Origin of the sequence: Paraburkholderia sp. CNPSo 3281 (assembly GCF_024206515.1) — a bacterium.
Taxonomy (GTDB): domain Bacteria; phylum Pseudomonadota; class Gammaproteobacteria; order Burkholderiales; family Burkholderiaceae; genus Paraburkholderia; species Paraburkholderia nodosa.
The window spans coordinates 57672-114900 of the sequence record NZ_JAMBPS010000007.1; the positions used below are offsets into that span (position 1 = coordinate 57672).

Annotated in this window: 51 protein-coding genes and 1 pseudogene (2 of these 52 only partly in view); 35 read left to right on the forward strand and 17 right to left on the reverse strand. The window is 65.9% G+C overall.

The genetic code is table 11. The annotated features are described in order from the left end of the window. The 7 genes from M3I56_RS10480 to M3I56_RS10510 all read left to right on the forward strand — a co-directional run. Positions 1-504 carry the 3' end of an isoaspartyl peptidase/L-asparaginase family protein gene (locus M3I56_RS10480; RefSeq protein ID WP_254353750.1) on the forward strand. It extends 504 nt beyond the left edge of the window, so only the last 504 of its 1008 coding nucleotides appear in the window; its start codon lies beyond the left edge, outside the window; its stop codon occupies positions 502-504. A gap of 47 nt (positions 505-551) precedes the next feature. Then, positions 552-2453, forward strand: a complete 1902-nt coding sequence (locus tag M3I56_RS10485; RefSeq protein ID WP_254353958.1) for a dipeptide ABC transporter ATP-binding protein — start codon at positions 552-554, stop codon at positions 2451-2453. A gap of 87 nt (positions 2454-2540) precedes the next feature. Continuing rightward, positions 2541-4085 carry a glutathione ABC transporter substrate-binding protein GsiB gene (gene gsiB / locus M3I56_RS10490; protein ID WP_309249143.1) on the forward strand — a complete coding sequence of 515 codons (1545 nt, stop codon included), beginning with the start codon at positions 2541-2543 and terminating at the stop codon, positions 4083-4085. A 69-nt stretch (positions 4086-4154) separates the two neighbouring features. After that, positions 4155-5075, forward strand: a complete 921-nt coding sequence (gene gsiC, locus M3I56_RS10495) for a glutathione ABC transporter permease GsiC (protein WP_254353751.1) — start codon at positions 4155-4157, stop codon at positions 5073-5075. A 7-nt stretch (positions 5076-5082) separates the two neighbouring features. Further along, on the forward strand, positions 5083-5976 hold the full coding sequence (gene gsiD, locus M3I56_RS10500; protein ID WP_254339676.1) for a glutathione ABC transporter permease GsiD: 894 nt from the start codon (positions 5083-5085) through the stop codon (positions 5974-5976). Then, positions 5973-7049: a P1 family peptidase gene (locus tag M3I56_RS10505; protein WP_254353752.1), complete on the forward strand. Its 1077-nt coding sequence runs from the start codon at positions 5973-5975 to the stop codon at positions 7047-7049. The genes gsiD and M3I56_RS10505 overlap by 4 nt, the downstream gene beginning before the upstream one ends. Further along, positions 7046-7879 carry a M55 family metallopeptidase gene (locus M3I56_RS10510; protein WP_254353753.1) on the forward strand — a complete coding sequence of 278 codons (834 nt, stop codon included), beginning with the start codon at positions 7046-7048 and terminating at the stop codon, positions 7877-7879. The genes M3I56_RS10505 and M3I56_RS10510 overlap by 4 nt, the downstream gene beginning before the upstream one ends. A gap of 103 nt (positions 7880-7982) precedes the next feature. On the opposite strand, the gene glgX is transcribed toward M3I56_RS10510, so the two are convergent. From glgX to M3I56_RS41600, 3 genes and pseudogenes are all read right to left on the reverse strand, one after another. Further along, complete coding sequence (gene glgX / locus M3I56_RS10515; RefSeq protein WP_254353754.1) at positions 7983-10160, reverse strand: glycogen debranching protein GlgX; 2178 nt, start codon at positions 10158-10160, stop codon at positions 7983-7985. Positions 10161-10388: 228 nt separating this feature from the next. Then, on the reverse strand, positions 10389-10712 hold the full coding sequence (locus M3I56_RS10520) for an antibiotic biosynthesis monooxygenase (RefSeq protein WP_254353755.1): 324 nt from the start codon (positions 10710-10712) through the stop codon (positions 10389-10391). Between the two features lie 125 nt (positions 10713-10837). Beyond that, positions 10838-11005 (reverse strand): annotated as a pseudogene (locus M3I56_RS41600) (methyl-accepting chemotaxis protein); the annotation flags it as partial. On the opposite strand from M3I56_RS41600, the gene M3I56_RS10530 reads away from it, so the two are divergent. After that, positions 10937-11182, forward strand: a complete 246-nt coding sequence (locus tag M3I56_RS10530) for a hypothetical protein (RefSeq protein ID WP_254353976.1) — start codon at positions 10937-10939, stop codon at positions 11180-11182. The pseudogene M3I56_RS41600 and the gene M3I56_RS10530 overlap by 69 nt on opposite strands. On the opposite strand, the gene M3I56_RS10535 is transcribed toward M3I56_RS10530, so the two are convergent. Further along, complete coding sequence (locus tag M3I56_RS10535) at positions 11169-11576, reverse strand: DUF6632 domain-containing protein (RefSeq protein ID WP_254353756.1); 408 nt, start codon at positions 11574-11576, stop codon at positions 11169-11171. The genes M3I56_RS10530 and M3I56_RS10535 overlap by 14 nt on opposite strands. 432 nt (positions 11577-12008) lie before the next feature. Between M3I56_RS10535 and M3I56_RS10540 the strand changes: the two genes are divergently transcribed. Next, complete coding sequence (locus M3I56_RS10540) at positions 12009-14018, forward strand: TonB-dependent receptor (RefSeq protein WP_254353959.1); 2010 nt, start codon at positions 12009-12011, stop codon at positions 14016-14018. Between the two features lie 13 nt (positions 14019-14031). Here the strand turns inward: M3I56_RS10540 and M3I56_RS10545 are convergent, their stop codons facing one another. From M3I56_RS10545 to M3I56_RS10560, 4 genes are read right to left on the reverse strand one after another with little or no spacing between them, the layout of a single operon-like run. After that, positions 14032-15201 carry a betaine/proline/choline family ABC transporter ATP-binding protein gene (locus tag M3I56_RS10545; RefSeq protein ID WP_254353757.1) on the reverse strand — a complete coding sequence of 390 codons (1170 nt, stop codon included), beginning with the start codon at positions 15199-15201 and terminating at the stop codon, positions 14032-14034. Continuing rightward, positions 15198-15851, reverse strand: coding sequence for an ABC transporter permease (locus tag M3I56_RS10550; protein ID WP_254353758.1), 654 nt, complete (start codon positions 15849-15851; stop codon positions 15198-15200). The genes M3I56_RS10545 and M3I56_RS10550 overlap by 4 nt, the downstream gene beginning before the upstream one ends. Positions 15852-15866: 15 nt before the next feature. Next, the gene (locus tag M3I56_RS10555) at positions 15867-16787 is read right to left on the reverse strand and encodes a glycine betaine ABC transporter substrate-binding protein (RefSeq protein WP_375541711.1); all 921 of its coding nucleotides are present in this window, start codon (positions 16785-16787) and stop codon (positions 15867-15869) included. Then, the gene (locus M3I56_RS10560; RefSeq protein ID WP_254353760.1) at positions 16787-17503 is read right to left on the reverse strand and encodes an ABC transporter permease; all 717 of its coding nucleotides are present in this window, start codon (positions 17501-17503) and stop codon (positions 16787-16789) included. The genes M3I56_RS10555 and M3I56_RS10560 overlap by 1 nt, the downstream gene beginning before the upstream one ends. On the opposite strand from M3I56_RS10560, the gene M3I56_RS10565 reads away from it, so the two are divergent. The 6 genes from M3I56_RS10565 to M3I56_RS10590 all read left to right on the forward strand — a co-directional run bounded on the left by M3I56_RS10565 (position 17502) and on the right by M3I56_RS10590 (position 24495). Further along, positions 17502-17825 (forward strand): hypothetical protein, encoded by a 324-nt coding sequence (locus tag M3I56_RS10565; RefSeq protein WP_254353761.1) that lies wholly within the window; start codon positions 17502-17504, stop codon positions 17823-17825. The two genes, M3I56_RS10560 and M3I56_RS10565, sit on opposite strands and share 2 nt — an antisense overlap. A gap of 590 nt (positions 17826-18415) precedes the next feature. Further along, positions 18416-19435 carry a M23 family metallopeptidase gene (locus M3I56_RS10570; RefSeq protein ID WP_254353762.1) on the forward strand — a complete coding sequence of 340 codons (1020 nt, stop codon included), beginning with the start codon at positions 18416-18418 and terminating at the stop codon, positions 19433-19435. A 168-nt stretch (positions 19436-19603) separates the two neighbouring features. Further along, positions 19604-21046 (forward strand): ethanolamine permease, encoded by a 1443-nt coding sequence (gene eat / locus M3I56_RS10575; protein WP_028202321.1) that lies wholly within the window; start codon positions 19604-19606, stop codon positions 21044-21046. 47 nt (positions 21047-21093) lie between these two features. Then, a complete protein-coding gene (locus tag M3I56_RS10580) occupies positions 21094-22491 on the forward strand; it encodes an ethanolamine ammonia-lyase subunit EutB (protein ID WP_254353763.1) in 1398 nt (465 codons plus the stop codon). Beyond that, the gene (eutC, locus tag M3I56_RS10585; RefSeq protein WP_254353764.1) at positions 22488-23288 is read left to right on the forward strand and encodes an ethanolamine ammonia-lyase subunit EutC; all 801 of its coding nucleotides are present in this window, start codon (positions 22488-22490) and stop codon (positions 23286-23288) included. Before M3I56_RS10580 ends, eutC begins: the two co-directional genes overlap by 4 nt. A gap of 199 nt (positions 23289-23487) precedes the next feature. Beyond that, positions 23488-24495, forward strand: a complete 1008-nt coding sequence (locus M3I56_RS10590; RefSeq protein WP_309249144.1) for a helix-turn-helix domain-containing protein — start codon at positions 23488-23490, stop codon at positions 24493-24495. 41 nt (positions 24496-24536) lie between these two features. On the opposite strand, the gene M3I56_RS10595 is transcribed toward M3I56_RS10590, so the two are convergent. After that, on the reverse strand, positions 24537-25073 hold the full coding sequence (locus tag M3I56_RS10595) for a GNAT family N-acetyltransferase (protein ID WP_254353765.1): 537 nt from the start codon (positions 25071-25073) through the stop codon (positions 24537-24539). 16 nt (positions 25074-25089) lie between these two features. Continuing rightward, on the reverse strand, positions 25090-25662 hold the full coding sequence (locus M3I56_RS10600; protein WP_254353766.1) for a helix-turn-helix domain-containing protein: 573 nt from the start codon (positions 25660-25662) through the stop codon (positions 25090-25092). A gap of 254 nt (positions 25663-25916) precedes the next feature. Between M3I56_RS10600 and M3I56_RS10605 the strand changes: the two genes are divergently transcribed. From M3I56_RS10605 to M3I56_RS10615, 3 genes are read left to right on the forward strand one after another with little or no spacing between them, the layout of a single operon-like run. Next, the gene (locus tag M3I56_RS10605) at positions 25917-28460 is read left to right on the forward strand and encodes an EAL domain-containing protein (RefSeq protein ID WP_254353767.1); all 2544 of its coding nucleotides are present in this window, start codon (positions 25917-25919) and stop codon (positions 28458-28460) included. A 45-nt stretch (positions 28461-28505) separates the two neighbouring features. Then, positions 28506-28799: a hypothetical protein gene (locus tag M3I56_RS10610; RefSeq protein WP_254353768.1), complete on the forward strand. Its 294-nt coding sequence runs from the start codon at positions 28506-28508 to the stop codon at positions 28797-28799. Positions 28800-28814: 15 nt separating this feature from the next. Continuing rightward, positions 28815-30449, forward strand: a complete 1635-nt coding sequence (locus M3I56_RS10615) for a methyl-accepting chemotaxis protein (RefSeq protein ID WP_254353769.1) — start codon at positions 28815-28817, stop codon at positions 30447-30449. A gap of 4 nt (positions 30450-30453) precedes the next feature. Here the strand turns inward: M3I56_RS10615 and M3I56_RS10620 are convergent, their stop codons facing one another. Continuing rightward, positions 30454-31197, reverse strand: a complete 744-nt coding sequence (locus M3I56_RS10620; RefSeq protein WP_028202313.1) for a FadR/GntR family transcriptional regulator — start codon at positions 31195-31197, stop codon at positions 30454-30456. Between the two features lie 391 nt (positions 31198-31588). Between M3I56_RS10620 and M3I56_RS10625 the strand changes: the two genes are divergently transcribed. From M3I56_RS10625 to M3I56_RS10640, 4 genes are read left to right on the forward strand one after another with little or no spacing between them, the layout of a single operon-like run. Beyond that, on the forward strand, positions 31589-32716 hold the full coding sequence (locus M3I56_RS10625) for a sugar ABC transporter substrate-binding protein (RefSeq protein WP_254353770.1): 1128 nt from the start codon (positions 31589-31591) through the stop codon (positions 32714-32716). Positions 32717-32753: 37 nt separating this feature from the next. After that, a complete protein-coding gene (locus M3I56_RS10630) occupies positions 32754-34322 on the forward strand; it encodes a sugar ABC transporter ATP-binding protein (protein ID WP_254353771.1) in 1569 nt (522 codons plus the stop codon). Beyond that, on the forward strand, positions 34319-35299 hold the full coding sequence (locus M3I56_RS10635; RefSeq protein ID WP_028202310.1) for an ABC transporter permease: 981 nt from the start codon (positions 34319-34321) through the stop codon (positions 35297-35299). The genes M3I56_RS10630 and M3I56_RS10635 overlap by 4 nt, the downstream gene beginning before the upstream one ends. Further along, positions 35296-36282 (forward strand): ABC transporter permease, encoded by a 987-nt coding sequence (locus M3I56_RS10640; RefSeq protein WP_254353772.1) that lies wholly within the window; start codon positions 35296-35298, stop codon positions 36280-36282. Before M3I56_RS10635 ends, M3I56_RS10640 begins: the two co-directional genes overlap by 4 nt. A gap of 52 nt (positions 36283-36334) precedes the next feature. Here M3I56_RS10640 and M3I56_RS10645 read toward each other — a convergent pair whose 3' ends face one another. Then, positions 36335-37138 (reverse strand): SDR family oxidoreductase, encoded by an 804-nt coding sequence (locus M3I56_RS10645; RefSeq protein WP_254353773.1) that lies wholly within the window; start codon positions 37136-37138, stop codon positions 36335-36337. A gap of 142 nt (positions 37139-37280) precedes the next feature. Here M3I56_RS10645 and M3I56_RS10650 point away from each other — a divergent pair, with 142 nt between their 5' ends. Beyond that, positions 37281-38234 (forward strand): GlxA family transcriptional regulator, encoded by a 954-nt coding sequence (locus tag M3I56_RS10650; protein ID WP_254353774.1) that lies wholly within the window; start codon positions 37281-37283, stop codon positions 38232-38234. Between the two features lie 14 nt (positions 38235-38248). On the opposite strand, the gene M3I56_RS10655 is transcribed toward M3I56_RS10650, so the two are convergent. After that, positions 38249-39244 carry a GlxA family transcriptional regulator gene (locus M3I56_RS10655; RefSeq protein WP_254353775.1) on the reverse strand — a complete coding sequence of 332 codons (996 nt, stop codon included), beginning with the start codon at positions 39242-39244 and terminating at the stop codon, positions 38249-38251. 21 nt (positions 39245-39265) lie between these two features. Beyond that, the gene (locus M3I56_RS10660) at positions 39266-40675 is read right to left on the reverse strand and encodes an MFS transporter (protein WP_254353776.1); all 1410 of its coding nucleotides are present in this window, start codon (positions 40673-40675) and stop codon (positions 39266-39268) included. A gap of 163 nt (positions 40676-40838) precedes the next feature. On the opposite strand from M3I56_RS10660, the gene M3I56_RS10665 reads away from it, so the two are divergent. After that, positions 40839-41117, forward strand: a complete 279-nt coding sequence (locus tag M3I56_RS10665; RefSeq protein ID WP_254353777.1) for a hypothetical protein — start codon at positions 40839-40841, stop codon at positions 41115-41117. A 20-nt stretch (positions 41118-41137) separates the two neighbouring features. Here M3I56_RS10665 and M3I56_RS10670 read toward each other — a convergent pair whose 3' ends face one another. Genes M3I56_RS10670 through M3I56_RS10680 form a run of 3 tightly spaced genes read right to left on the reverse strand, consistent with a single transcriptional unit; the run spans position 41138 to position 45206 of the window. Beyond that, complete coding sequence (locus M3I56_RS10670) at positions 41138-43432, reverse strand: molybdopterin cofactor-binding domain-containing protein (protein ID WP_254353778.1); 2295 nt, start codon at positions 43430-43432, stop codon at positions 41138-41140. Beyond that, on the reverse strand, positions 43429-43890 hold the full coding sequence (locus M3I56_RS10675) for a (2Fe-2S)-binding protein (protein ID WP_254353779.1): 462 nt from the start codon (positions 43888-43890) through the stop codon (positions 43429-43431). Before M3I56_RS10675 ends, M3I56_RS10670 begins: the two co-directional genes overlap by 4 nt. Next, on the reverse strand, positions 43887-45206 hold the full coding sequence (locus M3I56_RS10680; protein WP_254353780.1) for a cytochrome c: 1320 nt from the start codon (positions 45204-45206) through the stop codon (positions 43887-43889). The genes M3I56_RS10675 and M3I56_RS10680 overlap by 4 nt, the downstream gene beginning before the upstream one ends. 138 nt (positions 45207-45344) lie before the next feature. Between M3I56_RS10680 and M3I56_RS10685 the strand changes: the two genes are divergently transcribed. From M3I56_RS10685 to yicI, 11 genes are all read left to right on the forward strand, one after another. Next, complete coding sequence (locus M3I56_RS10685; protein WP_254353781.1) at positions 45345-46244, forward strand: LysR family transcriptional regulator; 900 nt, start codon at positions 45345-45347, stop codon at positions 46242-46244. 169 nt (positions 46245-46413) lie between these two features. Further along, entirely contained in the window at positions 46414-47742 is a 1329-nt protein-coding gene (locus tag M3I56_RS10690; protein ID WP_254353782.1) for an MFS transporter, read from the forward strand. A 33-nt stretch (positions 47743-47775) separates the two neighbouring features. After that, positions 47776-48816, forward strand: a complete 1041-nt coding sequence (locus M3I56_RS10695; protein WP_254353783.1) for an amidohydrolase family protein — start codon at positions 47776-47778, stop codon at positions 48814-48816. Beyond that, positions 48813-49484 carry an RraA family protein gene (locus tag M3I56_RS10700; RefSeq protein ID WP_254353784.1) on the forward strand — a complete coding sequence of 224 codons (672 nt, stop codon included), beginning with the start codon at positions 48813-48815 and terminating at the stop codon, positions 49482-49484. The genes M3I56_RS10695 and M3I56_RS10700 overlap by 4 nt, the downstream gene beginning before the upstream one ends. An 81-nt stretch (positions 49485-49565) precedes the next feature. Next, a complete protein-coding gene (locus M3I56_RS10705; RefSeq protein ID WP_254353785.1) occupies positions 49566-49958 on the forward strand; it encodes a hypothetical protein in 393 nt (130 codons plus the stop codon). 188 nt (positions 49959-50146) lie between these two features. Continuing rightward, a complete protein-coding gene (locus M3I56_RS10710) occupies positions 50147-51193 on the forward strand; it encodes a substrate-binding domain-containing protein (protein WP_254353786.1) in 1047 nt (348 codons plus the stop codon). Positions 51194-51403: 210 nt separating this feature from the next. Beyond that, entirely contained in the window at positions 51404-52615 is a 1212-nt protein-coding gene (locus M3I56_RS10715; RefSeq protein WP_254353787.1) for a sugar ABC transporter substrate-binding protein, read from the forward strand. An 86-nt stretch (positions 52616-52701) separates the two neighbouring features. Beyond that, positions 52702-53640, forward strand: a complete 939-nt coding sequence (locus M3I56_RS10720; protein ID WP_254353788.1) for a carbohydrate ABC transporter permease — start codon at positions 52702-52704, stop codon at positions 53638-53640. 30 nt (positions 53641-53670) lie between these two features. Further along, positions 53671-54483 carry a carbohydrate ABC transporter permease gene (locus M3I56_RS10725; RefSeq protein WP_254353789.1) on the forward strand — a complete coding sequence of 271 codons (813 nt, stop codon included), beginning with the start codon at positions 53671-53673 and terminating at the stop codon, positions 54481-54483. Positions 54484-54501: 18 nt separating this feature from the next. After that, a complete protein-coding gene (locus tag M3I56_RS10730) occupies positions 54502-55581 on the forward strand; it encodes a sn-glycerol-3-phosphate ABC transporter ATP-binding protein UgpC (RefSeq protein ID WP_254353790.1) in 1080 nt (359 codons plus the stop codon). 54 nt (positions 55582-55635) lie between these two features. Continuing rightward, on the forward strand, positions 55636-57229 hold the 5' portion of the coding sequence (gene yicI, locus M3I56_RS10735; RefSeq protein WP_254353791.1) for an alpha-xylosidase. It continues 737 nt past the right edge of the window; 1594 of the gene's 2331 nt are visible here — the first part of the coding sequence; its start codon is at positions 55636-55638; the stop codon falls past the right edge of the window.

Here is a 57229-nt window from a genome sequence, read left to right on the forward strand (position 1 = left end):
GGCGCAACCCTTCAGGCAAACGCGGAAGCCCGGGCGGGTGCAAACGCATCGGCAGACAGCCTGCCGCACGAGCCGATCGACCCCAACCGCAAATACGGCACGGTGGGCGCAGTGGCGCTCGACGCGCACGGCCATCTCGCGGCGGCGACTTCGACCGGCGGCATCACGAACAAGCAGGTGGGCCGCGTGGGCGACGCGCCGCTGATCGGCGCGGGCTGCTATGCCGACGACGCCACCTGCGCGGTGTCCACCACGGGATCGGGCGAAATGTTCATGCGCATGGTCGCGGCCTATGACGTCGCGGCGCAAATGAAATATCGCGGTGTTTCACTCTCCGAAGCCGCTGCGAATGTCGTGATGGAGCAATTGCCGCGCATCGACGGCCGTGGCGGCCTGATCGCCGTGGACGCACAAGGCAACGTGGTCCTGCCGTTCAACACCGAAGGCATGTATCGCGGCTACGCGCGCGTGGGCGAAGCGCCCGTTGCGTCGATCTACGCTTAAGCGGCGCATCGTTTTGCGCACCAAACGAAGGAATCCTCATCGTGCAGATGTCCTCGCACTCTCCTGATACCGCGCCGGGCCGCGAAAAGGCCGCGCTGCCGCCGAACCGCGTGATCGACGTCCGCGATCTCTGCGTGTCGTTCAGGCGCGGCGCGGGCGCGTTCGAAGCCGTGCGCAATCTGTCGTTCCACGTCGATCGGGGCGAGACGCTCGCCATCGTCGGCGAATCGGGCTCGGGCAAGTCGGTCACGTCGCTTTCGCTGATGCGGCTTGTCGAGCACGGCGGCGGCAGCATGACGGGCGGCAGCATCGACCTGCGCCGCCGCAACGGCAGCGTGCTCGATCTCACGCGTGCCAGTGCCTCGACCATGCGCTCGGTGCGCGGCGCGGACATCGCGATGATCTTTCAGGAGCCGATGACCTCGCTGAACCCGGTGTTCACGGTGGGGAACCAGATCAGCGAGGCGATCGCGCTGCATCAGCAGATGAACGCCGCGCAGGCGCGCGCCGAAACGCTGCGCCTGCTCGACCTCGTGCGCATTCCCGAGGCGCGCCGCGTGACGGACCGCTTCCCGCATCAGCTTTCGGGCGGCATGCGCCAGCGCGTGATGATTGCGATGGCGCTCTCGTGCAAGCCCGCGCTCCTGATCGCCGACGAACCGACCACGGCGCTCGACGTGACGATCCAGGCGCAGATCCTGCAGCTCATTCGCGGCCTGCAGGACGAGATGGATATGGGCGTGGTCTTCATCACGCACGACATGGGCGTGGTGGCCGAAGTGGCGGACCGCATCCTCGTGATGTATCGCGGGGAGAAAGTGGAAGAGGGCGCATCGGATGCGCTGTTCGCCGCGCCTTCGCATCGCTACACGCAGGCGTTGCTCGCCGCCGTGCCGAAGCTTGGCGCGATGCAGGGCACCGACCTGCCGGAGAAGTTCCCGCTGCTTTCGGTGAGCGACGCGGCGCGCCCGGTTGCCCCGTCAACGCTGCCGGCGAACGCGCCGAAAACGCACGCGGCGCCGGTCCTGCGCGTGCGCGACCTCGTCACGCGCTTCCCCGTGCGCAGCGGTCTGTTCGGCAAGGTCACCGGCCGCGTGCATGCGGTCGAAAAAGTCAGCTTCGATCTTCACGCCGCCGAAACGCTCGCGCTGGTGGGCGAGTCCGGTTGCGGAAAATCGACCACGGGACGCTCGCTGCTGCGGCTCGTCGAGAGCCAGAGCGGCACGATCGAATTCGGCGGCCACAATATCAGCACCCTCACCGGCCCCGCACTGCAGACGTTGCGCCGCGATATCCAGTTCATTTTCCAGGACCCGTTCGCCTCGCTCAACCCGCGCCTCACGGTGGGCTTCTCGATCATGGAGCCGCTGCTCGTGCACGGCATCGCGAAGGGGGCGAAGGCGCAGGCGCGCGTGGAATGGCTGCTCGATCGCGTGGGCCTGCCGAAGTCGGCGGCGGGCCGCTACCCACACGAATTCTCGGGCGGCCAGCGTCAGCGCATTGCTATTGCGCGCGCGCTGTCGATGAACCCGAAAGTCGTGATCGCCGACGAATCGGTGTCGGCGCTCGACGTTTCCGTGCAGGCGCAGATCGTCAACCTGATGCTCGACCTGCAGCAGGAGCTTGGTGTGGCGTATCTCTTCATCTCGCACGATATGGCCGTGGTGGAACGCGTGAGCCATCGCGTCGCGGTGATGTACCTGGGGCAGATCGTCGAGATCGGCCCGCGCCGCGCCGTGTTCGAGAATCCGCAGCACGCCTATACGAAGAAGCTCATGGGCGCGGTGCCGATCGCCGATCCGGCGCGCCGCCACGCGAAGCGCGTGCTCGCCGCCGACGAACTGCCGAGCCCGATTCGCGCAACCGGCGACGAGCCGCAGGTCCTGCCGCTCGTGGCGGTCGGCCCGGGTCACTTCGTGGCGAAGCATCGGGTGGGCGGCGCTTACTGAACACGCCGTCACGCCACGCAGTCGTTCGCTGTTTAGCTGGATCGTTTTGCTGAGTCGTCAAGATTCATTGTTATGGAGACCTGATTGATGAAAGAAGTCAAAACATGGATGAAGGGCAGCGCGCTCGCACTCGCGCTGATCGCGGGCGCGAGCGCGGCACAGGCCGCCGGACAGCGCGCCGTGATGGCCGTCGATTCGACCTTCTCGACGCTTGACCCATACGACGCCAACGACACGCTCTCGCAGGCGGTTTCGAAGTCGTTCTACCAGGGCCTGTTCGGTTTCGACAAGGACCTCAAGCTCACCAACGTACTCGCCACGAGCTATGAAGTGAGCGGCGACGGCCTCGTCTATACCTTCAGGCTGCGCGAGGGCGTGAAGTTCCAGGACGGCACCGACTTCAACGCGGCGGCCGTGAAGGCGAACTTCGACCGCGTGACGGACCCGGCGAACCACCTGAAGCGCTACAACATGTTCCGCCGCATCGCGAAGACCGAAGTGGTCGATCCGTACACGGTGAAGGTCACGCTGAACGCGCCGTTCTCGGCGTTCGTGAACGTGCTCGCGCACCCTTCGGCGGTGATGATCTCGCCGGCGGCCATGAAGAAGTGGGGCAAGGACATCGGCCTGCATCCGGTGGGCACGGGCCCGTTCGCTTTCGTGAAGTGGGACCCGGCTGGCGACCTCGTCGTCCACAAGTTCGCCGGCTACTGGAAGAAGGGCTACCCGAAGATCGATGAGATCGACTGGAAGCCGGTGGCCGACAACAACACGCGCGCGGCGCTCATGCGCACTGGCGAAGCGGACTTCGCCTTCCGCATTCCGTTCGAGCAGGCGAGCGCGTTCCAGTCGAACCCGAAGGTGGATTTGATCGCCACGCCCTCGATCATCCAGCGCTACATCAGCCTGAACACCGCGAAGAAGCCGTTCGACAACCCGCTCGTGCGCCAGGCGCTGAACTACGCGATCAACAAGGACGCGCTGGCCAAGGTGGCGTTCGGGGGCTATGCGCTGCCTTCGGACGGCGTGCTGCCGCAAGGTGTGGACTACTCGGTCAAGCTCGGCCCCTGGCCTTACGATCCGGCCAGGGCGCGAGAACTGCTCAAGCAGGCCGGTTACCCGAACGGCTTCGAAACGACGCTGTGGTCGGCGTATAACAACTCGACCGCGCAAAAGGCCATTCAGTTCGTGCAGCAGCAGCTCGCGCAGGTGGGCGTGAAGGCGAACGTCGAAGCGCTCGAAACGGGCACTGCGGTCGCGCGCGTGGAAAGCGCGCAGGACCCGGCAACGGCGGGCGTGCGCATGTATTACATCGGCTGGTCGTCGTCCACGGGCGAGGCCGATTGGGGCATCTCGCCGCTGCTCGCTTCGGCATCGTGGCCGCCCAAGCTCATGAATACGGCGTACTACAAGAACCCGGCGGTCGATGAGGACCTCGCGAAGGCGCTCGAAACGACGGACCGCGCGCAAAAGACGGCGCTCTACGCCGACGCGCAAAAGCGCATCTGGGCCGACGCCCCGTGGGTGTTCCTCGTCAAGGAGAAGGTCGTGTACGCCCGCAGCAAGCGCCTGGCCGGCGCGTATGTGGCGCCGGACGGCTCGTTCAACTTCGACGAGATCTCGATTCGCTAATGCGTTGCGCGCCGCGCCGGAACGGTTGGTTCCTGTGCGGCGCGCACGCCCCGATGCAGTAACGCGCTCATGCTGAATTTCATTGTCAAACGCTCGGTGGGTCTGCTGCCGACGCTCCTGATCGTCGCGGTCCTGGTGTTCCTGTTCGTGCACCTGCTGCCGGGCGACCCGGCGCGCCTCGCGGCCGGTCCCGAAGCGGACGACGCGACGGTCGCGCTCGTGCGCGCCGACCTCGGCCTCGACCAGTCGCTGCCGCAGCAGTTCCTCCACTTCTTCGTGCGCGTCGCTCACGGTGACTTTGGCGTTTCGATGCGCAGCAAGCGCCCGGTCGTCACCGAAATTAGCGAGCGTTTCATGCCCACGCTGCTGCTCACGCTCACCAGCATGGTCTGGGCCGTGGTGTTCGGCATGGCGATCGGCATCGTCTCGGCCGTGTGGCGCAATCGCTGGCCCGATCGCATCGGCATGGCGCTCGCGGTGTCGGGCATTTCGTTTCCGGCTTTCGCGCTCGGCATGGCGCTCATGGAGCTGTTCTCGGTGCGCCTGGGCTGGCTCCCCGTGGTGAGCGACGGTTCCTGGCGCAGCTACGTGCTGCCGTCGATCACACTCGGTGCGGCGGTGGCTGCGGTGATGGCGCGCTTCACGCGGGCCTCCTTCGTCGAAGTGCTCAACGAGGACTTCGTGCGCACGGCGCGCGCGAAGGGCGTGGCCGAGCAATGGGTAGTGATCAAGCATTGCCTGCGCAACGCGATGATTCCCGTCGTCACGATGATGGGCCTGCAGTTCGGCTTCTTGCTGGGCGGCTCGATCGTCGTGGAAGTGGTGTTTAACTGGCCGGGCCTCGGGCGGCTGCTCATCGATTCGGTTTCGATGCGCGATTACCCCGTGATTCAGGCCGAAGTGCTGTTGTTCTCGCTCGAGTTCATCGTCATCAATCTGATCGTGGACGTGCTGTACGCGGTCATCAATCCGACCATTCGATTCAGGTGAGCCCGCCATGAGCACGACCCTAGACGTTGATGTACGCGCACAGGACGAAGCGATCCGCACACCGTGGCGCGAATTCTGGCGCAAGTTCCGCAAGCAACATGTCGCGCTCGGCGCGGGCGCATTCGTGCTGCTGCTGGTGCTGATTGCGGTGTTCGCGCCGCATCTCGTGCCTTACGACCCCGAAAATTACTTCGACTACGACTCGCTCAACGCGGGTCCAACGGCGGCCCACTGGTTCGGCGTGGACGCGCTGGGCCGCGATATTTTCAGCCGCATTCTCGCGGGCACGCGCATATCGCTCGCGGCGGGCTTTCTTTCCGTGGCGCTGGGCGCCGTGGTCGGCACGTTCTTCGGCTTGCTCGCGGGGTACTACGAAGGGTGGTGGGACCGCATCACCATGCGTGTGGCCGACGTGTTGTTCGCATTCCCAGGCATTCTGCTCGCCATCGGCGTGGTGGCGATCCTCGGCAACGGCATGATCAATGTGGTCTGTGCGGTGGCGGTATTCAGCATTCCGGCGTTCGCGCGGCTCGTGCGCGGCAATACGCTCATGCTCAAGCATCTCACGTATGTCGAGGCTGCGCGCAGCATTGGCGCGTCGGATTGGACGATCATCATGCGGCATATTCTGCCGGGCACCGTGTCGTCCGTGATTGTGTATCTGACCATGCGTATCGGCACGTCGATCATCACGGCGGCGAGCCTGTCGTTCATCGGCCTTGGCGCGCAGCCGCCCACGCCGGAGTGGGGCGCCATGCTCAACGAGGCGCGCGCAGACATGGTGACGGCGCCGCATATCGCGCTGTTCCCGAGCCTCGCCATCTTCCTCACCGTGCTCGCGTTCAATCTGCTGGGCGACGGCTTGCGCGACGCGCTCGACCCGAAGCTGGATCGCGCATGAGCATCGATCGTGGAGATACCGCGCCGCATGTCGGCACACTGGCGAGCGGGGCGACGGGAACGATTGCCGACGTAGCCGGCGTGCGCGTCGGACATTGCACGCTCGACGCGGGCGAGGTGCAAACCGGCGTGACCGTGCTGTTGCCGCATGCGGGCGACCTCTTTCGCGAGAAGGTGCCGGCGAGCGTCTGCGTGATCAACGGTTTCGGCAAGAGCATTGGGCTCATGCAGCTCGAAGAGTTGGGCGTGCTCGAAACGCCGGTCGCGCTGAGCAACACGTTTGCGGTGGGCACACTCGCGCAAGCGCAGACTCGCGCGGCGGTCGCGGGGAATCCGCAAATCGGGCGCGGCCTGCCGACCGTCAATCCGCTCGTGTTCGAGTGCAACGACGGCTATCTGAACGATATTCAGGCGCTGGCGGTGCGTGAGGAACACTATCTCGCTGCCTGCGCGGCTGCGAACGCTGACTTCGCGCGTGGCAGCGTAGGCGCGGGCCGCGGCATGTCGAGCTTCGACCTGAAGGGCGGCATCGGCACGGCGTCGCGCGTGGTGCAGGCGGCGCTCGCGCCGTACACCGTCGGCGCGCTCGTGCTGACGAACTTTGGCCGCTTGCCGATGCTGACGATCGGCGGCGTGCCCGTGGGGCGCGAGCTTGCGGCGCGCGCGGCGTCCAATCGCGCAGCGCAGGAACCCGAGAAGGGCTCGATCATCATGCTGATCGCCACGGACGCGCCGCTCGACGCGCGGCAGCTTCGGCGCGTGTCGATGCGCGCGGCAGCGGGTCTCGCGCGCACGGGGTCCGTTTATGGACACGGCAGTGGCGATATCGCCATGGCGTTCAGCACCGCGTACACATTGGCGCACGACGCGCCGACCCACGCGTTGCCGCCCCTGCTCGCCGACTCGCAGCTCGATCCGCTGTTTCAGGCGAGCGCCGATTGCGTCGAGCAAGCCATTCTCGATGCCTTGTGGTGCGCGCGCACCGTGCAGGGCCGCGATGGCCACGTGCGTCTGGCGCTGCGCGAAGCGGTGCCCGATCTCGCCGAACTGCTTTCAGGCGGAGCGCAGGCGTGAAGGTCCTCATCTCGGTCGATATCGAAGGCATAGGCGGCGTCTTCAACGTTGCGCAAACGCGCGCGGGAAACGCCGAGTACGAGCAGGCCCGCCGCTGGATGACGCTCGAAGCGAACGCGGCCGTGGAGGGCGCGTTCTCGGGCGGCGCGAGCGAGGTGTGGGTCAACGACTCGCATGGCGGCTTCAACAACCTGCTGCTCGACGAGATCGATGCGCGCGCACGCGTGATACTCGGCAAGCCGCGCACGCTGGGCATGATGGCGGGGCTCGAGCACCGGCCCGCGCTCGTTTTCATGATCGGCTATCACGCCATGGCGCAAAGCCGCGGCATGCTTGCGCACACCATCAACAGTTTTGCGTTTGCGCGTGTGCTCGTCGATGGCGTGGCGACGGGCGAGGCGGGGCTGTATGGCGCGCTCGCGCAGGAATACGGCGCACGAGTGGCGCTGCTCAGCGGTGACGATGTGTTCGAAGGCGAAACGCGGCCCGCTTTTCCCGATGCGAAGTTCGTGGTGGTGAAGCGCGCCGGCGGCCACGCGAGCGGCGACCTGCTGACGCCCGCCGCGAGCCGCGAGCGGATTCGCGACGCGGCGCACGAAGCCGTCGGGCAGGTGGCACGCGACGGCGCGTGGTGGGACCGCGCGTGTGCCGCGCCGCGCGTGCGCACGTGCGAGCTGCATACGCAGACTACTGCGCTGGCCGACCTCTTTGCGCAGTGGCCCGGTGTCGAGCGCGCGGCGGGCTGCTTGATCCGGTTCGTGGCGCCAACCGCCGAGTCCCTCGTGCGCACGCTCAATAGCTTGTCGGCGATGTCTGCGGTGCTGCGATGAGGCGGCGGTCGTTCGCCGCATTGTGCAACTAACTGTCAGCCCCGCCACACGTCACACAACGGATAGGCGGCTTCGCCGCCAATCCGCAAAAAAAGCCTGCCGATTACCCGGTGAGATCTTCCTCCAGGCGGTCGAACACCCGCCGCGTCGCGCCACGCGCGTGCAGCGCGAACAGCAGTAGCGAGCGGCCGGTCACCTGGTAGATATCGCCCGCTTCGAATTCGGGCAGCTCGTCGCGCACGGGCATGTTCGTGTCGATGAGGCAGTTCCACTGATCGTTGCCCGGCACGGAAGGCAGCGTGAAATCCACCACGTCGTGATAGGCGTTGAGCACGATAAGCATGGTCGCATCCGAAGCGAGGCGCATGATGCCGCTCGTTTGCGATCGTCCATCGATCAGCATGCCGAAACAACGCATGGCCGAATCGTCCCACTGCTCCCGAGCGATCGGTACGGCTGCGGGCGAGAGCCATTCGACGTCGGTGACGTCAAGCGCGGCGTTGTGCTCGCCGATGAGAAACCGGTTGCGTCGCAGCACCGGCAGCGCATGGCGCAGCGCGGTGAGCTTGCGCACGAAGTCGGCGAGCGCGCGGCCCGTGTCGTCAATGCCCTCCCAGTCTACCCAGCTCACCTCGTTGTCCTGGCAGTACGCATTGTTGTTGCCGCGCTGCGTGCGGCCGAATTCGTCGCCCGCGAGCAGCATCGGCGTGCCCTGCGAGAGCAGCAAGGTGGCGAGGAAGTTGCGCTTCTGGCGCTCGCGCAGCGCGCGGATTTCGGGGTCGTCGCTCGGGCCTTCCTCTCCGCAGTTCCACGAGAGATTATCGCCGTGGCCGTCGCGGTTCTCTTCGCCGTTGGCTTCGTTGTGACGCTCGTTGTACGAAACGAGATCGTTCAGCGTGAAGCCGTCGTGCGCGGTGACGAAGTTCACGCTTGAACATGGCCGCCGCCCGCGCCGGTTGAAGCTGTCGCCGGAGGCGCACAGGCGCGTGGCGAGTTCGGGCGCCTTGCCTTCGTCGCCTTTCCACCAGGCGCGCGTGGTGTCGCGAAAGCGGTCGTTCCATTCCATCCAGCCGGGCGGGAAACCGCCCACCTGGTAGCCGCCCGGCCCGCAGTCCCACGGCTCGGCAATCAGCTTCACGCTCGCGAGAATCGGATCCTGGCGGCAGCTGTCGAGAAAGCCGCCGCCTTCGTCGAAGCCGTAGGGCTCGCGCCCCAGGATCGTCGCGAGGTCGAAGCGAAAACCGTCCACGCCCATTTCCAGCACCCAGTAGCGCAGGCTGTCCGTGACCATCTGCAGTACGCGCGGGTGCGAGAGATTGAGCGTATTGCCGGTGCCGGTGTCGTTGATGTAATAGCGCCTGTCTTCGGGTAGCCGGTAGTACGAAGCATTGTCGATGCCGCGAAACGAGAGCGTCGGGCCGAGTTCGCTGCCTTCGGCCGTGTGGTTGTAAACCACGTCGAGTATGACTTCGAGACCCGCCTGGTGGAGGCGGTCCACCATGTTCTTGAACTCGTCGATCGAGCCGTGCGCGCCCACCGAGTAGCGCGGGTCCGGCGCGAAGAAGCCGATGGTGTTGTAGCCCCAGTAGTTCGTGAGACCGCGTTCGAGCAGATGCGAGTCGTTCACGAAGGTATGAATGGGCAGTAGCTCCACGGATGTCACGCCAAGCCCGCGCATATATTCGAGCACCGGCGTTTGTGCGAGCCCGGCGAAGGTGCCGCGCTCTTCGGGCGGCACCTCGGGATGGCGGATCGTGTAGCCGCGCACGTGCGTTTCGTAGATGATCGTGCGCTCGCGCGGCACACGCTCGCGCATCGGGTGGTGCCATGTGAAGCCCTGATCGACCACGCGGCAGCGCGGCACATAGCGCGCACTGTCTCGCGTGTCGAACGAAAGATCGCCGTCGCGGCTTCCGATCGTGTAGCCGAACACGGCGGGATGCCAGCGCATCGCGCCCACGTGCGCCTTCGCATAGGGATCGAGCAGCAGCTTGTGCGGATTGAAGCGATGGCCCGCTTGCGGCTCGTACGGCCCATGCACGCGATACCCATAGATGGCGCCCGGTTCGAGTTCGGGCAGATAGACGTGCCACACTTCGTCGGTGTATTCGGGCAACTCGATGCGTTCGAGTTCGCGCAGGCCGCTCTTGTCGAAAAGACACAACTCGACCTTCGTAGCGTTCGCGGAGAAGAGCGAGAAGTTCACACCGCGGCCGTTCCAGGTGGCGCCGAGGGGGAACGGTTGTCCTTCTACGATGCGGGTAGCGGTTTTTTTCTTCATGGGCTCGTCGGTTGGGGACGCGATGGCGCGCGCCTCCAACACCGTTGCGCGCGAGGGCGGGGGCTTGTATCAAGCAAGGTTTGGGCCCAGGATGCGCGGCGCAGCGGGAAGACGAGAGGAGGGGGCCGGATGCACGGGGCACTGCGGCGGTGCGTGCTGCGAGCGTGTAGCTTTGGCGCAGCGCGTGCACAGATTTACCGATTTTCTCGACGACTCCGCGTGCACCGCCTATTTCACGGTTTGCACGACTTCGAAGCCTTCGAACTCGGGGTGGCTCAGATAGACCGGACGGTTTGCGCCGCCCGTATTGCCCGCGTTTCGATGCGCCGCGCGAAAGGCGTCGGAGCGCGTCCAGTCGTCGAAGTGCGCGTGGCTCGCCCAGATCGTGTGGCTCGCGTAGAGCACGTGGTCTTCGCGCTGCGGGCCTTTGAGCAGATGAAATTCGATAAAGCCGGGCACTTGCTTCAAGTGCGTGTCGCGCGTGGCCCAGACTTCCTCGAATGCGGCCTCGGAGCCTGGCGCGACCTTGAAGCGGTTCATGGCGATATACATGCGGCGTTCCCCTTCGCGTACGAAAAATCGATAGGCAGGGCGGCGCGGTGAATGCGCCCGCCGCCGCTTCGAGCTTCGATTATAAGAGGCCGTGAAGGCGCTCGCGCCGCGTCAGTCCCCCGGCCTCAGCCGACGCGGAACACCTGCACGGTGCCCGCAAGCGTGGTGGACTGCGTGTCGAGCGCGTGGGCGGCCGCGGTGACCTGCTCGACGAGCGCCGCGTTTTGCTGCGTGACTTCGCCCATCTGCGTGACGGCGGTGTCGACCTGCTCGATGCCGCTTTGCTGCTGCTCCTAGGCGGAGGAAGCGACGCGGCCTGTTCCTCGGTACGCGCCGAGAGGTCGATCATGCCCGCTGAGATCTCGCGCGTGGCCACCGAAACCGATTCGCTGCCCGAGCGCAACGCGGTCGAGCACGAGACGTGTGCGCGCGATGGAAACTACAGAATTTCTTTGATCAGGCGCCGGTAACTGCCACGGGAGCAGGGGCGTTCGCGCGTCGCGGCGTGAGCACGGCCAGCACGGCGGCGACGATAAAGAGGGCGGGCACGTCGCCGAGCAGATGGCCGAGATGGCCGGGCGACGCCAGCGACTGGACCGTCATGATTGCGCCGTGCACGACGCTCGACCACACCGTGAACCAGATCAGGCTCAAATGCTCGAGCGGACGGCGCGCGGCGCGCATGAGGAACACGCCCAGCGTGGCGTAGATGCCGACGATCATCAGCGGGTAGTCAGAGTGGCCCGAGTGCCAGGTCCAGCCGGACGGCCAGAGCACCATCAGCGGGTAGATCGCGAAGGTGGCGATTGCGCCGACCGCGTATAGGGCGATGGAGAGGCTTTTGAGCCGGGTCGAGTCGTCCATGGAGCACCCCGTTGTACCGTTTGACAGTGTGGGGAATATGCGCGTACGCGCTTTCTCGCGCAAGCCCTTTGCGATTAACGCGCTAATTCGCGCAACTTGCCCGCGCGATGAGTGATGTTTGGCGCAATTTCACTCGTACGTGGTGGCGGCTAACTGAAAGCAATTCGTAAAATTCAATTCACAATTGGTAATGTTATAACGTAACATTAGCGTCGAGCTGCAGCCACAACCCCTGTGCAGCGTGCGTCCACCCTGGGCCCGGACGTTCGCCGCGCATCACTCCAACGACGCAAACAAGAAACCATCGTGGCGACCATCCCTTTTTCGTCCTTGTCCGCGTTGCTGGCGGGGCTGCGCTTCGCGCGCGTCCTGCCGCTCGCCCCCTTGCCACTCGCGCTCTGCGGTGAGCTGGCTCATGCCCAATCGCCGGCAATGAACGCGGCCGACGCCGCGGCTGGCGACACCCGGCAGGGCGTCGCGACGCTCGCGCCGGTGTTCGTCACCGCGAACCCGCTCGGCAACACCGCTCTCACGGCGCCCTCCACCGCGCTCTACGGTGACGCGCTCGTCCTGCGCCGCGCCAACTCGCTGGGCGAAACGCTCAACGGCCTGCCGGGTGTTTCGACGACGACCTACGGCCCCATGGTCGGGCGTCCGATCATTCGCGGCATGGACGGCGACCGCATCCGTCTGCTGCAGAACGGCGTGGCCGCGTTCGACGCCTCGTCGCTCTCGTACGACCACGCGGTGCCGCAGGATCCGCTCTCGATCGAGCGCGTCGAGATCGTGCGCGGGCCGGCCGCGCTGCTGTACGGCGGCAATGCGATTGGCGGCGTGGTCAACACGATCGACAACCGCATTCCGCGCGAGCCGATTTCGGGCGTCAGCGGCGCGGTGGATGCGAGCTACGGCGGCGCGAACGACGCGCGCGCCGGCGCGGCGCAGGTGGAGGGCGGCAACGGCGGCTTCGCGTTCCACGTGGACGCCTTCGCCCGCGACACGAGCAACCAGCGCATTCCCGGCTACGCGCACTCGGCGCAGCAACGCGCGCTGGACGGTCCCGATGCCGAAGAGCCCTATGGCAGCATCCCGAACAGCGACGGGCGCTGGCACGGCGGCGCGGTCGGCTCCTCGTACACCTGGGCCGACGGCTACGCGGGCATCTCGTACAACGGCTTCGACGCGAACTACGGCTCCGTGGCCGAAGACGACGTGCGCCTGCGCATGCATCAGGACCATGTGGCGCTCGCGTCCGAAGTGCGCAACCTGCAGGGGCCGATCAGCCAGCTCAAGTTCGATTTCGGTTATACGGACTACGAACATCGCGAGATCGACAACGGCGAAACGAGCACGACGTTCCGTAACCACGGCTACGAAGCGCGCCTGGAAGCGCGTCACGAGAAAATCGGGCCGCTGGAGGGCGCCTTCGGCGTGCAGGTGAGCCAGAACACCTTCTCGGCGCTAGGCGACGAGGTGCTCGTGCCGACCACGCAAACCACCAATGTCGCGCTGTTCGGTCTGGAGGAGTGGAACGTGACGCCGGCGCTGAAACTGAGTCTGGGCGGGCGCCTCGAGCATGTGAAGCTCGATCCGGTGGCGGGCGAAGACGGCACGAAGTTCGCGGGCGTGCAGGCGCGCGACTTCAACGCGGGCAGTCTCTCGGCGGGCGCGCTCTACCAGCTCACGCCCGTATGGTCGGTGGTGGGCAGCGTGGCGTACACCGAGCGCGCGCCGACTTTCTACGAGCTTTACGCAAACGGCCCGCACGACGCGACTGGCCAGTATTTGATCGGCAACCCCGACGCACAGAAGGAAAAGGCCGTTTCCACGGATCTTTCGCTGCGCTACGCGAGCGGCCCCAACAAGGCGAGCGCGGGCGTGTTCTACAGCCGCTTTCGCAATTACCTCACGGAGTACAACACCGGCCGCCTCGTGGACGACGGCGACACGCCCGTGCCCGCCGGCACCGCGGATGCGCTCAACGAGGCCGTCTACCGCGGCGTGCCCGCGGAATTCTATGGCGTGGAACTGGAAGGGCGCTGGCGCGTGCTGGAGCGCGGCGCGCATCGGCTCGATATCGGCTTGGCCGCCGACTACACGCACGCGCGCAACGTGGATACGGGCGCGCCGCTGCCGCGCATTGCGCCGCTGCGCGCGACGCTGAACGCCGATTACGGCTACGGCCCGTTCGGCGCACACGCCGAACTCGTACACGCATGGGCGCAAAATCGCGTGCCCGAAGACGATTTGCCGACCGCCGGCTACACCACGCTCGCGCTGGCGCTCACCTACAAATTCCATGTGGGCGCAACGAACTGGCTCGCGTACGTGCGCGGCGACAATCTCACGAATCAGGACGTGCGCTATGCCAGTTCCGTGGTGCGCGACATCGCGCCCGAGGGCGGGCGCAGTGTCATGGTCGGATTGCGCACCACGTTCTAGCGCGTCATGCCGCTCACACGGTGGCAGCCACCGGCCGCACCGCCGCGCTCGGCGGCTGTCCGGTCTGCTGCCGCGAGCGGCCCGAGCTCAGATAGTCGGCGATCGAATCCTGCGTGATCTCGCCCACATAGGCGCCCTCGGCGTCGAGCACCGGCATCCACGAGGCGCGGAACTGGTACATCTTCGAGAGCACGATGCGCAGGTTGTCGTCAACGGAAACGGTGGCCGGGAAGGGCGTGATGCGATCGCCGCACACGCCTTCGGCCCCACGCGCGGCGCGGCGCGCCACGAAACCGAGCGCATGCTGGGCTTCGTCGAGCACGGTGAGGTAGCGCGAATCGCTTTCGTCCATCGCGGCGAACGCGTGCGAGAGCGGCGTTTCGGCGCGCGCCGTTTCGGGCTGCGTGGCGGCGTCACCGGCCTTTACGAGCAACAGGCGCTTGAGCGTGCTGTCCTGGCCCACGAACTGCGCGACGAAGTCGTCATGCGGGCGCGCAAGCAGCGTATCGGGATGGTCGTACTGCACGAGCCTGCCGCGCCGGAACACCGCGATGCGGTCGCCCAGCTTGATCGCCTCGTCGATATCGTGGCTCACCATGATGACGGTCTTCTTCAGTTGCCGCTGCATCTGGAAGAACTCGTTCTGGATGGCTTCGCGATTGATCGGATCGACCGCGCCGAACGGCTCGTCCATGAGCAGCACGGGCGGGTCGGCGGCCAGCGCGCGAATCACGCCGATACGTTGCTGCTGGCCGCCCGAAAGCTCGCGCGGATAACGCTTTAAATACAGCTTCGGGTCGAGCGCGACCATCGACATCAGCTCCGCCGCGCGCTCCGCGCAGCGCTTCTTGTCCCAGCCGAGCAGGCGCGGCACGACCGTGATGTTCTCCGCGATCGTCATGTTCGGAAACAGGCCGATCTGCTGGATCACATAGCCGATGCGGCGGCGCAGATCCACTTCGTTCAGGCCCGTGGTGTCCTCGCCGTTGATGAGCACGCGGCCCGAGGTCGGCTCGATCAGCCGGTTGATCATCTTGAGCGTGGTGGTCTTGCCGCAGCCCGACGGGCCGAGGAACACGCAGATCTCGCCTTCGGCCACCGAAAGGCTCACCGAGTCGACGGCGCGCACGGTCTGGCCGTCTTTCTGCGTGAAGGTCTTCGTCAGTTGGTCGAGTTCGATCATGTCTTCTGTACTCCTTTCGGTGTCAATGCGCGCTGCAGCATCTGCAACAACAGGTCGGCGGCGATCGCGAGCACGCTCACGAGCACGGCGCCCACGAGCAGCTTCATCATGCTGCTCTGGCCAATGGCGCGAATGATCAGCGTGCCGAGGCCGCCCGCGCCGATCACGGCGGCAATGGTCATCACGCCGATGTTCATCACGACCGCCGTGCGCACGCCCGCGAGAATCACGGGCACGGCCAGCGGCAAGTCGACGAGACGCAGCCGCTGCCACGACGTCATGCCGATGCCGGTGCCGGCTTCCTTGATGCCCGCGTCCACGTTGCGCAACGCGAGGTAGGTGTTGCGCATGATGGGCAGCAGCGAATAGAGAAACACGGCCGTGATGGCGGGCACCGCGCCAATGCCCAGGCCGAAGCGCGAGAACACCGGAATCATCAGGCCGAACAGCGCGATGGAGGGCAGCGTGAGGATGATGGTCGCAACGCCCAGCAGCGGCGCCGCGAGCCAGTCGTGGCGGCTGATGAGCACGCCGAGCGGCACGCCCGCGATGATCGCGCAGCCCACGGCGATGCCCACGAGGTAGAGATGCTGGAGCGTGAGCTGCAGCAGCTCGGGCCAGCTCGAAGCGAGATAGTCGAATACGTTCATATGGCCTGGCCTCCTTCAGGGGAGCGAATGCGTGCGCAGGAACTCCGCCGCCACTTGCTGGGCGGGCTTGCCGTCCAGATCCACGGCCTTGTTCATGTCTTGCATCACGTCGTTGTTGAGGGCGGCGGATAGCGCGTTGAGTTGCGCGGCCAGTTTGGGATTGCGCTCGAGCACTTCCTTGCGCACCACGGGCGTGGCGTTGTACGGCGGGAAGAAGTGCTTGTCGTCTTCGAGCGGCACGATGCCGAAGCCTTTCACGCGGCCATCGGTGGTGTAGACGAGGCCGATCTTCAGCTGGTTGTTATGCAGCGCCGTGTAGACGAGGCCGGGGTCCATCTGCTTCATCTGCGAGCGGTGAAAGCTCATGCCGTAGGTCGCGAGCAGCGGCTTGAGACCATCCGGGCGATTCGCGAACTCGGCGTCCATGCCGAACACGTAGCGCTTCGCGTCAGGGTCCGTCTTCAACCTTTGCGCAAGCTGCGAGACCGTGGTGATGCCGGTTTCCTCGGCGAATTTGCTTGGCAGACCTAATGCATACGTGTCGTTGAGCGGCGAGGCGTTGAGCCAGACGAGACCGCGCGGCGCATCGAGCGCCTTCACGCGCTCGTACATCGCTTCGGGCGAAAGCTTTTCCGTCAGCTTGTCGTAGACGAGTGCCGCCGTGCCCGTGTAGTCCCATACGAGGTCGAACTGGTCGTTCTCGAGCGCGCTGCGCATGAGCGTGCTGCCGAGGCCGGAGCGCACCTCCACGGTATAGCCGCGCGAGCGCAGGTATTGCGCGGTGACTTCGGCGAGTACGTATTGCTCGGTGAAGTTCTTCGCGCCGAGTACAAGCTTGGGCTGCGCGAATGCGGGCGTGGCGGCGGCAACGAGCGCGCTGCCGATCACGCACGCCTGAACGAAACGGCGCAGGGATTTGAAGGGTGACGCGAACATCATGCGAGCCCTCCGTGACGCGAGAGCCACTGATGGCTGCCGGCGGCGACCACGCCGTCCAGCACGAGCGCGAGCGCGGCCGTGAACGCGGCGCCGAGCAGCAGCAAGGGCTGATCGTTCAGATAGATGCCGGGGAAAATGAGCGAGCCCAGGCTGTCGGCGCCGATCAGATAAGCGAGCGGCGCGGTGCCCACGTTGATGGCGAGGGCGGTGCGCACGCCGCCCACGATGATGGGCAGCGCGCCCGGCAATTCCACGCGCGTGAGCGACTGCCAGCCCGTCATGCCGATGCCGCGCGCGGCTTCGCGCAGTGCACCCGGCACGTTCTTCACGCCCTCATAGGTATTGCGCGTGATGGGCAGCAGCGACGCGAGAAAGAGCGCGACGATGGCGGGAATGTCGCCGATGCCGAACACGCCGAGCGCGATGGCGAGCACCGCGAGCGACGGAATCGTGTTGCCCACGTTGAAGATCTGCATGAAGCGTTCGGCCTGGCGCGCGAAGCGCGGCCGGCTGAGCAGCACGCCGGCGGGCACGCCGACCACGACGGCGAGCGCCATCGAATAGCCGACGAGCAGCAGGTGCCGCCCCGTGTAGTAAGCGAGGTCGCCTGCGTGGCTTTGCCACGTATCGGCGCCGATGGCGCGTGAGAGGGCCCAGGCGATGACGGCAAGGGCGATCAGGCTGCCCGCGAGCAGGGCAGAGCGTCGAGTCATGAAGGTACGCCTCCTTGTTTTTGTGCCGCGCGGCGCAACGCTGCGCGGCGGGGACGCCCATGAGGATGCTCAAGGCGCCGCGAAGGAAGTTCGTGATCCCGGCATGGCCGCGATTGGAACCGACGAAAACAACGGACAGAAAAGCGGACAAAAAAGCGGACAAAAACCAGTCCGCCCGCGCACGATGGCTACGTGGCCGCAGTGGTGGGAACGCGCTTCTCGCGTTCTTCTGGTTGTCATGTTCAGCTCAACGGCACCGAGCAGATCGATGCGCGCTGAAGCAGAAAACCGCCTGATGACGGCATGGATGCGACGGCTTTGAACCGCTACGCGAGGGCCGGAGGCCCGTTTGAACGTCGCTTGCGACACAGCGGCCCTTTAGCGTGGACCGGGTATCTCAATGCGCACGAGAACGACTTCGTTGTGATCGAAACGAGATCAGTATAGATCATTCGATTAGGTGCGTCTACCTTGGGGAGCGATCGCGAGTTGACGTATAACAGGCAGGGTTGCATGCGGTATGTCATTTTGGGAAATTAATCAGTTATCCGGATAAAAATCTTTCGGTAGCATTTCCCGTTTATAAAAAGTGACAGAAAGTGCCGTACAGGTATGCACTTTCGCGTCGTTGGCTTTAGCAAGCGACGTTCCCGGTGCTGCATCGAGGCGCTGCGGCAGAATGTTCCGCTCTTTTCGCCTTCTTAAGATTCGTTTAAGAAAGGCCATTTATTTTGAAGCGCTTCGCATCATCGATGCTCGCCGATTCAACGTTGCGGCCATCGATCTCACTTCCGATTTCACCTTGAGAAGCGCGGCACCCGCTCGCGTTTCTCTGCTCTGCAATCCGTCATTCGATTCATGGCTTTTCGTGCAATAGCGGCCTCCCCGGGCCTCGCGGGGAAACTCATCGTTGTGTCAGCAATCGGTTTGACGAGCGCCGCGTGGCTCGCCCATCGACACGCGAACGTTGCCACCGACGATCCGCTTGCCGACGCGGCGACGGTGACGGCTGCTGCGCCGGCGCAAGATGCAGCGTCACAGGCAGCGGCCAGCGCGGCGCCCGCGAGCGAACGCGCGCCGGCGTATCGCGTGGAGACCGCCGTGGTCGGGCACAGCTTTTCCGACGCGGCCCAGCGTCTCGGCGTGGATGCAGCGACGACGGCGAGGCTGGCGCGCGCGTTCTCGGGCCGCCTCGATTTCCGGCGCGATCTTCAACGCGGCAGCGAGATCCGCTTCGTGTTTCGCAATGACACGAGCGGCGCGAATGGCGCGAGCGAAGCAAAAGATGCAAACGACGTGAGCGCTGCAAATGCCGGCGCGCCACAGAACACAGCGTCTTCAGACGACACGCCGGTCGCGATCCGCATCTCGAACGGCGACGTCTCGCACGATCTCTTTCTCTACCGGAACCTCGCGGGCAACGCGTTCTATTATTCGGCCGACGGTCATGCTGCCGCGCCGTCGTTCTTGCGCTATCCCGTGAAGTTCACGCGCGTGTCGTCACACTTCTCGCTGCGACGGCTCGATCCGGTCACGCATCGCGTGCAGCCGCACGAAGGTGTGGATCTCGCGGCGCCCGTCGGCACGCCCGTTCACGCGACCGCGCGCGGCACCGTGACGTTCGCCGGCTGGCAGACGGGCTACGGCAAGGTCGTGAAGCTCGAGAACTTCGGCCCTTACTCCACGACCTTCGCCCATCTTTCGCGCTTTGCGAAACATGTGAAGGTCGGGCAGACGGTGAGCAAAGGGCAGGTGATCGGCTACGTGGGCGCGACGGGTTGGGCGACGGGGCCGCATCTGCACTATGAGGTGCACGTGGATCAGGTCGCGCACGATCCGCTGACCGTCGACTTGCCGCATCGCGATCCCTTGCAGGGCGAGGACAAGCAGCGCTTCGCGCAGCAGGTCGCGCTCATGGATCCGCTGCTTTAGGCGCGACGCGCGAAAGGCTGCCGCAAGGAAGCGCGCAACGACGTGTGCTGCGCCGCAGAAGCGATTTGCCGATTTTCGATAACACGTCGATTAATGACTCAATAGCATGGTTCCACTCAACCGTGGCGGCCAGGGCCGGCCGCCCGGGCCACCCAGAGGGAGAAAACCATGCAAAGCGAGTCGAACGCACGCCCCGCTGCAGTTGGCACCACACCTGGCACCGTAGTTGGCAACGCAGGCGGCGCAGGCGCGCCCGCGCTCAACCAGACGCTCGGCACGTGGCAGTTGTGGGGCATCGCAGTCGGCCTCGTGATATCGGGCGAGTACTTCGGCTGGAGCTACGGCTGGGCCAGCGCCGGCACGCTCGGCTTCGTCATCACGGCGCTGTTCGTCGCGGCGATGTACACCACGTTCATCTTCAGCTTCACCGAACTCACCACCTCCATTCCGCATGCGGGTGGGCCTTTCGCCTATGCCCGCCGCGCGTTCGGCCCGACCGGCGGGTATCTGGCGGGGGCGGCCACGCTAGTGGAATTCGTATTCGCGCCGCCCGCCATCGCGCTCGCCATCGGCGCGTACCTGCACGTGCAGTTCCCCGGGCTCGAGCCCAAACACGCGGCCATGGGCGCGTATCTCGTGTTCATGGCACTCAATATCGTGGGCGTGCAGATCGCCGCGACCTTCGAACTGATCGTCACGCTGCTCGCCATCTTCGAGTTGCTCGTGTTCATGGGCGTGGTGTCGCCGGGCTTCGCATGGAGCCACTTCACGAAGGGCGGCTGGTCGGGTAACGATCACTTTTCGCTGGGCTCGTTCCATGGCATGTTCGCCGCAATTCCGTTCGCCATCTGGTTCTTCCTCGCGATCGAAGGTGTCGCCATGGCCGCCGAGGAAGCGAAGAACCCGCGCCGCTCGATTCCCATCGCCTACGTGGCCGGCATTCTCACGCTCGTCGCGCTCGCCGTGGGCGTGATGGTGTTCGCGGGCGGCGCGGGAGACTGGACCAAACTCGCCAATATCAACGACCCGCTGCCGCAAGCCATGAAGTTCATCGTCGGCGAGCACAGCGGCTGGATGCACATGCTCGTCTGGCTCGGGCTGTTCGGTCTCGTGGCCTCGTTTCACGGCATCATCCTCGGCTATTCACGGCAGATCTTCGCGCTGGCCCGCGAAGGCTATCTCCCCGCGTGGCTCGCGAAAATCCATCCGCGCTTCAAGACGCCGTATCGCGCGATCCTCGCGGGCGGCGCGGTGGGCATCGCCGCGATCTATAGCGACGAGCTGATCCAGTTCGGCGGGCAGACGCTCACGGCCAACATCGTCACGATGTCGGTGTTCGGCGCGATCGTGATGTACATTGTCAGCATGGCGGCGCTGTTCAAGCTGCGCCGCGTGCAGCCGGCCATGGACCGGCCGTTTCGCGCGCCGCTGTACCCGTTTTTCCCGGCGTTCGCGCTCGTGGCCGCGCTCGTTTGCCTCGGCACGATGGTGTATTTCAATGCGCTGGTCGCGGGGGTGTTCGTGGTGTTCCTCGCGCTCGGCTACGCGTATTTCCTCGCCACGCGTACGCAGCGCGAGGGAATGTCCGTCGAGGGGCTGCTCGAGGAGTGAGCCTCCAGGGCCTGTTCACAGGCCCTGGCTTTGGAGGAGTCCAACGCATGAACTATACGGAGACGATCGGCGCGCGCACCTACCGCTTCGCGGACCTCAAGACGCTGCTCGCCAAAGCCAGCCCGCTGCGCTCCGGCGACCAGCTCGCGGGCGTGGCGGCGGCGAGCGAAGAGGAGCGCGTGGCCGCGAAAATGGCGCTCGCCGCGGTGCCGCTCAAGGCGTTTCTCGCGGAAGCGCTCGTGCCTTATGAAGACGACGAGGTCACGCGCCTGATCGTCGACGATCACGACGCCACCGCGTTCGCGGCCGTTGCGCACCTCACGGTGGGCGACTTTCGCGACTGGCTCCTTTCCGGGGCGGCAGATACCGAAGCGCTTGAACGCCTGGCGCCAGGCCTCACGCCCGAGATGGTCGCGGCGGTGTCGAAGCTCATGCGCAATCAGGACCTGATCGCCGTGGCGAAGAAGCGCCCCGTGGTTACGCGCTTTCGCAACACCGTGGGGCTGCCCGGCCGAATGTCGGTGCGCCTGCAGCCGAACCATCCCACCGACGATGTGAAGGGCATCGCCGCCTCGATGCTCGACGGGCTGATGTATGGCTGCGGCGACGCGATGATCGGCATCAATCCCGCCACGGACAGCCTCGCGGCCATCGTGAAGCTGCTCGCGATGATCGACGGGTTTCGCGAGCGCTACCGCGTGCCCACGCAGTCCTGCGTGCTCACGCACGTCACCAACACGATCGCGGCGATCGAAAAGGGCGCACCTGTCGATCTCGTGTTCCAGTCGATCGCGGGCACGGAAAAGGCGAATGCGAGCTTCGGCATATCGTTGTCGCTGTTGCAGGAGGCGCGCGAGGCGGCGCTCTCGCTCAAGCGCGGCACGGTTGGCAACAACCTCATGTACTTCGAGACGGGGCAGGGCAGCGCGCTCTCGGCGAACGCGCACTACGGCGTGGACCAGCAAACCTGCGAGGTGCGCGCTTATGCAGTCGCGCGCAAGTTCGAGCCGTTCCTCGTCAATACGGTGGTCGGTTTCATCGGCCCCGAGTATTTGTACGACGGAAAGCAGATCATTCGCGCCGGTCTCGAAGATCACTTCTGCGGCAAGCTGCTGGGCGTGCCCATGGGCTGCGACATCTGCTATACGAACCACGCCGAAGCCGACCAGGACGACATGGACACGCTGCTCACGCTGCTGGGCGCGGCCGGCATCAACTTCATCATGGGCATTCCAGGCGCGGACGACGTGATGCTCAACTACCAGAGCACCTCGTTTCACGACGCGCTCTACGTGCGCGACCTGCTCGGCCTGCGCCGCGCGCCGGAGTTCGAGGAGTGGCTGGAGACCATGGAGATCGTCGACGCGAAAGGCGCGCTCCTGCCAGGCTCCGCGCGCGTGCCGCTGCTCGCGGGCGCGCACGAATGGATGGGGATCGACGCATGAGCGACGCCGTCGAAAAGAACCCGTGGAGCGGTCTCAAGGCGTTCACGAACGCGCGCATCGCGCTCGGGCGCGCGGGCAACGGTTTGCCCACGGCGCCTCTGCTCGCCTTCAATCTCTCGCACGCGCAGGCGCGCGACGCCGTCCATCACCCGCTCGACGCCGAAGCCTTGCGGCGCACGCTCGAAGCCGAAGGGTTCGCCACGCTTGGCGTGGAAAGCGCGGCGCCGGACCGGCAACATTATTTGCGCCGGCCGGACCTGGGGCGGCGCTTGTCGGAGGCGAGCCGGGCAGCGTTGGTCGAGGTGGCGGGTTTGGCCGCTGCTGCGCGTGATGAGCCGCCCGAAGTCGTGTTCGTGATCGGCGACGGCCTTTCGGCGATCGCCGCCGCGAAACAGGCCGCGCCGCTGCTGCTCGCGGTGCGCGCGCGCCTCGCGGACTGGCGCATCGGCCCGGTGGTGGTCGCGCGTCAGGCACGCGTGGCGCTCGGCGACGAGATTGGTGAGTTGCTGGGTGCGAAACTCGTGGCGATGCTGATCGGCGAGCGGCCAGGGCTTAGCTCGCCAGACAGCCTCGGCGTCTATCTCACCTATGCGCCGAAGGTGGGCTGCCATGACGCGCAGCGCAACTGCATCTCGAACGTGCGTCCCGAAGGGCTGCCGTATGAAGCGGCCGCGCACAAGCTCCATTACCTCCTCACGCACGCGCGGCGGCTCGGGCTGAGCGGCGTCGGACTGAAGGACGATAGCGACGCGACGCTGCCGGGCGTCGGGGCGGCCGGGCAGATCACGTCTGCATGAGGGGCCACACGCATTGAAGCCGGCGACGCACCGCGGCGGGGCCGCCGCCTGTGCAGGGATTGAGCACTCCTCTCATCGCCATTGCGCCGCCGTGGAGCAGCGCGGCGTCCGGCATCGCCATACGGCATACCGTTCTCGCTGGCCCGACTCTTGCGTCAATCGACGATCGATCGAAGCAAGCGCGTACTGGGAGGCAGCCATGAACGAAACGGCAGAGCGAACCGAGGCCACGGCCGGACAGGCGCAATGGAACGCGCGTGGCACTCGCACCGTGGTCAGCGTGGCGCACGACGCCGACGAACAGGCGCGCAACCTCGTGGGCTGGCGGCAGACCTACGACCAGCTCGCGGCGGGCCGCTTTGTCGGCACGCTCACGGAGCTGCCGCTCGACACCATGAAGGTCTTTCGCGAGACCACGAGTCACACGCTGCGCCAGGCGTGCGAGGTGCGCGGCGACGCCTGGTGGTTCGGCATACCGGTCGCGCGCGAAGGCGAGGCGCGTATCGACGCGCAGCCCTTTGGTGCGCAGGCGTTTGCGCTGCGCACGGGCAACGTCGAGTTCGAGCTGCTCACGCCCGCACAGTTTTCGATCTACGGCGTGGTCGTGCGCGGCGACGTGCTGCGCCACTACGCGGCCTCGGTCGAGCGCACGGCGCTCGAAGAACGTCTTCCGAGTGCGCCTGTCGTGCAGGCGGGAGCGGCGTGCATCGAGCGGCTTTGCGCACGGCTCGCGAGGTGTCTCGACGATGGCGGTCACGCGCATGAATACGTGCCGAACGCACCGCTTTCGGACGCCGAGCGTACTGCATTGCAGGCGGAAGTGCTCGCCGCGCTATTCGACGCCTGCGTGTGCAGTGCGGATGCGGTTGCCGAGCCCGGGTCGCGGCGCCGCTGGATCGTTGCGCAGGCGCGCGACTACGTGCTCGCGCATCGCGCGAGGCCGGTCGGTGTGCCGGAGCTTTGCGAGCAGTTGCACGTGAGCCGGCGCACGCTCCAGTACTGCTTCCAGGACGTGCTTGGCATGGCGCCTGCAACCTACCTGCGCGCGCTGCGCCTGAATGGCGCCCGGCGCGACCTGTGCGCTCGCGCGGCTGGTTCGGTGCAGGACGTTGCGGCTGCCTGGGGATTCTGGCATCTGAGCCAGTTCGCCACCGACTATCGGCGCATGTTCGGCATGCGGCCTTCCGAGGCATTGCGCGCTCGGTAGTGGGCTCAAAATTTACTCAAAATGCAGACCGGCCTGCCGGTTTAGTGGCTCACCAGTTGCTTGTGATAGAACGTGGTGCCACAAAATGCGCCGTCCGGCATCAGCGCGTAATTCGGCACGGCGCCCACACGCTCCCATCCCGCGCGCGCATAGAGCCGTTCTGCCGCGCCGTCCGTCACGGTGTCGAGCACGAGCACCGATTTTCCGGCCTCCCTGGCCGCCTCGTCGATCGCGAGCATGAGGCGCAGCCCCACACCTCGCCCGCGCGCGGCGCGATGCACCAGCACCTTGGCGACATCGGCGCGATGCGGCTGGTTTTCCGGTTGCGCCGTCACGAGCTGCGCCGTGCCCACCATGCGCTGCTGCGCGTCTTCAGCCGCGAGCAGAATGCGTTCGCCTCGCGCCACGTCTTGCGCCACCGCGCGCCAGAACGCGAGCGCCGTCTCGCGCGCAATCGGCAGCATGAAGCTCACCGAGGCACCGCCCTCCACGCAGTCGATGAGTACGTCCGCAAGCGCGGGCGCGCAGGCGTGCGCCTGTTCGGCCGTGAGGCGGCGTACGTTGATTGATTCACTCATATGAATGTGAACCCGGTCAGTTAGTGGTCCTGCAGAGCGCGACGACATAGCGCGCCGGCTTGTTCGTGGGATTGCGATAGACGATCGGGCAGTCGAGGCGCATCGCGAGGCAGTCGCCGGTTTCGAGCCGCCACCGGTGCTCGCCAACCGTCATCTCCATCACCCCTTCCATCACCCAAACCTGTTGATAAATCTCCGCGTCGCGCAGGCTCGTGTCGTAGGCCACGCGCTGTCCGGGCGGAAAGTGCACTTCCACGAGCTGGATCGGCGACCACGCGGGCGGCGAGAGATTGCGCCGCACGTAGCCCGACTCGGGGTCGGTCCAAACCGATTGATCGCGCGCCGCGGCGTGGGGCGAGGGGGCCTGCCGCGCATCGTCCCCCGGCGCCTCGAAGAGCGACGCAAGCGAGACGCCAAGCGCCGTGGCGAGCTTGTCGAGCACGACGGCCGTGGGGCTGCTTTGCCCGCGTTCGATGAGCGAGATGTTCGAGCGGCTCACCGAACTGCGCTCGGCCAGCGCTTCGAGCGACCAGCCTTTGGCGTCGCGCAATTCGCGCAGGCGGCGGGCGATATTGGTGTGAATATCCATGTCGTCCAGTTTAATGGATTTATGAATCCGGTAAACTGGATTTCGTAAATTTGCGTATAAATCTTTATGCGCATCAAGTTTGTCGCAAGGCGTGCGACAGACGATGCCGCCCTGTTATTCCGGTTAGTCGACACGCAAATGTTCGCGCCGCCGCGGGCGGTCAAAACCTTGATTTTCGTCAATTGAAGGCCTCCCGCCCGCTGTTAGTCTCCCGCTATTTCATAATGACATCGCCGTGCGGTTCGGGACGCAACATGCAACACCACACGCTGGACCTGGAAATCGGGCAGCTACTTTCAAGGCCGCCGCTTGCCTGCGGGCCCGACGTGCCGATTCGCGAAGCGGCGCGCATGATGAGCGAGCGGCGCTATAGCGCCATCGTGATCACCGAAATGGGGCGGCCCGTCGGCATCTGGACCGAGCACGACGCGCTCGCGCTGGGCGAAGACGCCGCCGGGCTTGCGCTGCCCATCCGCCATGCAATGAGCCATCCGGTGCGCGAGCTGCCTGCGAGCACGCGTCTGCGCGACGCCGCCCTGCGCTTCAAGCGCGAAGGCATCCGCCATTGTCTCGTGGTCGATCAGGCGGGCCGCTCGCTCGGCATCGTCACGCAAACCGACCTGGTCATGAACCAGGGGCTCGAGTGCTTTCTGCGGCTGAAGACGGTCGGCTCGCTCAATGCGGCAATGCCGCTCGTGGTCGACGCGCGCATGTCCATGCACGACGCCATGCAGCGCATGCGTGCGCGGCGTCTGAGCGCGCTCGTCGTGAGCTATCCCGAAGGCGACTTCGGCATCGTGACCGAGCGCGACGTGGTGCGCCTCGCTGCCGACGGCGCGCTCGACGGCACGGCCGGCGCGCGCGCGAGCCGGCCGCTGCGCTCGCTCGCGCATTCGCAAAGCCTTTATGCGGCGCGTCAGTATCTCCTCAAGCACCGCATGCGCCACGTGGGGGTGATCGGCGAAGATGGGAGTCTCGCGGGCCTGCTCGACCTCTCGCATATCCTGCATGACATCGAAGACGGCTTCGTACGCGAGCTGCAGCTGGCGCTGCGCGAGCGCGACGACGCGCTGCTCGCCTCGCGCGCGAATCTGCGTCTCGCCGACCAGGTGGTGGAGTCGACGCTCGATGGCGTGATGATCACCGACCTCGACGGCACCATCGAACGCGTGAATCCCGCTTTTACGCGGATCACGGGCTATACGGAGCACGAGGCGCTAGGGCGCAATGCGAGCCTGCTCAACTCGGGGCGCCAGGGCCCGGGGTTCTACAGCGCGCTCTGGCGCAACCTGCAGCAAAATGGCCACTGGAAGGGCGAAATCTGGAACCGCCGCAAGGACGGCGCGCTTTACCTGGAATACCTGACGATTTCCAGCATCTGCGACCCGAGCGGCCGCTGCACGCATTACGCCGCGATCTTCGCGGACATCACGCAGCGCCGCGAGACCGAGGAGCGTCTGAGCTACCTCGCGACGCACGACGCCCTGACCGGCCTGCCCAATCGCACGCTCTTCACCGAGCGCCTCACGCTTTCGCTCGCGCGCGCACGCCGCTCGGGCAAGCGCGTCGCGGTGATGTTCCTCGACCTCGACCGCTTCAAGCTCATCAACGACACGATGGGTCACGGCGTAGGCGACGAGGCGCTCATCGTGATCGCCACGCGCCTGCGCGACGCGGTGCGCGAGACCGATACGGTGGCGCGCCTCGGCGGCGACGAGTTCACGCTGCTGATCGAGGATATCGAAGACATTCGCCACGTCGGGCAGATCGCCCAGGGGCTGCTCGCGCGCGTGGGTGCCGCGATGCACATCGGCGAGCAACTGCTGTTCGTCACGCCGAGCATCGGCATCAGCATGTATCCGGACGACGCGCACGATCCGCGGCAACTGCTCATGCAAGCTGACCGCGCGATGTACGAGGCCAAGGACGCGGGCAAGAACAATTTCCGCTTCTTCGCCACGCCGATGACATCGTCGGCCATCGAGCGCATCGTGCTCGAAGGCGAGCTGCACCATGCGCTCGAGGCGGGCGAGCTCGTGCTCCACTATCAGCCCGAATTCGATGTGGCGAGCGGGTCACTCGTCAATATCGAGGCGCTCGTGCGCTGGCAGCACCCGCGCCGCGGCCTCGTGCCGCCCGACCAGTTTATCCCGATTGCCGAGGAATCCTCATTGATTGTTCCGCTCGGCGCGTGGGTGTTGCGCGAGGCCTGCCGGCAGGCGCGCGAGTGGCTGGACGAGGGCTTCGATTTCGGCCGCATCAGCGTGAATCTTTCGGCGCGGCAATGTCTGCACGACGGCTTTCTGCATCAGCTCACGACCGTACTCAGCGAAACGGGCCTGCCAGCCACGCGGCTGCAGCTCGAACTCGTGGAGAGCATGGCCATGACGTCGGGCCGGGGCGGCATCGAAGCGTTGCTCCAGGAGCTCGCCGCGCGCGGCATCAGCCTCGCGATCGACGACTTCGGCACGGGCTATTCATCGTTCAAGTATCTGCAGTCCTTACCGGTCGATACGCTCAAGGTAGACCGCTCGTTCCTCGCGGACATGGCCGAGCGGGGGCCGGGAATGCCATCGCGTGTGAAGAAAAGCGCGGCGCGAGACCGCTCGATCGTGCGCGCGATCGTCGCGATGGCGCGCACGCTCGGCGTCACGGTGGTGGCCGAGGGCGTCGAGACGCCGCGGCAACTCGAGTTCCTGCGCGAGATCGGCTGCGACCGCGCACAAGGTTTCCTGCTTGCGCGTCCCGCCCCGGCCGAGTTGATGCCGCGCGCGCTCGAAGCGTGTGTGGCGGGCTGAAGACCGCCTTTTTTTCCCCTTTAGCCGACGTATCTGGAGAATCCCGTGAGCACCAGTGACGAGATGCTGTTGAACTCGATGACCGCGCTAGTGAGCGCGCATGGCAACGCTATCTCGCGCTTCGGCGCGAGTGTGGTGGTGATGACGAAGTTCGTCGAAGCGGTGCTGCCGCAACTGTCCGCGACGCAGATCGAACGCACGATCCTCGCGTTTCGCGCACAACTCGGCGAAGCGATGGCCGTGGCCGACGACGTGCTGTTGCCCGGCGAATACCGCGCCACGCTGATCGAACAGGCCCGGCTGGGCAGCGATGCCGTCCCCACCACGTTGAGGCCCTGAAGCGGAAATAAGGCAATGCGTAATCTGACGATTCGAAAAGGGCTGCTGCTCGTGCTTTGCACGTTTGCGGCGATGCTGGTGGTGGGTGCAGCGGTAGGTCTCCTGATGATCGGGCGCGCCGACGACTCGGCGCGTTACATCCATGAAGTCGCGCGCCAGGATGCGCTCGCGCTCGCCTTGCGCGAGGACGCGGCGCTTGCGCAAACGGCGCTGGCGCGCGCTTATCAAGCCAGCAAGGAGAATGGCGCCGCCGAAGCCCAACAGCGGGCGCAGCAGGAAGCACGCGATCTCTTCGAGCAGGCCTCGAAGCACAGCGCCGCGCTGCGCGAGAGCGCACCGTTCGACCTTGATGCGGCCCAGCAGCGCGATGCCTTGCTCGGCGCGTGGAGCGCGCTCGCGCAGTCGCTGCAGCGCGCGGCCACGGCGCTCGAATCGGGCGACACGGCAACCTATGCCACACTGGCCGCCGGGGATGTCGCCAGTGCGAATACGCAGTTTTCGGCCAGCGTGGCCGCACTGCGCGCGAACGCCGATGCCGTCTCGCGCGCGACGCTCGACCAGTCCGGGCGCGAGCACGAATGGGTGATGGCGATGGTAGCGGTGGGTTTGCTGGGTGCGCTGGCGCTCGTCGTTGCGACGCATTTGGCGCTGCGGCGCCTCGTGACGGCGCCGCTCAAAGAGGCGGTGGAAGTGCTCAACCAGATCGCCGCGAACGATCTCTCGGTCCACATCGAAGGCGGCGGGCGCAACGAAATCGGCCAGTTGCTCGGCGCAATGCGGCGCATGCAGGGCGGCCTGAGCCACACGGTGCGCAGCGTGCGATCGAGCTGCGATGCTATCAACACGGGCGCACGCGAAATCGCGGCGGGCAATCTCGACCTGTCGAGCCGCACGGAACAGCAATCTGCGTCGCTCGAGCAGACGGCGTCGAGCATGGAGCAGCTCACGTCGAGCGTGCGTCAGAACGCGCAGCATGCGAACGCCGCGAGCGCGCTCGCCACGGGGGCGGCCGATGTCGCGCAGCGCGGCGGACGCGTAGTCGAGCAGGTGATCGACACGATGGAGGAGATCAGCCGCAGCTCGGGCAAGATCGCGGACATCACGGGCATCATCGACGGCATTGCGTTTCAGACCAATATTCTCGCGCTCAACGCATCGGTCGAGGCCGCGCGCGCGGGCGAGCAGGGGCGCGGTTTCGCCGTCGTCGCGCGCGAGGTGCGCATGCTCGCGCAGCGCAGCGCCTCCGCGGCGCGCGAGATCAAGTCGCTGATCGACGCCTCGGTGCACGACGTGCGCAACGGCCGCTCGCTCGTGGGCGAGGCGGGTGCGACGATGGCCGAGATCGTCGCTTCGGTGGACAAGGTGTCGGGCCTCATGAAGGAGATCGCCTCGGCCACCGTGGAGCAGAGCGCCGGCATCGAGCAGGTCGAGACCGCGGTGAGCCAGATGGATCAGGTCACGCAGCAGAACGCGGCGCTCGTGGAACAGGCGGCGGCTGCCGCCGAGTCGCTCGAGCAGCAGGCGAGCCAGATGGCCGATGCCGTGGCGACGTTCCGCGTGAGCGAGACGGCGGACACGCCGCCGGCGCCGCCGCCCGTCACGCCGCTGGCGGTTGCGCACGAGGAAAGCGCGCTGCCTGCGGCGGCATGAGGGGCTAACGCCAGGCCTGTGTGAACTCGCCGATCACGCGTGCGAGATGCGCCTGCATCGCCGCACGCGCGGCATCCGCGTCGCGCGCCATGATGGCCGAAAAAATGCGCTGATGGTCTTCCTGCGAAGCCGCGCGCAACGCGGGCGTATGGAAGTGCTCCTCGATCTTTTTCCACAACGGGTCGGCGCGAGAGTTGTCCCACATCGCGCTCACCACCTGGCGCAGCATGTCGTTTCCAGTCGCACCCGCGATCGCCAGATGGAACTCGCGGTCGGCGGCCTCGTTCGCGGCCTTGTCGTCCATGTTTTCGCGCATCGTGCGCAACGCGGCGAAGAGGCGGTCGAGGTCCGAATCCTTGCGTTCGGTCGCGGCGAGCGCCGCGATCCCGCTTTCGATCACTTCGCGCGCGCGCAGCGTCTCGATCGGGCCCGGCCCGCGCGGCAGTTCGAACGCGACGGCGCGCGCGTCCTGCGCGTCGGCCACATAGATGCCCGACCCCACGCGCACCTCGACCACGCCTTGCACTTCGAGCGCGATGATCGCCTCTCTGACCTGCGTGCGGCTCACGCCGAAACGCTCGGCGAGCGTGCGCTCGGAAGGCAGGCGCGTGCGAGGCGCGCCCGGCGCGCGCCCAATGTCGCCTGCCGCGATCAGGTCGTAGATCTGTTTCGCGAGGCCGACGTAGGAGCGGTCGGTTGCATCCGCATCGGCGGCGCGACCGGTTGGCGTGTGCGAAAGATCGGCCATCCAGGATTCTCGAAAGCGTCGAAGCCGCCGGGAGGCGGCTGAAGTTCGCCAGAATGGTACACCAGTTGCCGCGCCGCCAAGCGTCGAGGCGGCGTGGGTTTCCGCCTGATTTCAGCCCGCGTGGGGTCTGCGCCGGGGCCAGTGGTAAACCACTATCGCGCGCCGATTGGTATGCCAGTACTGTCAGACGGGGAGGCGTTCACGCATGCCCGTCGTTTTGCTTCGAGGGGACGCCTTTGAAGAGGTCATTCCGCTGGTCCGGCGCGTCCGGTCCAGTCCCGCTGCAGCACATCCAGCAAGATTCCCTGCGTCACGCACACGGTGTCGGCCATTCCCGACGAGCCCGTTGCGCCGGCTTTCAGTAAGTTCTATCCGACAAAAAGGAGACAACATGCTTTCAGGAATCCACGTGCTTCGAGCGGCGGCGACCGCGGCAATGGCCTTGTGCGCGAGCGCGGCATTCGCGCAGGCATCGATCGTTTCCGGTCCGTCCAGCGACCCCACCTGCATGGTCCCCTGGAAGGCCGACACGAAATTCATCAAGTATCCGAAGAAGAGCGGGCCGTACCGCATCGCGCTCGTGAACGGCTATATCGCGAACACCTGGCGCATCCAGATGATCAAGACGGCCAAGGCCTATACGGCGGAACCGGCCGTCGCCGCCAAGCTCAAGGAGTTCAAGCTCGTCTCGACGGGCGAGGACGTGCCCGCGCAGATCTCGGCCGTCAACAACTTCATCGACGCCGGCTACGACGCGATCATCGTCGACGCGCAGAATCCCGCCTCGTTCGGACCCGCGATCCGCCGCGCGAAGAAAGCCGGCGTCGTGCTGGTCGCGTTCGACAATACGCTCGACAGCGAAGACGCGATCAACGTGGACGTCGACCAGTACGGGCTTGGCGTGCTGTGGGCCAAGTGGCTCGCGACTCATGTGCCCAACGGCGGCAAGGTGCTGGAAGTCCGCGGCGTGGCCGGCACCTCGGTCGACACGGACCGCCACAACGGCTTCACGAAGACCCTCGACGAGACCGGCAAGAAGTGGAACGTCGTGCAGGTCTACGGCAAGTGGGATGACGCGGTCGCGCAGAAGGCCACCGCCGACGCCATCGCCGTGCAGGGCCATTTCGACGGCATTTCGGCGCAGGGCGGCGACACGGGGGTGGTGCGCGCGATGATCGATGCGAAACATCCGTTCGTGCCGTTCGGCGGCGAGACGGAGAACGGCTTTCGCAAGTTCTGCGCGCAGTACGGCGCCCAAGGTCTGAAGTGCACGTCGGCGGGCACCGGTCCCGCGCAGGTGGCCGTGGCGATCAAGACGGCGCTCGCGGCGCTCGATGGACAGACCATTCCCGTGGCGATCAAGCTGCCGCTGGACGTCACCGACGATTCGATGCTGAAGGCGGGCACCAACTATTTCCCGAACGAGTCGGACAACTTCTTCGTGGGCAACTCGTTTCCCACTTGCGGCATCAACTTCTCCGCTCAGGCAATCATGAAGCAGAGCCAGGGCAACCAGTGACCGCGTGATTGCCGCGTGACGTGACGGGAGGCGAAGCATGCAGCAGGGTGCAGGGCAGCCGTTCTTTCAGATGTCTGGAGTGTCGAAGAGCTACGGCGGCGCCGTCGCGCTGGATCACGCGGAACTCGCGGTGCGAAAGGGCCGCATTCACGCGATCCTCGGCGAGAACGGCGCGGGCAAGTCGACGCTGCTGAAGGTGATGTCCGGCGTGGTACAGCCGGACGAAGGCGTGATGCACCTCGATGGGCGTGAAGTCTCGTTCGCCTCGCCCGCCGAGGCGAACGCGGCCGGCATCGTCTGCGTGTATCAGGAGTTGTCGCTGATCCCCGACCTGAGCGTGGCCGACAACATTTTCGCTTCGAACCCGCCGCGCCGCTTCGGCATGATCGACCGCCGGGCCCAGCGCCGCCAGGCCGAGGAAGCGCTGACCCGCGCGGGCGCGGCCGACATCAATCCGCTCGCGAAAGTGCGCGACCTGCCGCTGTCGCGGCAGCAGATGGTCGAACTGGCCAAGGGGCTCGCGCACGAACCGCGCATCCTGATTCTCGACGAGGCCACCTCGGCGCTGACCGCCGCCGACGTGGCGCGCGTGATCGAGGTGCTCAAGCGCCTGCGCGAAGAGGGGCTCGCCCTGCTCTTTATTTCGCATCGCATGCACGAGGTGAAGGCGCTCGCGGACGAATGCACGGTGTATCGCAACGGCCGTCACGTGATGAGTTTCGAGGCGGGCACGCGTTCGGATAATGAGGTCGTCGAAATGATGATCGGGCGGAAGTACCAGCATGTCTTCCCCGACAAACCCGCGGAAAAGGCCGAGCGCCAACCGGTGCTCGCCTGTCACGATCTGGCGTGGAGCGACACGCTGCGGGGCATCAGCTTTTCGCTGAAGCCCGGTGAAATTCTCGGGCTGGGCGGTCTCGACGGCCAGGGGCAGCGCGAACTGCTGCTCGCGCTGTTCGGCGTGCTGCGCGGCTGCGCGGGCAAGATCGAGATCGACGGCAAGGCGGTGACGATCGGCAGCCCCGTTGCCGCGCGCGCAAAGGGAATCGGCATGGCGCTGATACCGGAGGACCGCAAGACCGAAGGCCTGATGCTGCCGATGTCGGTGCGCGAGAACCTCTCGTTTGCCGCGCTCGATCGCATGTCGAGCGCAGGCGTGATCGATCGCAATCGCCAGCAGTCCTTCGTTGACCGAATGATCGAACTCCTCGCGATCAAGTCGCACGGCGTCGACGCGCCCGTGGGCTCGCTGTCGGGCGGCAACCAGCAGAAGGTGGTTATCGCGAAGTGGCTGATCCGCAAGCCCAGGATTTTGCTGCTCAGCGATCCGACGCGCGGCATCGACGTGGGCACCAAGCAGGAGCTTTATCAGCTGCTCAGGCGCCTGGCCGACGAAGGCGCCGCGATCCTTTTCTATTCGACCGACTATGACGAGTTGATCGGCTGCTGCGACCGCGTGCTCGTGCTGTACGAAGGCAGGATCAAGAAGGAACTCGTCGGGCCGGCGATCACCGAACAGAACCTGATCGCCAGCGCACTGGACCTGCCGGTGGGACAAATCGGACAGGTTGCGCAGGTTTCGCCTTCCTCGGGAGTCGCGCCATGAGCGGGCTGCGTTACTGGTATGCGGAAAATCGTGGTATGGCGTTCGCGTTCGGCCTGTTCGTGCTGATGTTCGCGATTTACCTCGTCAACTATCCGTCGAGTCTATCGGCGAACGTGTTTCAGACCGCGGCGAACAAGGCGGTGCTGCTCGCACTGGTGTCGATGGGGCAGGCGCTCGTCGTGCTCACGGCCGGCATCGACCTCTCCATCGGCATGATGCTCGTGCTGACGAATTGCATCGGCTCGTGGATCGTCACGGGCGACGCGCTGCACAGCGCGCTCGGCATCGTCGGCGTGCTCGCGGCGGGCGCGTTGTGCGGCGCGCTCAACGGCGTGATCATCATTTTCGGCCGTCTGCAGCCGATCGTGACGACGATTGCGACCGGCGCCGTGTTTTACGGGCTGGCGCTGCTGCTGCGCCCCGTGCCCGGCGGCACGATCAACGAGGATCTCGCCGACGCCCTGACCGGCAAGGTCGCGGGCATCGTGCCGGCGAGTCTGCTGATTCTGATCGCGACCGTGGCGATCGTCTGGATTCCTTTCAAACGCTCGGCGGTGGGCCGCGCGGCGTATGCGACGGGTTCCTCCGAACCCGCGGCCTTCCTCTCCGGCATGCCGATCCGCCGCGCGAAGTTCGCGAGTTATACGCTGGCGGGCCTGCTCGCCGCAATAGGCGGTCTGTTTCTGACCTTCTTCACCGACACCGGCGAAGCGAGCCTTGGCAGCGCGAACTCGTACACGCTCTTTTCGATTGCCGCCGTCGTGATCGGCGGCGTGTCGCTGCTCGGCGGCAAGGGCAGCGCGATCGGCGCGATCTTCGGCGCGTTCGCATTCCGTTCCATCGGCGACCTGCTGTTCGTGTTCAACGTCGACGCGCTCTGGCAGCCGCTATTCCAGGGCGTGATTCTCCTGCTCGCCGTCGCGATTGGCGCATGCGGGTTGTTCAGCGTGCGCAACCGTCTGGAGTGGTTCCAATGAGCGGCGTTTCTGCAAGCACCCGGACCACCTTCGTGTCGAGGCTCACGCGCAGGATCGACAAGCCGATCCTGATCTCGTTCGGGTGCATCGTTGCGCTGCTGCTCGTCGGCGGGATGTATTCGCGCAACTTCACGTCGCCGGAATATATCCTGCTGCAGCTGAAGGTCGGCGCGTTTCTCGGCATCATCGCCACCGGCTTGATGATGGTGATTCTGCTCGGCCACATCGACCTCTCGTTGCCGTGGACGATCACCACAGGCGCGATGATGGCCTGTGCCGTCGCCGGGCATGGCGATCTCGGGCAGATTCTCGCGATCCCGGTCGGCATTGGCTGCGGCGTGCTGATCGGCATCGTCAACGGCATTCTCGTCGCACTCCTGCGCATTCCTTCGATGATCGCGACGCTCGCGACCAACGCGGTCGCGCAGGGCATCATGATCGTCTATACGGGCGGATCGTCGCCGCAGGATTCCGCGCCGCACGTCATGCGCTGGCTCGCCGCGGGCTGGCTCTTGCCGGGCGTGCCGAATGCCGTGGCGCTGTGGGTCGTGATCGGGGCCGCGACGATGTTCCTGCTCTCTCGCACGACCTTCGGCCGCACGCTGTACGCGATCGGCAACACCGAGCGCGCGGCGTATCTTTCCGGCATCGATACGCGGCTCGTGACGGTCGCCGCGTTCGCCGTGTGCAGCGCCTTCGCCGCGTTCGGCGGCGTGCTGCTCGCGGGCTATGCGTCGAAGGCGGCGCAGTCGATGGGCGACGCCTACCTGCTGCCCGCGATCGCGGCGGTGGTGCTGGGCGGCACGTCCATTCTGGGCGGCCGCGGCTCGTACCTCGGCACTGTTGCCGGCGCGATCCTCATCACGTTGCTGCAGTCCATTCTCTCGGTCGCGCAGATGCCGGAGGCGGGACGCCAGATCATCTACGGCGTGGTGATCGCCGCGATGCTGCTGCTATACGGGCGTAGCAAGCGGGAAGTGTAGGCTGCGGGGGCGAGCCCCCGCTTCACTCAATCCACCCGATCGAACCAGAACGTCACTGCGCGGTGCGATAGCGCGGCGCGGGCGTGTTGCTCGACAGTTGCGTCGACATCGCGCGACGAGCCGTCTCGAACACGTTCCATTGCTCCACGTCGTGCAGCGAAGGAATCGTCACGGTTTCGCCGCGCTCGAAGCCGGTGAGGGCGGCGCTCACCATGTCCTGGGCGGACATCACGATCGCGCTGTCGAGATGTTCGAGCGGCAGGCCGCCCGTCTCCCAGAAATCCGTGGCCGTGGCGCCGGGCAGCACCGCTTGCACGCGGATGCCCTTGGCCGCCAGTTCGTGATGCAGCGACTGGCTGAACGCGAGCACGAAGGCCTTGGTGCCGCCATACACGCCGTTGAGGATCTCGGGCGCGATGCTCACGATGGAGGCGATGTTGATGATCGCGCCCTGGCCGCGCGCGACGAAACCCGGCACGGCCGCATACGTGAGCCGCGTGAGCGCGGTGACGTTCAGCTCGATCATGCGCGTCATGTAATCGACGTCGCTCTCCACGAGCGGCGTGTGCGTGCCGATGCCCGCGTTGTTCACGAGCAGCGTGAGGCTGGCGTCGTCGCGCAGGCGCGCTTCCACGGCGGCGAGATCGTCACGGTCGTTGAGATCGGCGGCGAGCACTTCCACGTCGCGCCGGGTTTCGCTCGTGATGCGCCCGGCGAGCGCGGCGAGCCGCTCGCGATTGCGCGCGACGAGCACGAGGTCGTAGCCCTGGCGCGCGAGTTCCGCGGCGTATACGGCGCCGATGCCGGAGGATGCGCCGGTGACGAGCGCGGTGCCGCGATGGGTTTGCTGGTTCATGATCAAGCTCCTTTGCGTAGCGGCGCGAGTGGTTAGGTAACGTGCAAGTGGCGCTGCTGTGAGTGCATTCTGGCCGCGATTGACCGTGGCGCAAATGACGTATAAGGTCGTGATTCAGGACATCCAGCGACGGGAGTAGGACATGCACCGCATCGGCTACCTTTTGAGCGACGAATTCCAGGTCATGGCGCTCGCGACCCAAAGCGTTTTCGAATACGCGAACATGGTGGCCGGCTCGCCGTTCTACGCGATCGAGAACTATTCGGTGGAGGGTGGCGCGGTTCGTTCGTCGCTCGGCATGAGCGTGGACACGCTGCGCACACCCGCGCCCGCGCGCAGCCGCGTGGACACCTGGATCGTGGCGGGCGTGAACGACCCGCGTACCGTGGACGCCGCGCCCGCGGTGCTGGCGTTCCTGCGCCGCGCGAGCGGCCGGGCGCGGCGGGTGGCGGGCATCTGCACGGGCGGTTTCGTGCTGGCCGAGGCGGGCCTGCTCGACGGCCGCCGCGCCACCATGCACTGGTACTACGCGCGCGATCTACAGCAGCGCTTTCCGGAAGTGCGTGTGGAAGACGACCGCATCTATATCGTCGACGGGCCGGTCTGGACTTCGGCGGGCATGACGGCGGGGCTCGATCTCTCGCTCGCCATGGTCGAACGCGACCTCGGCGCGGAAGTGGCGCGCTCGGTTGCGCACAAGCTCGTCATGTATCAGCGTCGTTCGGGCGGCCAGTCGCAGCATTCCGAAATGCTCGCGCTCGCGCCGAAATCGGACCGCATTCAGAACGCGCTCGACTACGCGCGCCGCAACCTGAGTAGCGCGCTCACGGTGGAGCAGCTTGCAGAGGCCGTGCACCTGAGCCCGCGCCAGTTCAGCCGCGTGTTCACGGCGGAAACGGGACAGTCGCCCGCGCGCGCCGTGGAGGGCCTGCGCCTGGAGGCGGCGCGGCTCATGATCGAGCAGAGCACGCATCCGCTCGACGTCATCGCACGCGAGACCGGCTTTCGCGACCGGCGGCATATGCGCGAGGCGTTCGTGCGCGGCTTTGGCGTGCCGCCGCAGGCGGTGCGGCGCGAGGTGCGCGACGGGGCGTAGGCGCAAAGGCGCTGCTACGAATCCGCTTTTGCGGTGCGTTTGGCCCTGGCCGTCACAGCGCCGAAGTGCGCGCGATATTGCTGCGGCGTGGTGCCCAGCTTGCGCCTGAAGGCCACACGCAAATGGTCGGCATCGCGCATGCCGCAGCGAAAGGCCACCGTTTTCAACGGCGCCGTGCTGTTTTCCAGCATCACGCGCGCCGCGTCGATGCGCGCGCTCTCGACGAATTCGGCGGGCGTCACGTTGGTGTCGCGCACGAAGATTCTCGCGAAGTTTCGCTTGCTCATCCTGGCAACGTCGGCGAGCACTTCCACGCCCAGATCTTCATTCAGATGCCCGAGCACGTATTGCTGCACCTGGGCAATCGGCGACGTCGCCTCCGCGTAGGGCGTGAGATACGGGCTGAACTGCGACTGGCCGCCCGCGCGCTGCACGAACACCACGAGCCGTCGCGCCACGTTCAGCGCGATTTCCGGGCCGTGATCCTGAGCCAGCAGGTACAGCGAAAGATCGATTCCCGCCGTCACGCCCGCCGAAGTATAGAGATTGCCGTCCTGAATGAAGATCCGGTCGAATTCGACGTTCGCGGTCGGACACATCGCGGCGAGCGCGGCCGCGTCGTTCCAGTGCGTCGTCACGGTGCGCGCGTCGAGCAATCCTGCGCGCCCCAGCGTCAGCGCGCCGTTGCAGATGGAACCGAAGCGCCGGGCGCGCGCGCTGGCTTCGCGCAGCCATGCGTGCGCGGCATCGGCAAGCGGCTGCTCTACGAGCGACGGGCCGCCCGCAACGAGCAGCAAATCGAAATGGCCGCTTGCTTCGCCGAAATACCGGTCCGCGCCGATCCGCACACCGCTGGAACAGCGCACGGTATCGCGTTCCGTTGCGATCAGCTCGAGCTGGTATTGCGCCTCGGGCGGCAGCAGGCGATTGGCCTCCGAGAAAACGTCGGTGGGCCCGAACACGTCGAGTGCCTGGACGCCCGGGAAGACGAGAAGCGCAACGGTAAGCATCGTGTTGAACGAAGAACGGGGTCAGGGATTGGAGGCGCGCTGGCGTCGAGCGAGAATATGCGCGCCCGCGCTGCGCGGCAGCAGCACGCTGTCGACCACGCCCAGCGCCGCGAGCGCCGTGATGAACCAGAACGCGAGATGGAAGTCGGCGGCGCCTGCCGTCCCGGTGCCGCGCAGCGCCTCGGCAACCGAAAGCGCCAGCGCGCCCACGGCGATCCCCATGCCGGCGTTCATTTGCTGCAGCACGGAGAACAGTGTCGTCGCGTCTCGCATCTGCGCCTGGGGCACGTCGGCGAAACCAATGGTGTTCAGCGCGGTGAACTGCATCGAGCGCACGAGGCCGCTGAAAAACAGCAACGCCGCCACGACGACACGCGGCGTATCCGCCCCGAGCAGCGTGAAGCCCGCGAAGCCGAGCGCCACCAGCGTGCCGTTGCCGATCAGCACGGTGCGAAAGCCGAAGCGGTTCATGACCCACGTGGTGCCCGGCTTCATGCACAGATTGCCGGCGAACAGCCACAGCAGCAGCGCGCCCGAAGCCACGGCGCTCCACCCGAACGCCACCTGGAACATGAGCGGCAGCAGAAACGGCGCAGTGCCGATGGCCGTGCGAAACAACGAGCCGCCGAACACGGTCACGCGAAACGTGTTGATCTTCACGGGCGCGAGATCGAACAGCGGATGCGGCACGCGCCGCAAATGCACGACGGCCGCCGCCAATAGCGCGACGCCCGCCACGCACGTGCCGATCGACACGGGCGCGGTGACGTCGGAGCGGCTCGCCATCTCGATGCCGCTCATGACGAACGCGAAGCCTAGGCCGCTCAGCACGAAGCCGAAGGTATCGAAGCGCCGCGGTTGCGTGTGCTCGTCGCGCAGGAGCAGCAGGGCGGCCACGAGCGCGGCCACGCCGAGCGGCAGGTTGAGCAGGAAGATCCAGTGCCAGCTCCAGTGCGTGCTGATCCAGCCGCCGAGCGGCGGCCCGAGAATCGGTGCGACCAGCGCGGGCCAGGTCAGGATGGCAATGGCGCGCACGATCTCGTGCTTCGGCGTGTCGCGCAGCACGACGAGCCGGCCCACCGGCACCATCATCGCGCCGCCGAGGCCCTGCAGCACGCGCGCGGCGGTGAAGGCGAACAGGCCCGTGCTCAGCGCGCACAGCAGCGAGGCCACGCTGAACACGGTGATGGCCGTGGCGAACACGCGCCGCGCGCCGAAGCGCTCGGCGAACCAGCCGCTCACGGGGATGAACATGGTCAGCGCGACGAGATACGCGGAGACGCCGATCGAGAGATACGCGGGCGCGGTGTGAAAGTCACGCGCGATGATGGGCAGCGAGGTGGTGATGACCGTGGCGTCGAGGTTCTCCATGAAGAACGTTGCGGCCACAAGGAATGCGACGGCGGTGCGGCGATCGAGGGCGTGCGGCATCAGGCGTGTTCCAGGATTTTCCGGGCGTGATCCTTCGTCGGCCGCCGGATTCGGCGCGCGGAGTGTCCCTCATTCTACTGAAGTTCGCCCATCGTCCGCTGGCACGTTCCCTGCATGTTCTGGTTGGACCATGCGATATCCATCGCGAAGGGAGGTCGATACGATGAGCAACCAGTCCGACGAGTCCGAACAGCCCGAAGATGCACCGGAACCGCGCGGCACGGATCTGCCCAAGCCAATTGGGGACGCTGTGCCCGCGCCGACCGAGCCGGGTCTCGATCAGCCGTTGCCGCCCAAGACTTTGCCAACCGAAGAGGCGGACGAGGGTCCAGGCGAGGCAGAGCGAGCGCCGCAGAACGATATTTCCAGGCCGCTAGGCGACGCGGTGCCCACCCCGGTCGAGCCCGGCCTTGACCAGCCTCTGCCGCCTAAAAAGCACTAGCGAAACAAGGGGCGGTTTCACTACGCCTTGAGCGCATTCCGCGACTTTGCCCCGAGTAGCGGCAAGTCGCGGATTCTCACACCGGTCGCGTCGGCAATCGCGTTTGCGAGCGCCGCGGCGGCCGGTCCCTGCGCCGCTTCGCCCACGCCGAGGAACGGCAGGCCGGGGCGATCGATCAACAATACCTCCACGCGTCTCGGCACTGACGCAAAGCGCATGATCGGGTAAGTGCTCCAGTCAAAACTCGTAATACGTTCACGGTCGAAATGCGTTTCTTCGAAGAGCGTCCAGCTCGTGGACTGCAAAATGCCGCCTTCGACCTGGTTGCGCACACCATCCGGATTCACGATCTGGCCGCAATCGATGGCAGCGACCACGCGCTCGATACGCACTTCGCCGGTATCGCGCAAGACGGTCACGTCCATGGCAATGGCAAGGTAGGCCATCAGGTTCTTGTATTGGGCAAATGCAAAGCCGGAGCCGGACGCGTGCACGTCCGGGTGCGTCGCGCGCGCGGTATGCGCACGCCAGCCGAATCGATCGGCCACGGCGTGGATGACGGCTTGCGCGCGCGGATCGTCGAGGTGCTTGAGACGGAACGCGACGGGGTCCGCTTGCGCGGCACTCGCAAGCTCGTCGATAAAGCTCTCGATGGCGAACACGTTCATATGCGCGCCGAGCGAGCGCATGGCCGAAACGCGTATCGGCATATCGGGCAGGAAGTGATGCTGCACGTGCAGGCTCGGCACGCGGTAGAGCGGAATGCTGTTGCGGTCGCCGCCGCCCTCCGGCATGGGAATGGGCTTGGGCGGCGCGGGCGTGAAGGGTCGCGCGAGCAGTTGCGCGGGCAACAGCCGGCCCGCGTTCTCGATGCGATTGTTATGGGTATTGCTCCATAGTTCGTATTGCCAGGCGACGATCGATCCGCCGGCGTCGAGCGATGCGCTCGCGTCCACGGTCATCGCGGGACCGAACGGCTCCCACAGATGTTCCTGCTCGCGCATGAACTGCACGCGCACCGCATGGCCGGGCAGCTCGCGGGCGATAAGCGCGGCGTCGCCGGCGGCGTCGTCCGCACCGTTATGTCCGTAGCAGCCCGAACCTTCCACGTGCACGCAGCGCACTTTCTCGCGCGGCATGCCGAGCATCCCGGCAATGCCGGCGCGCAGCGGGTAGACGCCTTGCGTATGCGTCCAGACCGTCATGACGCCGTTGTCGAGTTGCGCGAGCGCGCACGACGGCCCGATCGACCCATGTGTCAAATAAGGCTTCGAATAGCGGGCTTTCAACGTCGCCATCGTCGGGCTTGCGGGTGCGCCCTGGTCCGCCACCACGATTTCCTGTGCGGGCAGGTTCATGAGAAACGCGTGAATGCCGTCCGGATCGGGCAGCGGCGGGCCCGGCTGCCACTGCGCCGCGAGCGCGAGTTCGCGCATCGCGACGATGGCGCGCCATTCGTCGTCGGCGACCACGGCGAGGTAATCGCCGTTGCGCACGACCTTGACGACGCCAGGCAGCGCCGCCACGTGCGCGCTATCGACGGCAACGAGCCGCGCGCCATACGAAGGCGGCCTCACTACGCGCGCGTGCAGCATTCCGGCGGGCCGCAGGTCCTGGACATAGCTCGGGCCGCCCGTGACCTTGCCCGGAATATCCACGCGCGGCAGCGTGTGCCCGATCACGGCGTAATGCGCGGGCGGCTTTTTCGCGGCGTTGGGCTGCGCGTCCTGGTGCAGGTTCGCGTGCTGTACCGCTTCGCCGTAGGCCACGCGCCGTCCGTCGGCGGCGAGGATCGCGCCGTCGCGCGTGGTGAGCGCGGCGGCATCGACGCCCAACTGTGCCGCCGCGCTCGCGACGAGCAACGTGCGCACCTGGGCCGCTGCGTTGAGGATGGCCGTGCCGCTGTCCGCCATCGTGTGGCTGCCTGCCGTGTAGCCCTCGTTTGGCGTGGCGGCCGTATCGGCCGTGACCAGTTCGATCGCGTCAGGCGCGAGGTCGAGTTCTTCGGCGGCGAGTTGCAGGAGCGCCGTGCGAACGCCGGTGCCCAGCTCCACCTTGCCCGTGAAGACGCTGACGTGGCCGTCGGGGCCGACCTTGATCCACGCGTCGAGCGATGGCGTGGTCTTGAGGCTGCCGGGCAGCTTCGGGGCGCTCGCATGGAAGGTGCCGGCTTCGGTGGTGGTTTGCGCGAGCGCGGCCATGCCGGGCACGATGGCGAAGCTCACCATCAGCGAGCCGCCCACGAGGAAACGGCGGCGCGCGGCATCGTCGGGGCCGCCAGGGTCGAACGCAGGGGATGAGCGGGCGCGGCTCATGACTGCACGCCCGTCGCCACTTGCCGGATCGCCGCGAGGATACGCATATGCGTGCCGCAGCGGCACAGATTCGGCTGCATATAGCGACGAATCTCGTCGTCGGTGGCGTGCGGCGTGCGTTCCAGAAGTGTTTGCGCGCGCATGATCATGCCCGCGATGCAGTAGCCGCATTGCGCGGCCTGCTGGTCGATAAAGGCCTGTTGCAGCGGCCCCGGATGATCCGCGCTGCCGAGTCCTTCGACGGTGCGCACGGGCCGCTCGCCCACCGCCACGACCGGCAGCAGGCACGAGAACACCGGTTCGCCGCCCACGCTCACGGTGCACGCGCCGCATTGGCCGAGCCCGCAGCCGAACTTCGCGCCATTGAGCTGCAACTGGTTGCGCAGCACGTAGAGCAGCGGCGTGGAAGGATCGGCATCGACGGTATGGCTGACGCCATTGATGTTGAGCGTAATCATCGTGATGGGCTTTCCTTGCGAAGACGCGCCACCGCCTGAGCGTCGAGTGCGGACCACGGGCCGAGCGCGGTGAAGCGCGTGCGCGTGTAGTTGGCAAGCTCCGCGATCTGCGCGTCCGTGAAGGTGCCTGCGAACGGCGGCATGAAGGACGCAGCCTCGCTCTCGTGCCAGGCGATGCCGTCGAGCAGGATGCGCACCATGTTGCGCGGGCCTTCGGCGTTGACGGCGGTGGAGAGCGACAGTGACGGACGATGGCCGTCGATCGACATCGCCGCGCCTGCGCTGTGGCACGACGCGCAGGCCGCGGCAAAGAGGGTAGCGCCGTTGGCGGGCGCGGTCGAGACATGGACGCTGGCTGCGGCAGGCGGCGCGGCGGCGTTCGGTTTGGACTGCAGTGTCAGCAGATATGCGGCGATGGCCTCGACGTCTGCGGGAGACCCGTCGCTGAGCGAGCGGGTCACCGTGCGCATCGGGCCGGCCGCCGCGCCGTGCTCGCTGGCGTAGCCCGTACGCAGATAGTTCGTCAGTTGTGCTTGCGTCCAGGGTGTTGGGCGTGCCGTGAGGTCGGTCAGTGCGGGCGCGTCCCAGCCCTCGAGGGTGCCGCCCTGCAACGCATGGTCGCGGCGCTCGGCGCCGAGACGGTTGAGCGGCGTGTGGCACGCGCCGCAATGACCGAGGCTTTCGACGAGATAGCGGCCGCGCGCAACCTCCGATGCTTGTGCGTCCGTCGCGGTAGCGGACGCAGCAGACGTTGCGGACGCAGCAGACTCAGGCGGCAGATAGAGCTTATTCCACACGGCCATGAGTGGCCGAAACCCCAACGGAAAAATCAGCGCATTGTGCGGCGCCGGCGCGTTGACGCTCGCGCGGCTCATCAGCCACGCATAGAGCGCGGCGATATCGGCGTCGCTCATCTGCGTGAAGTGCGGATACGGAAACGCGGGATAGAGCAGATGCCCGTCGCGCGACGCGCCTTGCCGCATCGCGCGCGTGAACGCGTCGAGCGACCAGTCGCCGATGCCGGTGTTCTTGTCCGGGGTGATGTTGGTCGAGTAGATCACGCCGAACGGTGTTTGCAACGGCAGGCCGCCCGCGAGCGGCTGACCGCCCGTCGCGGTATGGCACGTCATGCAGTTGCCGATGGCCGCGAGCTTCGCGCCGCGCGCGATGGCTTCGGCGTCGCCCGCCGGCGGCGAGGGCGCGGCCACCGGTGCGAGCCCTCGCTCCCAGGCACGCGCAACGTGGCCGCCATAGGCGGCAGCGAGAGCAAGAAGGACAACGGCCACGCCCGCCATCCGTACCCGCCTGCCTTTCATCGAGCCTCCAGAGCCGAGAGGGCCATCGCTCAACATGGCGATCGGCATGCGTCGTTCGATCGCGAGCAAATGACGTGCCTGATTCGTGGGTTGTTCGCTGTATTACGATGCAGGGCAGATCGATACGGAGATGACGAGATGAATGAGCTTCGGGGCCTGCAGTGTTTCGTGACACTCGCCGAGGAACTGAACTTCAGCCGCGCCGCGGAGCGTCTGCACGTCGCGCAGCCGGCCTTGAGCCAGCAGATACGGGCGCTCGAGGACCGTGTGGGCACGCAACTGATCGATCGCACGCGCCGCCCGCTGCGCCTGACGGAAGCCGGCCAGTACCTGGCTACCGAAGCGCGGCAGATTCTCGGTTCGCTCGCCGAGGTGACGCACGGCGCGCTGGAGATCGGGGTGGGCCGGCGCGGCTGGCTCAGTGTCGGCTTCACGCGCTCGTCGATGTACAGCGTCCTGCCGCCCGCGCTCAAGGCGTTTCATCAGGCGTATCCGCAGGTCGAGCTCAAGCTGTTCGAAATGCTGACCGACGAGCAGACCGACGCGTTGCGCGACATGCGCATCCATATCGGCATTGGGCGGCAGCCGCTCGCCGTGCCCGGTTACACGACCTTGCCGCTGCTGCGCGAGCGGCTCGTGGTGTTGATGGCGTCGGATCACCCGCTCGCCAAACGAAAGAGGGTGCGCATCGACGAACTCGCCGATACGCCGTTGATCCTCTACCCGAAGCATCAGAACGCGCAGTTCAAGCGCACGGTTCAGGCGCTCTACCGCGACGCGGGCGTGACGCCTTTCGTCGCGCACCAGGCCTATGAGATCCAGACTGCCATTGCGCTCGTGGCGGCGGGGCTGGGCGTGACCGTGGTGGGCGAGTCGGTGGCGCGGCATGGCCGCGCCGACGTCGTCGCGCGCCACTTCTCCGGCCCCGGCGCGTCGCAGCGCACCGTGCTGGCCGCGACGTTCCGCAGCGACGACGCCTCGCCGCATCTGCGCGCCTTTCTCGAATGCCTGCCGCCGCCGCTCGTCAGCACACTATAAGCGCACGCTTATAGAAGCATAAGTATCGCGTCTTGGACTCGACGCCTCCCGCTTCTTATTATCGAAACTCAGGCGCCCCGTCCCGCGGGGGGCCGCCGGCAGCGGTCACCGCTGCCGGCCGATAACGATGCAGCGACGGCACCGCCCGTCGCCATGAGGCGGAGACAGCATGAGTCACTTCGACGAAGCAGCAACCATGCGAAAGGTTTACAAGCGGCTTGTGCCGCTCCTTTTCTGCATGATGTTTTTCAATTATCTGGACCGTATCAATATCGGTTTCGCCGCACTCGACATGAACTCGGACATGGGTTTCGACCCAGCCGTGTTCGGCTTTGCGGGCAGTATTTTCTTCGTCGGCTACATGCTGCTGGAAGTGCCCAGCAATCTGTTGTTGCATCGCGTGGGCGCGCGCCGCTGGATCGCACGCATTCTGCTCACGTGGGGCGCCGTTGCGGCCGCAACGGCCTTCGTGTTCAACGCGTCGAGCTTCTACGTGCTGCGCTTTTTGCTCGGCGTGATGGAAGCGGGCTTTTTGCCGGGTATCGCCGTGTATCTGACCTACTGGTTTCCGGAGCGCTACCGCGCCCGCGCCGTGGGCGGGTACATCATCGCGGGGTCGTTCTCGGCCGTGCTGGGCGGCCCGCTCTCGACCACCGTCATGACTTATGCGAACGGCGTGCTTGGCATGCACGGCTGGCAGTGGATGTTCATTATCGAAGGCGTGCCTGCGATGCTGCTCGGCCTCGTCACGCTGCGCATCATGACCGAGCGCCCCGCCGACGCCGACTGGCTTTCCGCGCAAGAGAAGCAATGGCTAGAAGCCACGCTCGCCACGGAGCGCGAGGCGCTGGGCGGCCATCGTCATTTTCCGCTGCTGAAGGTGGCGAGCGACATTCGCGTTTGGAGCCTCGCATGTCTGTTCGGCTGCGCGCTGGTCGGCATTTATGGGCTCTTCCTGTGGCTGCCGCAGATCGTGAAAAGCCTGGGTCACCTCAGCAACATCGAAGTGGGCTTCCTCTCCGCCGCGCCGCCGCTCCTGGGCGTGCTGGGCACGTACCTCGTGAGCCGCAGCTCGGACCGCACCGGCGACCGCAAGTACCACCTCGCATTCGTCTACGGCATGAGCGCACTGGCGATTGCGGGCAGCGCGTATGCGCCGAATCCGCTGCTGGCGTATGCGCTGCTTTGTGTGACGGGCCTCTTCATCTATGCGGGCAACCCGCTGTTCTGGAGCCTTGCCGCTTCGTTCAGAACCGGTGCGGCGGGCGCGGCGACGATCGCGCTCATCAATACGATCGCGCAGTTCGGCGGCGTGGTGGGGCCGTGGAGCATCGGTCTCGTGCGTCACGCCACCGGCAACTTCAAGCTCGCGTTGCTCACTATCGCCGCTTTCCTCGTGGTCGCCACGCTCATCGCCATCGTCATGCGCGTGAAGCCTGCCGGGAGCGGCACCTCGAACCGGGCGCTCGTTGGCCACGACGAAGCGACGGAAAGCTGATTTTATTGTCCGTACACCTGATGGAATTGCTACATGATCATTGATTGCCACGGTCACTACACGACCTCGCCGCCCCAGCACGAAGCCTGGCGCGCCAAGCAGATCGCCGCGCTCAAGGACGGCACGCCGGTTCCGCCGCGCCCGCCGATTACCGACGACGAGATTCGCGAAAGCATCGAAAATGGCCAGCGCCGCATTCAGCGCGAGCGCGGCACGGACCTGACGATTTTTTCCCCGCGCGCCGCGGGCATGGGCCACCACGAGGCGGGCGAAGCGGCGAATGCGCTTTGGTCCAGCGAATGCAACGATCTCGTGCATCGCGTGTGCTCGCTTTTCCCGCAGCATTTCGTGGGCGTTTGCCAATTGCCTCAGGCGCCGGGCGTGACGCCGGAAAACTGCATTCCCGAGTTGCGCCGCTGCGTGGAGGAACTAGGCTTCGTGGGCTGCAACCTCAACCCGGACCCCTCGGGCGGCCACTGGTCGGGGCCGCCGGTCACGGACCGCTCGTGGTATCCGCTTTACGAGGCCATGGTGGAACTCGATGTGCCTGCGATGATCCACGTTTCGTCGTCATGCAATCCTAACTTTCATGCGACGGGCGCGCACTACCTCAACGGCGACACCTCAGTATTCATGCAGTTGCTGCAGGGCGACCTGTTCGCCGACTTCCCGACCTTGCGCTTCGTCATTCCGCATGGCGGCGGCGCGGTTCCGTATCACTGGGGACGCTATCGCGGCCTGGCGCAGGACATGAAGCGCCCGCTCCTGAAGGACTACCTGCTCAAGAACGTGTTCTTCGATACCTGCGTTTACCACCAGCCAGGCTCCGACCTGCTCGCCAGGGTGATTCCGGTGGAGAACATTCTGTTCGCCTCGGAGACGATCGGCGCGGTGCAGGGCATCGACCCGGAAACCGGCCACTACTACGACGACACGCGCCGCTATATCGACGCGATCGAATGGCTCAGCGACGCCGATCGACAACGCATCTACGAAGGCAACGCGCGTGCGGTGTACAGCCGTCTTTCCGCGCAGATCGAACGACAAACCGCACTGGAAGGGATAGCGAAATGAACCCGATTGGCTGGCGTGAATACGAGTCTGCTCCGCAGGCCAGCGCAGCGACGCTCGCCGCGTTGCGCAAACTGCAAGTGTCGCTCCTGAGCGACAACATGGCGCGCTCGAGCGGCATTCTCGGCCTGCAGCCGTTCCACAAGCCCAGGCCGATGGCGGGCACGGCCGTGACGGTGCGCACGCGTCCCGGCGACAATCTCGCCATCCATCGCGCCTTCGACTTCTGCCGGCCGGGCGACGTGCTCGTGATCGATGGCGCGGGCGAGGTGACCCAGGCCCTGATGGGCGACATCATGTCGAGCTACTCGGAAAGCCTCGGCGTGCAGGGGCTCGTGATCGACGGCGCGATCCGCGACGTCGGCGCGATTCGCCAGCGCGACTTTCCCGTGTATGCGCGCGGCGTGACGCACCGCGGACCCTACAAGAACGGGCCAGGCGAAATCAACGTGCCGGTGACCATTGGGAGGATGGTCGTCAATCCCGGCGATATCATCGTGGGCGACGAGGACGGCTTGCTCGCCATCGCGCCTGTTGATGTGGAGACCGTCATCGCGGGCGCGCGCACGCAAGGCGAAAAGGAGGCCGCCGCGTTGCAGGCAATCGCCGAAGGGCGCTTCGACCGTGCGTGGGTCGTGCCGCACGTCGAGCGCATGAGAAGCGGCGCCTGATGAAACCCAGGCGGCGTCAGGCGTTAAGATGCCCGCTGGAGCCTGTGCTCCCTCGCTCAACCGCAGATCCACTCTTGCTCCATGACCCGATACCTTGACGCTGCCGCGTTGCGCGAACTCGCCGAACACGCGGAGCAAACCGACCCGCCGCCGTGCACCTGCACGAAAACGCCGCTGGATGGCTGGCAATCGCAGCCGCTCTCGCTCGACGAGCGGCAACTGGAACAGATCGGCACGCTCGTTAGCGCGGACGAAGCCGAATCGACCTTCGCCGAACATCTGCCGGGAGGGGCCGGCTACTGGTCGGAGAATGCGCCGATCGCGCCCCGGTACTTTCCGTATAACCGTTGCGGCGTGTGGAAATGCACGTTGTGCGAACGCCTTTACCTTCGGTATACGGAAGGCGGCGGCTATTTCGTCGACCAGCGCATCCGCGCGGTGAAAGCGCGCTTGATCGAGGACGTGCCGCTTTGAGGCTTTGATAGCCCGCACCGGCAAACCGGCGCGAGGCGCCACAGCAAACAGCCAGTGGACGTGAAAATCGTCCGCTGGCTGTTTTGTTGCTTCGGCCACTTCGGCCCAACGCTCCCTTACGGTTATGATGTTTCGCACCGTGCGGGCTCCGCGAGCCCGGGCACATTCCAACATCATTCAACCAGCGCATGGGTATTCGGGAACTCGCCAAAGTACTGAAGCTGTCCGTTTCGACCGTGTCGCGCGCCTTGAACGACAGCGACGAGGTGAGCGCCGAAACGCGTGAGCGCGTGCGCGCCGCCGCGCTCGAGCATGGCTATGCGCCAAGCAAGTCGGCCGCGAGCCTGCGCCGGGGGCGGCTCGACATCGTCGGGCTGATGCTGCCGGTGCGGCGCGAAGAAGAGACCTACACGCTCGGCATTTTCATGAAGCTGGCGGACGGTCTCCAGTCGGTCCTGTCGCGGCACGGCATGGACCTCGTCATGTACTCGAGCGAGTCGTGGGACGACGAGTTCGCGCGGCTGCGGCGCATTGTCGATCGCCGTCATGTGGACGGCGTGATTCTCGCGGGGACGCGGCGGCACGACGAGCGGCTCGATTACGTCGCGAGCCGCCATTTCCCGTTCGTGGCGCTGGGCCGCAGCGAGTCGGGCGGCAAGCACGCATGGGTCGATCTGGACTTCGAGGCGGCCGCTACGGAGGGTGTCGAGCGGCTCGTGGCGCAAGGGCATCGCCGTATTGCGCTCGCCATTCCCGGCGGCGACGCGATGCAGGCGCATATCTACCTGCACGCGTGGAAGAAGGCGATGAAGAAGCACGGGCTGCCCGTGCCCGAAGGGTTCGTGCAGCGCAACGAACTCTCCGAACGCGGCGGCTATCTCGCGACCGAGGCGCTGCTCAAGCTTGGCGTGCCGCCCGATGCGCTCATGTTCCAGAGCGACTGCATGGCGATCGGCGCGTACCGCAAGCTGCACGAAACCGGCCGGGCGCCTGGCCGCGATCTGGCGATTTCGGGCGGCGTGCTGGCGGGCGAAGTGTCGGAATACCTCGCGCCGCGCCTATCCGGCTTCACGCTCGACGCTTATGGGCTGGGGCAGCGCCTCGCGCAGGCGCTGCTCGCGCAATTCCCGGATCTTGGCGACACCTACCGCGCCGCGCGCGAGCCGCTGTTGTGGCCACTGACGCTGCGCGAGCGCGACGACGACACGGTGACGTCCGAGGCCGTCCAGCGCTAGTCCGCGGCCGCCGCCGTCGGCATTGCGGTTTCCGCGAATCGGCATTGCGATTTTCGCAGCCAGCTTGACAGCGCTGCCTGCAGAAGCAACTATTTGCCTGTTTCCGGAAACGTTTCCGGAAAACGCGGTCGCAGCGGCACGGCTCCCGCCAGGTCCCAGAAAAGAGCCTGAAACAAAGCGCGATTCACAACGCGCGAAAACGGAGACAGCATGAAGAGGCTACTTGCCGCATCCGCGGCCATTGGTTTGGCATTCTCGCTTTCCTGCGCGTCGCTGCATGCCGCGACGCTCTCGGTCTGGGCCGTGGACGAGCCCGACGACTACACCGCGAAAATGGCGCAGGAATTCGGCAAGCTGCATCCCGATGTCCATGTGCAGATTCGCAAGGTGGGCTTTGCGGCGCTCAACGACGAAACCATGCGCGCCGTGATGTCCGGCAACATGCCCGACGTCGTGCCGATCGACAACCCGAACACGGCGATGTTCGCTTCGAAGAACGCGCTGCTCGATCTCGACCCGTACCTCGCGAAGTCGAAGGTCATCGACGCGAAGCAGATCTTCCCCGGCCCGCTGAAAAACGCCACCTGGAACGGCAAGGTGTATGCGATTCCGCGCGGCACGAACACGCTCGCGCTGTACTACAACAAGGACATGTTCAAGGCAGCCGGGCTCGACCCCGAGCACGCGCCGCAGACCTGGGACGAACTCTATACGGACGCGCAAAAGCTCACCGACGCCAGGAAGGGCGTGTACGGTCTCGCGTTTTCCGCCATCAATACGGAAGAGGGCGTGTTCCAGTTCCTGCCGTTCGTGCAGGCCGCGGGCGCGGACTGGGACCGCATGAGCGACCCGGGCGCCGTGCGCGCGGCCGCGTTCTGGCAGAAGCTGCTGGACAGCAAGGTGGCGTCGCCGGACACGCTCACGCATAGCCAGTCGGAGGCGGCGGCCACGTTCATCAACGGCAATGCCGCGATGGACATCGACGGTCCGTGGGAACTGGGCGCCGTGGAAAAGGGCGCGAAGTTCACGTGGGGCGTCGCGCTCCTGCCGGTCGAGAAGGCGGGCGGCCCGCGCGCCTCCGCGCTCGGCGAGCAGAATCACGCGATCCTGCGTGGCGCGAAGAACCCGGATGTGGCCTTCCAGTTCCTCGAATACATGTATGCGCAGCGCGGCCGCGACTGGAACGAATTCGGCATGCTGCCGCCGTCCAAAGACACCGTGACGCCGAACCCGAAGTGGCCGCAGGCGTACAAGGTCTTCAACGAGCAGATGCAGTACGCCCGTGCGCGTGGTCCGAACCCGAACTGGCCGAAAATCTCGAAGTCGATCTCCGACGCGATCCAGTCAGTGCTGACGCACCAGGCCACGCCGCAACAGGCCATGGCGGCCGACGCACAGACCGTGCAGGCCGCAGCGAAGTAAGCATTCCCAAGTATGGCATTGAGGTTGTTGCCGCCCGTAGAACCCCGGTTCTTCGGGCGCCGTCCCGCCTTTGAGCGAAGAACGCCATGAACACACTTTCGCGCCGCGCTCCTCGCGACCCGGCTGCGGGGCGCCTGGGCCGCTTGCCGCGCGCGCACGCCTTCGAGATCTCGCTGGCGGTGTTCGCGCTGCTGTATCTGCTGGTGTTTGCGGGCCTGCCGCTCATCTACAACATCGTCCTGTCGTTTCAGCAGGTCGATTTGATGGCCCCCGCCACTTTGTTGCGGCCGTTCGTCGGGCTGGCGAACTATCGCGATGTGTTCAGCCGTCCCGAGATGCACCAGGTGATCGTGAACACGGTGCTGTTCGTCGGGCTCTCGCTCGTCTTCCAGGTGGTGATCGGTTTTCTGCTGGCGCTGCTGTTCGCGCAGGACTTCCCGTTCGCGAGCCTCATGCGCGGCCTGTTTCTCGCGGGCTGGATCATGCCGGGGCTCGTGGCCGGCGTGATCTGGAAGCTGATTTTCGCAGGCGATTATGGCGTGCTCAATCATGTGCTGATGCAAACGCACATCCTGCAAGAGAAGATCTTCTGGCTCTCCGATCCGCACTGGTCGCTCTATGCCGTGATTGCCGCGAACGTGTGGCTTGGCGTGCCGTTCAATATGCTGCTGCTTTCGGTCGGGCTCGCGGCGATTCCGGCCGATCTCTACGAAGCCGCCGAACTCGATGGGGCGAATGCGCTGCAGCGTTTCATCGGCATCACGCTGCCGATGATGAAGGCCACGCTCGGCGCCGTGATCGCGCTGGGCGCGATTCTGACGATGCAGCAGTTCGATCTGATCGCAGCGCTCACGCAAGGCGGTCCGGCCAACTCGTCGCTGGTCGCGCAGTACTGGTCGTGGCAGCTTTCCCTGCAGACCTTCGAGGTGTCGGCGGGCTCGGCGGTGGCCACGGTCATGCTGGTGCTCGTGCTGATCGTCGCGGTGATCTACGTGCGCTCCACGCGCAACGAAAGGATGGTCTGAGATGAAGCGACCCCCACGCGGGAGGCTGAGATGAAGCGCTATGTGCTGCTCGTCATCGCGCTGTGCGTCACGGCGGTTTATCTGTTCCCGCTGTACTGGATGTATATCACCGCATTCAAGAGCGCGAGCGAGATGTTCCAGTATCCCCCTACGTTCTGGCCGCAGCATTTGCAATCGCACCTATGGCAGGTGTTCAGCAGCAGCGGCATGGGCAACTTCCTGTGGAACTCGTTCGTGACCGCATGCGGCACGGTGGCGGTGACCGTCTTCGTCGGCACGGGCGCCGCTTATGCGCTCGCGTTCGTGCAAAACCGCTGGACCAGTGTCGCAATCTTCGCGGTGCTGGTGCTGCAGGCGCTGCCATCGAGCCTCATGGTTACGCCGATCTTCACGGCGTTCAAGATGCTCGGCCTCCTCGACACGCCCCGCCTCGCCGTGGTGCTCGCGCAGATCACCAAGACGCTGCCGTTCTATATCGTGCTGTGCCGCCCGAGCTTCGTGCAGGTGCCGCGCGAACTGCGCGACGCGGCGCTCGTGGACGGCGCCACGCCGGCACGCGCGTTTTTCGGCGTGATCTTGCCGCTCGCGGTGAACGGCATTCTCGTTTCGGCGATCCTCGTGTTCCTGCAATCGTTCGGCGAGTACGTCTACGCCCGCTCGCTGATTCTCGACGACCAGTATCAGACCGCTACGGTGGGTCTCTCGGCATTCGTCGGCGCGACCAAGGTCGACTGGATCGGCATCATGACCTACTCGGCCATTTTCGTCACGCCCATCCTCGTGGCGTTCATGCTGCTGCAACGCAAGATCGTCGCCGGGCTGACGGCCGGCGCGCTCAAGTAACGCATACGGAGAATCGCTGTGGATCGCATACAGATCGAGCGCCTGAGCAAGAGCTATGGAACCGTGCAGGTTTTGAAGGACATCGATATCAGCGTGCCGGAAGGGTGCTTCGTCGCGCTGGTCGGACCGTCGGGATGCGGCAAGTCCACCTTGCTGCGCACCATTGCCGGGCTCGAACCGATCACGGGCGGCACGCTGCGCATCGACGGCCAGGTCGTCAACGACGTGCCGCCGCGCAAGCGCGACGTGGCGATGGTGTTCCAGAGCTACGCGCTCTATCCGCACATGAATATCGAAAAAAACATGTCGTACTCGCTACGGTTGCGTCGCGCTGCGCCGAAGATCATTCGCGAGAGCATCGACGGCGTGGCGCGCACGCTGGGCCTCGACCCTCTGCTCGCGCGCATGCCGCGCCAGCTTTCGGGTGGCCAGCGCCAGCGCGTGGCGATGGGTCGCGCCATCGTACGCAATCCGAAGGTATTTCTGTTCGACGAACCGCTCTCGAATCTCGATGCCGCCCTGCGCGTGCATATGCGCACGGAAATCCGCAAGCTGCATCAGCGACTTGCCGCGACTTCGGTGTACGTCACGCACGACCAGATCGAGGCGATGACGATGGCCGATCACGTGGTCGTGATGCGCGCGGGCGAAGTCGAGCAGCAGGGCGCGCCGCTCGCGCTGTATCACCGGCCTGCCAACCGCTTTGTCGCGGGCTTCATCGGCTCACCGTCGATGAACTTCATCGAAGCCGTGATCGGGCCGGACGGGCGCAGCGCGCGGTTCGGCGGCACACCAGGCGCGGGCGCGCACACGCTCGACCTGGGCCGCGCGCTGCCGGCGGGCTCCGAGGTCTGGATCGGCCTGCGTCCCGAGCATCTGCAGTTGCACCGCGAAGCGCATGGCCTGCGCGGCATGATCGATACCGTGGAGACCACTGGGTCCATGAACTTCATCGCGGTGAAGCTCGATGGCGTCCCGGCACCCGTGATGATCGCGCAAGCCGGCATGTGCGCCATGCGCAGCGGCGAGGCGATCGGACTCGACATGGCGAGCGAGCACATCCACGTGTTCGACAGGAAGACCGAGCAGGCGCTCTAGCCACGCCGCAGGTGGATCTGGATTGGCTGTTCAATGAGCTATGAGTACATCTAAATGAAAATCAGCGATGGCAACTGGTTGATCCGGGACGGCCTGAACGTCTCGTACTCGGCGTCGCCGCACAGCGTGGAGATCGTCGGCGACGAACTGCTGGTGCATGTGGCGCCCCGCGACGTATCGAACCGCGAACGGCAGCTCGACACGGGCCTCTTCACGTGGCGCTTCTTTTCGCCGCAAAGCGGCGTGATTGGCGTGCGCGTCGAGCATTTTGCCGGCGCGCGCGATCGCGGCCCGCATTTCACCCTGCAGCGCACGGGCACGGAAGTCGTCACGCACAACACCGAGGCCGAGGCGGGCCTCACCAGCGGGTCGCTGACGGTGCGCATCGTCAAGTCGGGCGACTGGTCGGTGGATTTCCTGCGCGACGGCAAGCGCATCACCGGCAGCGGCTTTCGCGCGAGCGGCCAGGTCCACGACGCCAGCCAGCAAGGCGCCGCGTTCATGTTCGAGCGGCTCGACCTGGGCGTTGGCGAGAACGTTTATGGGCTCGGCGAGCGCTTTACCGCGTTCGTGAAGAACGGGCAGGTGGTCGAAAGCTGGAACCGCGACGGCGGCACGGGCACCGAGCAGGCGTACAAGAACGTGCCGTTCTATCTAACCAACCGCGGCTATGGCGTGCTGGTGAATCATCCGGAAAACGTGTCGTTCGAGGTGGCCAGCGAGAAGGTGGCGAAGGTGCAGTTCAGCGTGGCAGGCGAGCGGCTCGAATACTACGTGATCGACGGCCCCACGCCCAAAGCCGTGCTGGAGCGCTTCACGCAGCTCACCGGGCGCCCGGCGCTGCCGCCCGCGTGGTCGTTCGGCCTGTGGCTCACCACCTCGTTCACCACGAACTATGACGAAGCCACGGTGAATCACTTCATCGACGGCATGGCACAGCGCGGCATCCCGCTGCACGTGTTTCACTTCGACTGCTTCTGGATGAAGGCTTTCCACTGGTGCGACTTCGAGTGGAACCGTGAGACCTTTCCCGATCCGCAGGGCATGCTCGCGCGGCTCAAGGCGCGCGGGCTGAAGATCTGCGTGTGGATCAATCCGTATATCGCGCAACCTTCGCCGCTGTTCGCCGAAGGCATGGCGAAAGGCTACCTCCTGCGCAAGCCCAACGGCGACGTTTGGCAGTGGGACCGCTGGCAGCCCGGTCAGGGCATCGTCGACTTCACGAATCCCGCCGCGGCACAGTGGTATGCGGGACATTTGCGGCGTTTGCTGGAAATGGGCGTGGACTGCTTCAAGACGGATTTCGGCGAGCGCATTCCGACCGACGTGATCTACCACGACGGCTCCGATCCGCAGAAGATGCACAACTACTACAGCTACCTCTACAACAAGGTGGTGTTCGACGTGCTGCGCGAAGTCCGCGGCGAGGGCGAGGCGGTGGTGTTCGCGCGCTCCGGCACCGTGGGCAGCCAGCAGTTGCCCGTGCATTGGGGCGGCGACTGCAGCGCGACCTACGAATCGATGGCCGAGACGTTGCGTGGCGGTCTCTCGCTGGGCCTGAGCGGTTTCGGTTTCTGGAGCCATGACATCGGCGGATTCGAGCACACCGCGCCCGCCGACGTCTACAAGCGCTGGTGCGCGTTCGGGC

Coding starts and splice junctions, on each gene's coding strand:
- M3I56_RS10705 (WP_254353785.1), top strand. CDS start 49,566: ATGACCCGATACCTTGACGCTGCCGCGTTGCGCGAACTCGCCGAACAC.
- M3I56_RS10630 (WP_254353771.1), top strand. CDS start 32,754: ATGCAGCAGGGTGCAGGGCAGCCGTTCTTTCAGATGTCTGGAGTGTCG.
- M3I56_RS10655 (WP_254353775.1), bottom strand. CDS start 39,244: ATGCTTACCGTTGCGCTTCTCGTCTTCCCGGGCGTCCAGGCACTCGAC.
- M3I56_RS10560 (WP_254353760.1), bottom strand. CDS start 17,503: ATGACTCGACGCTCTGCCCTGCTCGCGGGCAGCCTGATCGCCCTTGCC.
- M3I56_RS10720 (WP_254353788.1), top strand. CDS start 52,702: ATGAACACACTTTCGCGCCGCGCTCCTCGCGACCCGGCTGCGGGGCGC.
- M3I56_RS10550 (WP_254353758.1), bottom strand. CDS start 15,851: ATGAACGTATTCGACTATCTCGCTTCGAGCTGGCCCGAGCTGCTGCAG.
- M3I56_RS10615 (WP_254353769.1), top strand. CDS start 28,815: ATGCGTAATCTGACGATTCGAAAAGGGCTGCTGCTCGTGCTTTGCACG.
- glgX (WP_254353754.1), bottom strand. CDS start 10,160: ATGAAGAAAAAAACCGCTACCCGCATCGTAGAAGGACAACCGTTCCCC.
- M3I56_RS10625 (WP_254353770.1), top strand. CDS start 31,589: ATGCTTTCAGGAATCCACGTGCTTCGAGCGGCGGCGACCGCGGCAATG.
- M3I56_RS10565 (WP_254353761.1), top strand. CDS start 17,502: ATGAAGGTACGCCTCCTTGTTTTTGTGCCGCGCGGCGCAACGCTGCGC.
- M3I56_RS10695 (WP_254353783.1), top strand. CDS start 47,776: ATGATCATTGATTGCCACGGTCACTACACGACCTCGCCGCCCCAGCAC.
- gsiB (WP_309249143.1), top strand. CDS start 2,541: ATGAAAGAAGTCAAAACATGGATGAAGGGCAGCGCGCTCGCACTCGCG.
- M3I56_RS10725 (WP_254353789.1), top strand. CDS start 53,671: ATGAAGCGCTATGTGCTGCTCGTCATCGCGCTGTGCGTCACGGCGGTT.
- M3I56_RS10715 (WP_254353787.1), top strand. CDS start 51,404: ATGAAGAGGCTACTTGCCGCATCCGCGGCCATTGGTTTGGCATTCTCG.
- M3I56_RS10690 (WP_254353782.1), top strand. CDS start 46,414: ATGAGTCACTTCGACGAAGCAGCAACCATGCGAAAGGTTTACAAGCGG.
- M3I56_RS10680 (WP_254353780.1), bottom strand. CDS start 45,206: ATGAAAGGCAGGCGGGTACGGATGGCGGGCGTGGCCGTTGTCCTTCTT.
- M3I56_RS10635 (WP_028202310.1), top strand. CDS start 34,319: ATGAGCGGGCTGCGTTACTGGTATGCGGAAAATCGTGGTATGGCGTTC.
- M3I56_RS10540 (WP_254353959.1), top strand. CDS start 12,009: ATGAACGCGGCCGACGCCGCGGCTGGCGACACCCGGCAGGGCGTCGCG.
- M3I56_RS10595 (WP_254353765.1), bottom strand. CDS start 25,073: ATGAGTGAATCAATCAACGTACGCCGCCTCACGGCCGAACAGGCGCAC.
- M3I56_RS10535 (WP_254353756.1), bottom strand. CDS start 11,576: ATGGACGACTCGACCCGGCTCAAAAGCCTCTCCATCGCCCTATACGCG.
- M3I56_RS10650 (WP_254353774.1), top strand. CDS start 37,281: ATGCACCGCATCGGCTACCTTTTGAGCGACGAATTCCAGGTCATGGCG.
- M3I56_RS10505 (WP_254353752.1), top strand. CDS start 5,973: ATGAGCATCGATCGTGGAGATACCGCGCCGCATGTCGGCACACTGGCG.
- M3I56_RS10605 (WP_254353767.1), top strand. CDS start 25,917: ATGCAACACCACACGCTGGACCTGGAAATCGGGCAGCTACTTTCAAGG.
- M3I56_RS10645 (WP_254353773.1), bottom strand. CDS start 37,138: ATGAACCAGCAAACCCATCGCGGCACCGCGCTCGTCACCGGCGCATCC.
- M3I56_RS10620 (WP_028202313.1), bottom strand. CDS start 31,197: ATGGCCGATCTTTCGCACACGCCAACCGGTCGCGCCGCCGATGCGGAT.
- M3I56_RS10580 (WP_254353763.1), top strand. CDS start 21,094: ATGAACTATACGGAGACGATCGGCGCGCGCACCTACCGCTTCGCGGAC.
- M3I56_RS10590 (WP_309249144.1), top strand. CDS start 23,488: ATGAACGAAACGGCAGAGCGAACCGAGGCCACGGCCGGACAGGCGCAA.
- M3I56_RS10665 (WP_254353777.1), top strand. CDS start 40,839: ATGAGCAACCAGTCCGACGAGTCCGAACAGCCCGAAGATGCACCGGAA.
- M3I56_RS10700 (WP_254353784.1), top strand. CDS start 48,813: ATGAACCCGATTGGCTGGCGTGAATACGAGTCTGCTCCGCAGGCCAGC.
- M3I56_RS10685 (WP_254353781.1), top strand. CDS start 45,345: ATGAATGAGCTTCGGGGCCTGCAGTGTTTCGTGACACTCGCCGAGGAA.
- eat (WP_028202321.1), top strand. CDS start 19,604: ATGCAAAGCGAGTCGAACGCACGCCCCGCTGCAGTTGGCACCACACCT.
- M3I56_RS10675 (WP_254353779.1), bottom strand. CDS start 43,890: ATGATTACGCTCAACATCAATGGCGTCAGCCATACCGTCGATGCCGAT.
- M3I56_RS10600 (WP_254353766.1), bottom strand. CDS start 25,662: ATGGATATTCACACCAATATCGCCCGCCGCCTGCGCGAATTGCGCGAC.
- gsiD (WP_254339676.1), top strand. CDS start 5,083: ATGAGCACGACCCTAGACGTTGATGTACGCGCACAGGACGAAGCGATC.
- M3I56_RS10545 (WP_254353757.1), bottom strand. CDS start 15,201: ATGATCGAACTCGACCAACTGACGAAGACCTTCACGCAGAAAGACGGC.
- M3I56_RS10485 (WP_254353958.1), top strand. CDS start 552: ATGTCCTCGCACTCTCCTGATACCGCGCCGGGCCGCGAAAAGGCCGCG.
- M3I56_RS10660 (WP_254353776.1), bottom strand. CDS start 40,675: ATGCCGCACGCCCTCGATCGCCGCACCGCCGTCGCATTCCTTGTGGCC.
- gsiC (WP_254353751.1), top strand. CDS start 4,155: ATGCTGAATTTCATTGTCAAACGCTCGGTGGGTCTGCTGCCGACGCTC.
- M3I56_RS10520 (WP_254353755.1), bottom strand. CDS start 10,712: ATGTATATCGCCATGAACCGCTTCAAGGTCGCGCCAGGCTCCGAGGCC.
- M3I56_RS10670 (WP_254353778.1), bottom strand. CDS start 43,432: ATGAGCCGCGCCCGCTCATCCCCTGCGTTCGACCCTGGCGGCCCCGAC.
- eutC (WP_254353764.1), top strand. CDS start 22,488: ATGAGCGACGCCGTCGAAAAGAACCCGTGGAGCGGTCTCAAGGCGTTC.
- M3I56_RS10640 (WP_254353772.1), top strand. CDS start 35,296: ATGAGCGGCGTTTCTGCAAGCACCCGGACCACCTTCGTGTCGAGGCTC.
- M3I56_RS10710 (WP_254353786.1), top strand. CDS start 50,147: ATGGGTATTCGGGAACTCGCCAAAGTACTGAAGCTGTCCGTTTCGACC.
- M3I56_RS10555 (WP_375541711.1), bottom strand. CDS start 16,787: ATGTTCGCGTCACCCTTCAAATCCCTGCGCCGTTTCGTTCAGGCGTGC.